The 55,693-nt window shown below is 72.5% G+C and carries 55 protein-coding genes (2 of these 55 cut by a window edge); 32 read left to right on the top strand and 23 right to left on the bottom strand.

Annotated features, from left to right (window positions below):
• On the bottom strand, positions 1-97 hold the start of the coding sequence (locus ABZ854_RS04865) for an ABC transporter ATP-binding protein (protein WP_361204256.1). Its footprint begins 821 nt before the window's first position; the window shows 97 of its 918 coding nt (coding positions 1-97); it begins with the start codon at positions 95-97; its stop codon lies beyond the left edge, outside the window.
• A gap of 74 nt (positions 98-171) precedes the next feature.
• Here ABZ854_RS04865 and ABZ854_RS04860 point away from each other — a divergent pair, with 74 nt between their 5' ends.
• Positions 172-678 carry a MarR family transcriptional regulator gene (locus ABZ854_RS04860; protein WP_361204253.1) on the top strand — a complete coding sequence of 169 codons (507 nt, stop codon included), beginning with the start codon at positions 172-174 and terminating at the stop codon, positions 676-678.
• 12 nt (positions 679-690) lie between these two features.
• Here the strand turns inward: ABZ854_RS04860 and ABZ854_RS04855 are convergent, their stop codons facing one another.
• Positions 691-1,542 carry a diacylglycerol kinase gene (locus tag ABZ854_RS04855; protein WP_361204250.1) on the bottom strand — a complete coding sequence of 284 codons (852 nt, stop codon included), beginning with the start codon at positions 1,540-1,542 and terminating at the stop codon, positions 691-693.
• Between the two features lie 196 nt (positions 1,543-1,738).
• Between ABZ854_RS04855 and ABZ854_RS04850 the strand changes: the two genes are divergently transcribed.
• From ABZ854_RS04850 to ABZ854_RS04830, 5 genes are all read left to right on the top strand, one after another.
• Positions 1,739-3,022 carry an adenylosuccinate synthase gene (locus ABZ854_RS04850; RefSeq protein ID WP_361204247.1) on the top strand — a complete coding sequence of 428 codons (1,284 nt, stop codon included), beginning with the start codon at positions 1,739-1,741 and terminating at the stop codon, positions 3,020-3,022.
• 91 nt (positions 3,023-3,113) lie between these two features.
• Entirely contained in the window at positions 3,114-3,968 is an 855-nt protein-coding gene (locus ABZ854_RS04845) for a helix-turn-helix transcriptional regulator (RefSeq protein WP_361204244.1), read from the top strand.
• Entirely contained in the window at positions 3,958-4,170 is a 213-nt protein-coding gene (locus tag ABZ854_RS04840; RefSeq protein ID WP_361204241.1) for a DUF397 domain-containing protein, read from the top strand. Before ABZ854_RS04845 ends, ABZ854_RS04840 begins: the two co-directional genes overlap by 11 nt.
• A 159-nt stretch (positions 4,171-4,329) precedes the next feature.
• Entirely contained in the window at positions 4,330-4,686 is a 357-nt protein-coding gene (locus ABZ854_RS04835; protein ID WP_361204238.1) for a hypothetical protein, read from the top strand.
• On the top strand, positions 4,683-4,925 hold the full coding sequence (locus tag ABZ854_RS04830) for a hypothetical protein (protein WP_361204235.1): 243 nt from the start codon (positions 4,683-4,685) through the stop codon (positions 4,923-4,925). The genes ABZ854_RS04835 and ABZ854_RS04830 overlap by 4 nt, the downstream gene beginning before the upstream one ends.
• 13 nt (positions 4,926-4,938) lie before the next feature.
• Here ABZ854_RS04830 and ABZ854_RS04825 read toward each other — a convergent pair whose 3' ends face one another.
• Complete coding sequence (locus tag ABZ854_RS04825) at positions 4,939-5,394, bottom strand: VOC family protein (protein WP_361204232.1); 456 nt, start codon at positions 5,392-5,394, stop codon at positions 4,939-4,941.
• 202 nt (positions 5,395-5,596) lie between these two features.
• On the opposite strand from ABZ854_RS04825, the gene ABZ854_RS04820 reads away from it, so the two are divergent.
• Positions 5,597-7,438, top strand: coding sequence for a 5'-nucleotidase C-terminal domain-containing protein (locus ABZ854_RS04820; protein ID WP_361204229.1), 1,842 nt, complete (start codon positions 5,597-5,599; stop codon positions 7,436-7,438).
• Between the two features lie 31 nt (positions 7,439-7,469).
• On the opposite strand, the gene ABZ854_RS04815 is transcribed toward ABZ854_RS04820, so the two are convergent.
• A complete protein-coding gene (locus tag ABZ854_RS04815; protein WP_361204226.1) occupies positions 7,470-7,916 on the bottom strand; it encodes a MarR family winged helix-turn-helix transcriptional regulator in 447 nt (148 codons plus the stop codon).
• Between the two features lie 103 nt (positions 7,917-8,019).
• Between ABZ854_RS04815 and ABZ854_RS04810 the strand changes: the two genes are divergently transcribed.
• Positions 8,020-8,703, top strand: coding sequence for a hemerythrin domain-containing protein (locus tag ABZ854_RS04810; RefSeq protein ID WP_361204223.1), 684 nt, complete (start codon positions 8,020-8,022; stop codon positions 8,701-8,703).
• An 18-nt stretch (positions 8,704-8,721) separates the two neighbouring features.
• Here the strand turns inward: ABZ854_RS04810 and ABZ854_RS04805 are convergent, their stop codons facing one another.
• On the bottom strand, positions 8,722-8,970 hold the full coding sequence (locus ABZ854_RS04805) for a hypothetical protein (RefSeq protein ID WP_361204220.1): 249 nt from the start codon (positions 8,968-8,970) through the stop codon (positions 8,722-8,724).
• Positions 8,957-9,196: a DUF6400 family protein gene (locus tag ABZ854_RS04800; protein WP_361204217.1), complete on the bottom strand. Its 240-nt coding sequence runs from the start codon at positions 9,194-9,196 to the stop codon at positions 8,957-8,959. The genes ABZ854_RS04805 and ABZ854_RS04800 overlap by 14 nt, the downstream gene beginning before the upstream one ends.
• A gap of 140 nt (positions 9,197-9,336) precedes the next feature.
• On the opposite strand from ABZ854_RS04800, the gene ABZ854_RS04795 reads away from it, so the two are divergent.
• Positions 9,337-9,627, top strand: a complete 291-nt coding sequence (locus tag ABZ854_RS04795; RefSeq protein WP_361204214.1) for a hypothetical protein — start codon at positions 9,337-9,339, stop codon at positions 9,625-9,627.
• A gap of 14 nt (positions 9,628-9,641) precedes the next feature.
• Here ABZ854_RS04795 and ABZ854_RS04790 read toward each other — a convergent pair whose 3' ends face one another.
• From ABZ854_RS04790 to ABZ854_RS04775, 4 genes are all read right to left on the bottom strand, one after another.
• Positions 9,642-10,292 carry a hypothetical protein gene (locus ABZ854_RS04790; protein WP_361204211.1) on the bottom strand — a complete coding sequence of 217 codons (651 nt, stop codon included), beginning with the start codon at positions 10,290-10,292 and terminating at the stop codon, positions 9,642-9,644.
• 91 nt (positions 10,293-10,383) lie between these two features.
• The gene (locus ABZ854_RS04785; protein WP_361204208.1) at positions 10,384-12,801 is read right to left on the bottom strand and encodes a dolichyl-phosphate beta-glucosyltransferase; all 2,418 of its coding nucleotides are present in this window, start codon (positions 12,799-12,801) and stop codon (positions 10,384-10,386) included.
• A gap of 14 nt (positions 12,802-12,815) precedes the next feature.
• Entirely contained in the window at positions 12,816-13,508 is a 693-nt protein-coding gene (locus tag ABZ854_RS04780; RefSeq protein ID WP_361204205.1) for a GntR family transcriptional regulator, read from the bottom strand.
• 146 nt (positions 13,509-13,654) lie between these two features.
• Positions 13,655-15,016 (bottom strand): aspartate aminotransferase family protein, encoded by a 1,362-nt coding sequence (locus ABZ854_RS04775; RefSeq protein ID WP_361204202.1) that lies wholly within the window; start codon positions 15,014-15,016, stop codon positions 13,655-13,657.
• A gap of 256 nt (positions 15,017-15,272) precedes the next feature.
• Here ABZ854_RS04775 and ABZ854_RS04770 point away from each other — a divergent pair, with 256 nt between their 5' ends.
• Entirely contained in the window at positions 15,273-17,114 is a 1,842-nt protein-coding gene (locus ABZ854_RS04770) for a serine/threonine-protein kinase (RefSeq protein ID WP_361204200.1), read from the top strand.
• Positions 17,115-17,458: 344 nt separating this feature from the next.
• Here ABZ854_RS04770 and ABZ854_RS04765 read toward each other — a convergent pair whose 3' ends face one another.
• Positions 17,459-18,208, bottom strand: a complete 750-nt coding sequence (locus tag ABZ854_RS04765) for an SLATT domain-containing protein (protein ID WP_361204197.1) — start codon at positions 18,206-18,208, stop codon at positions 17,459-17,461.
• 245 nt (positions 18,209-18,453) lie between these two features.
• Here ABZ854_RS04765 and ABZ854_RS04760 point away from each other — a divergent pair, with 245 nt between their 5' ends.
• The 3 genes from ABZ854_RS04760 to ABZ854_RS04750 are packed head-to-tail and all read left to right on the top strand — an operon-like array spanning position 18,454 to position 20,111.
• A complete protein-coding gene (locus ABZ854_RS04760) occupies positions 18,454-18,798 on the top strand; it encodes a YbaB/EbfC family nucleoid-associated protein (RefSeq protein ID WP_361204364.1) in 345 nt (114 codons plus the stop codon).
• A 49-nt stretch (positions 18,799-18,847) separates the two neighbouring features.
• Complete coding sequence (recR, locus tag ABZ854_RS04755; protein WP_361204194.1) at positions 18,848-19,447, top strand: recombination mediator RecR; 600 nt, start codon at positions 18,848-18,850, stop codon at positions 19,445-19,447.
• Positions 19,440-20,111: a DUF5063 domain-containing protein gene (locus ABZ854_RS04750; RefSeq protein WP_361204191.1), complete on the top strand. Its 672-nt coding sequence runs from the start codon at positions 19,440-19,442 to the stop codon at positions 20,109-20,111. The genes recR and ABZ854_RS04750 overlap by 8 nt, the downstream gene beginning before the upstream one ends.
• Before the next feature lie 12 nt (positions 20,112-20,123).
• On the opposite strand, the gene ABZ854_RS04745 is transcribed toward ABZ854_RS04750, so the two are convergent.
• The gene (locus ABZ854_RS04745) at positions 20,124-20,432 is read right to left on the bottom strand and encodes a hypothetical protein (RefSeq protein ID WP_361204188.1); all 309 of its coding nucleotides are present in this window, start codon (positions 20,430-20,432) and stop codon (positions 20,124-20,126) included.
• A 239-nt stretch (positions 20,433-20,671) separates the two neighbouring features.
• Between ABZ854_RS04745 and ABZ854_RS04740 the strand changes: the two genes are divergently transcribed.
• The 4 genes from ABZ854_RS04740 to ABZ854_RS04725 all read left to right on the top strand — a co-directional run bounded on the left by ABZ854_RS04740 (position 20,672) and on the right by ABZ854_RS04725 (position 25,242).
• Complete coding sequence (locus ABZ854_RS04740; RefSeq protein ID WP_361204185.1) at positions 20,672-21,949, top strand: aspartate kinase; 1,278 nt, start codon at positions 20,672-20,674, stop codon at positions 21,947-21,949.
• Positions 21,946-23,001, top strand: coding sequence for an aspartate-semialdehyde dehydrogenase (locus ABZ854_RS04735; RefSeq protein WP_361204182.1), 1,056 nt, complete (start codon positions 21,946-21,948; stop codon positions 22,999-23,001). The genes ABZ854_RS04740 and ABZ854_RS04735 overlap by 4 nt, the downstream gene beginning before the upstream one ends.
• 473 nt (positions 23,002-23,474) lie before the next feature.
• A complete protein-coding gene (locus ABZ854_RS04730) occupies positions 23,475-24,053 on the top strand; it encodes a SigE family RNA polymerase sigma factor (protein WP_129311887.1) in 579 nt (192 codons plus the stop codon).
• A gap of 130 nt (positions 24,054-24,183) precedes the next feature.
• Complete coding sequence (locus ABZ854_RS04725) at positions 24,184-25,242, top strand: hypothetical protein (RefSeq protein WP_361204179.1); 1,059 nt, start codon at positions 24,184-24,186, stop codon at positions 25,240-25,242.
• A gap of 16 nt (positions 25,243-25,258) precedes the next feature.
• Here the strand turns inward: ABZ854_RS04725 and ABZ854_RS04720 are convergent, their stop codons facing one another.
• Positions 25,259-26,077: an SURF1 family protein gene (locus ABZ854_RS04720; protein ID WP_361204177.1), complete on the bottom strand. Its 819-nt coding sequence runs from the start codon at positions 26,075-26,077 to the stop codon at positions 25,259-25,261.
• 42 nt (positions 26,078-26,119) lie between these two features.
• On the bottom strand, positions 26,120-27,031 hold the full coding sequence (locus tag ABZ854_RS04715; protein ID WP_361204174.1) for a class I SAM-dependent methyltransferase: 912 nt from the start codon (positions 27,029-27,031) through the stop codon (positions 26,120-26,122).
• Positions 27,032-27,192: 161 nt separating this feature from the next.
• On the opposite strand from ABZ854_RS04715, the gene ABZ854_RS04710 reads away from it, so the two are divergent.
• Positions 27,193-28,968, top strand: a complete 1,776-nt coding sequence (locus tag ABZ854_RS04710) for a prolyl oligopeptidase family serine peptidase (protein ID WP_361204359.1) — start codon at positions 27,193-27,195, stop codon at positions 28,966-28,968.
• A gap of 423 nt (positions 28,969-29,391) precedes the next feature.
• On the opposite strand, the gene ABZ854_RS04705 is transcribed toward ABZ854_RS04710, so the two are convergent.
• On the bottom strand, positions 29,392-31,287 hold the full coding sequence (locus ABZ854_RS04705; RefSeq protein WP_361204356.1) for an NAD-binding protein: 1,896 nt from the start codon (positions 31,285-31,287) through the stop codon (positions 29,392-29,394).
• Between the two features lie 254 nt (positions 31,288-31,541).
• Here ABZ854_RS04705 and ABZ854_RS04700 point away from each other — a divergent pair, with 254 nt between their 5' ends.
• The 3 genes from ABZ854_RS04700 to tsaA all read left to right on the top strand — a co-directional run bounded on the left by ABZ854_RS04700 (position 31,542) and on the right by tsaA (position 33,710).
• On the top strand, positions 31,542-32,483 hold the full coding sequence (locus tag ABZ854_RS04700) for a permease (protein ID WP_361204353.1): 942 nt from the start codon (positions 31,542-31,544) through the stop codon (positions 32,481-32,483).
• Positions 32,480-33,211: a TIGR03943 family protein gene (locus ABZ854_RS04695; protein ID WP_361204171.1), complete on the top strand. Its 732-nt coding sequence runs from the start codon at positions 32,480-32,482 to the stop codon at positions 33,209-33,211. The genes ABZ854_RS04700 and ABZ854_RS04695 overlap by 4 nt, the downstream gene beginning before the upstream one ends.
• A 94-nt stretch (positions 33,212-33,305) precedes the next feature.
• Entirely contained in the window at positions 33,306-33,710 is a 405-nt protein-coding gene (tsaA, locus tag ABZ854_RS04690) for a tRNA (N6-threonylcarbamoyladenosine(37)-N6)-methyltransferase TrmO (protein ID WP_361204168.1), read from the top strand.
• 12 nt (positions 33,711-33,722) lie between these two features.
• Here the strand turns inward: tsaA and ABZ854_RS04685 are convergent, their stop codons facing one another.
• The 3 genes from ABZ854_RS04685 to ABZ854_RS04675 all read right to left on the bottom strand — a co-directional run bounded on the left by ABZ854_RS04685 (position 33,723) and on the right by ABZ854_RS04675 (position 35,876).
• Positions 33,723-34,583: a hypothetical protein gene (locus ABZ854_RS04685; protein ID WP_361204165.1), complete on the bottom strand. Its 861-nt coding sequence runs from the start codon at positions 34,581-34,583 to the stop codon at positions 33,723-33,725.
• Positions 34,584-34,867: 284 nt separating this feature from the next.
• Entirely contained in the window at positions 34,868-34,999 is a 132-nt protein-coding gene (locus ABZ854_RS04680; protein WP_361204163.1) for a DUF397 domain-containing protein, read from the bottom strand.
• Positions 34,962-35,876, bottom strand: a complete 915-nt coding sequence (locus ABZ854_RS04675; protein WP_361204160.1) for a helix-turn-helix transcriptional regulator — start codon at positions 35,874-35,876, stop codon at positions 34,962-34,964. The genes ABZ854_RS04680 and ABZ854_RS04675 overlap by 38 nt, the downstream gene beginning before the upstream one ends.
• Positions 35,877-36,114: 238 nt before the next feature.
• On the opposite strand from ABZ854_RS04675, the gene ABZ854_RS04670 reads away from it, so the two are divergent.
• Positions 36,115-36,528, top strand: coding sequence for an ATP-binding protein (locus ABZ854_RS04670; RefSeq protein WP_361204157.1), 414 nt, complete (start codon positions 36,115-36,117; stop codon positions 36,526-36,528).
• A gap of 31 nt (positions 36,529-36,559) precedes the next feature.
• On the opposite strand, the gene ABZ854_RS04665 is transcribed toward ABZ854_RS04670, so the two are convergent.
• The 4 genes from ABZ854_RS04665 to ABZ854_RS04650 form a co-directional block, all read right to left on the bottom strand.
• Positions 36,560-36,994 carry a VOC family protein gene (locus ABZ854_RS04665; protein ID WP_361204154.1) on the bottom strand — a complete coding sequence of 145 codons (435 nt, stop codon included), beginning with the start codon at positions 36,992-36,994 and terminating at the stop codon, positions 36,560-36,562.
• 298 nt (positions 36,995-37,292) lie between these two features.
• Positions 37,293-37,514 carry a hypothetical protein gene (locus ABZ854_RS04660; protein ID WP_129307751.1) on the bottom strand — a complete coding sequence of 74 codons (222 nt, stop codon included), beginning with the start codon at positions 37,512-37,514 and terminating at the stop codon, positions 37,293-37,295.
• Positions 37,515-37,656: 142 nt separating this feature from the next.
• Positions 37,657-38,109 carry a hypothetical protein gene (locus ABZ854_RS04655; RefSeq protein WP_361204151.1) on the bottom strand — a complete coding sequence of 151 codons (453 nt, stop codon included), beginning with the start codon at positions 38,107-38,109 and terminating at the stop codon, positions 37,657-37,659.
• Positions 38,110-38,196: 87 nt separating this feature from the next.
• Positions 38,197-38,385 (bottom strand): hypothetical protein, encoded by a 189-nt coding sequence (locus tag ABZ854_RS04650; protein ID WP_361204148.1) that lies wholly within the window; start codon positions 38,383-38,385, stop codon positions 38,197-38,199.
• Positions 38,386-38,777: 392 nt separating this feature from the next.
• On the opposite strand from ABZ854_RS04650, the gene ABZ854_RS04645 reads away from it, so the two are divergent.
• The 9 genes from ABZ854_RS04645 to ABZ854_RS04605 all read left to right on the top strand — a co-directional run bounded on the left by ABZ854_RS04645 (position 38,778) and on the right by ABZ854_RS04605 (position 54,557).
• A complete protein-coding gene (locus ABZ854_RS04645; RefSeq protein ID WP_361204145.1) occupies positions 38,778-39,851 on the top strand; it encodes an AfsR/SARP family transcriptional regulator in 1,074 nt (357 codons plus the stop codon).
• A 33-nt stretch (positions 39,852-39,884) separates the two neighbouring features.
• Positions 39,885-42,116 (top strand): TOMM precursor leader peptide-binding protein, encoded by a 2,232-nt coding sequence (locus tag ABZ854_RS04640; RefSeq protein ID WP_361204142.1) that lies wholly within the window; start codon positions 39,885-39,887, stop codon positions 42,114-42,116.
• The gene (locus ABZ854_RS04635) at positions 42,106-44,022 is read left to right on the top strand and encodes a TOMM precursor leader peptide-binding protein (RefSeq protein WP_361204139.1); all 1,917 of its coding nucleotides are present in this window, start codon (positions 42,106-42,108) and stop codon (positions 44,020-44,022) included. The genes ABZ854_RS04640 and ABZ854_RS04635 overlap by 11 nt, the downstream gene beginning before the upstream one ends.
• A 92-nt stretch (positions 44,023-44,114) precedes the next feature.
• Entirely contained in the window at positions 44,115-45,701 is a 1,587-nt protein-coding gene (locus ABZ854_RS04630; protein WP_361204136.1) for a SagB family peptide dehydrogenase, read from the top strand.
• A 64-nt stretch (positions 45,702-45,765) separates the two neighbouring features.
• A complete protein-coding gene (locus ABZ854_RS04625; protein WP_361204133.1) occupies positions 45,766-48,498 on the top strand; it encodes a lantibiotic dehydratase in 2,733 nt (910 codons plus the stop codon).
• A complete protein-coding gene (locus ABZ854_RS04620) occupies positions 48,495-49,622 on the top strand; it encodes a lantibiotic dehydratase C-terminal domain-containing protein (RefSeq protein WP_361204130.1) in 1,128 nt (375 codons plus the stop codon). The genes ABZ854_RS04625 and ABZ854_RS04620 overlap by 4 nt, the downstream gene beginning before the upstream one ends.
• A 1,301-nt stretch (positions 49,623-50,923) precedes the next feature.
• The gene (locus ABZ854_RS04615; RefSeq protein ID WP_361204350.1) at positions 50,924-51,880 is read left to right on the top strand and encodes an ABC transporter ATP-binding protein; all 957 of its coding nucleotides are present in this window, start codon (positions 50,924-50,926) and stop codon (positions 51,878-51,880) included.
• Positions 51,877-52,629, top strand: coding sequence for an ABC transporter permease (locus ABZ854_RS04610; protein ID WP_361204128.1), 753 nt, complete (start codon positions 51,877-51,879; stop codon positions 52,627-52,629). The genes ABZ854_RS04615 and ABZ854_RS04610 overlap by 4 nt, the downstream gene beginning before the upstream one ends.
• The gene (locus ABZ854_RS04605; protein ID WP_361204125.1) at positions 52,626-54,557 is read left to right on the top strand and encodes a TOMM precursor leader peptide-binding protein; all 1,932 of its coding nucleotides are present in this window, start codon (positions 52,626-52,628) and stop codon (positions 54,555-54,557) included. The genes ABZ854_RS04610 and ABZ854_RS04605 overlap by 4 nt, the downstream gene beginning before the upstream one ends.
• A gap of 150 nt (positions 54,558-54,707) precedes the next feature.
• Here ABZ854_RS04605 and ABZ854_RS04600 read toward each other — a convergent pair whose 3' ends face one another.
• Positions 54,708-54,881, bottom strand: coding sequence for a thiazolylpeptide-type bacteriocin (locus ABZ854_RS04600; RefSeq protein WP_031179489.1), 174 nt, complete (start codon positions 54,879-54,881; stop codon positions 54,708-54,710).
• 185 nt (positions 54,882-55,066) lie between these two features.
• Here ABZ854_RS04600 and ABZ854_RS04595 point away from each other — a divergent pair, with 185 nt between their 5' ends.
• A protein-coding gene (locus ABZ854_RS04595) for an amidohydrolase (RefSeq protein ID WP_361204122.1) crosses the window boundary here: on the top strand, positions 55,067-55,693 show its 5' end (the start). The gene runs 771 nt beyond the window's last position; only the first 627 of its 1,398 coding nucleotides appear in the window; it begins with the start codon at positions 55,067-55,069; its stop codon lies off the right edge, out of view.

The following is a 55,693-nucleotide window of genomic DNA, read 5'->3' as shown; positions in this document are numbered from 1 at the left end:
GCACTTCGCCGGTCTCGACGGTCAGGTCGAGACCGGCCAGGGCGTGGGTACGGCCGAAGGACTTGTGGAGTCCGGCGACCGTGATGGCCTTCGTCATGCTTCGGAACGTACGCTGTCTTCAGAAATTTGTGAAGTTAAGGAAGCGTATAAACCCTCGGATAGGGTGGGGCCATGACGGAAGCGGTGGGACAGGGCGTAGGGGGCAGCCGGGACCCGGAGGCGGTCTCGCAGTTCGTGGAGGGCTTCGCCGCGCAGCTCGTCGAGGCCGGCATGCAGCGGATGCCGGCCCGCGTCTTCGCGGCCCTGCTCGCCTCCGACTCGGGCTCGCTGACCTCGGCCGAGCTGGGCGAACTGCTCACGGTCAGCCCGGCCGCCGTCTCCGGGGCGGTGCGCTACCTCGCCCAGCAGCACATGGTCGCCCGCGAGCGTGAACCCGGTTCACGGCGCGAGCGCTACCGGGTGCACAGCAACCAGTGGTACGAGGCCCTCACCAACCGCGAGGCCGTCCTCAAGCGCTGGGAGACGGCCCTGCGCGACGGCGTCACGAGCCTCGGCGCGGACACCCCGGCGGGCCGCCGCATGGCCGAGACCCTGGCCTTCTTCGAGTTCATCGACACCGAGATCGCGGCCGTGATGGAACGCTGGCGCGTACACCGGGAACGGACCTTCGGGAAATGACGGGCAGGGTGGTCAGCCGGTGATCGCCGGCAGCGTCAGTCCCCACGCGCCCTCCACCACCCGCCAGGTCCGCCGCCGTACCGGCCCGGAGACGAGCGCGTCCGCGCGGTAGCGGAAGTCCGCGCCCGTCACCGTCACCGTCGTCCCCGAGACCAGCAGGGGGGTCGCCGCCGCGCCCACGGACAGCGGCCGGACCTCCACCCGCGCCACCCCGCACGCGCCCGGCGTCACCGACACCGCCTCCACCGGCTCGTCCAGGTCGACCACCGTCTCGCCGTCGACCTGCACCCGCAGCCGGGACGGCCCCGGCGCCGGGACCACCGGGCCGGGCCGGGCCGCCAGGGTGCGGACCAGCGAGCGGTACGTCGTCCGCAGCCACGGCCGGCCGGAAGGCTGGACCTCCACCTGGCGCGGGACCGGGTGCCGCACCGGGGCGGGCGGGATGCCGAGCCCGCCCAGCACCACCCCGTCGCTCTCGTCGACCAGCAGGTCCAGGCGGCGCTCCCGCCCCTCCAGCACGGCCCGCGCCGCCGCCACCGCGCCCGCGGGCACCCCCAGGGACTCGGCCAGCGCCGCGCCGCCCACCGGCACCACCGCGAGCCCGCAGCCGGTCAGCTCCCGCCGGCGGTGCAGCAGGGTCACCGCACGGACCAGCGCCCGGTCGTCGCCGACCACGACCGGGCGCCGGGACCCCCGCCGGCCGAGCGCCCGGGCGAATTCCTCCGGACCCTCCGGCAGGCAGACCTTCGTCGTCGCACCCGCGCTGAGCACGTCTTTCGCGATTCGAACGGACTCCCCGTCCCGCTCCCGGGACGCCGGATCGATGATCACCAGCAGCTGATCGGACGTCGCGAAAGTCGCCACCTCGGTCCTGCCTCGCTTCCTCGGGTAGCATCTTTGTGCAAGAGCCCCTTGCGCTATTGCGCCAGGGGCTTCGTCTATTCCGGGGCACCCGGTCCGACGGTTTGCGGCCAACGGCGGTCGCGAAGGCACGCGGCGGTGAACCATACGCCCACGCCCCTGACCTTGGACATGCCCCGCCCGGAAGGGGTGTACGCGCGTGCCCGCACTTGTGCTGCTCGGTGCTCAGTGGGGTGACGAAGGCAAGGGGAAGGCGACCGACCTGCTCGGTGGCTCGGTGGACTATGTAGTGCGATACCAGGGCGGCAACAACGCCGGCCACACGGTCGTCGTCGGCGATCAGAAGTACGCACTCCACCTCCTCCCTTCCGGAATCCTCTCCCCCGGCTGTACGCCGGTCATCGGTAACGGTGTCGTCGTCGACCCGTCGGTCCTGCTCTCCGAGCTGAGCGGTCTGAACGAGCGAGGCGTTGACACGTCCAAGCTCCTGATCAGCGGCAACGCGCACGTCATCACGCCGTACAACGTGACGGTCGACAAGGTGACGGAACGCTTCCTCGGCAAGCGCAAGATCGGCACGACCGGCCGCGGCATCGGACCCACCTACGCGGACAAGATCAACCGCGTCGGCATCCGGGTCCAGGACCTGTACGACGAGTCGATCCTGACCCAGAAGGTCGAGGCGGCCCTCGACGTCAAGAACCAGATCCTGACCAAGCTGTACAACCGGCGCGCGATCGCCGTGGACCAGGTCGTCGAGGAGCTGCTGGGCTACGCGGACAAGCTGCGCCCCTACGTCGCCGACACCGTCCTGCTCCTGAACCAGGCGCTGGAGGACAACAAGGTCGTGCTGTTCGAGGGCGGCCAGGGCACGCTCCTGGACATCGATCACGGCACGTACCCCTTCGTCACCTCCTCCAACCCCACCGCGGGCGGCGCCTGCACCGGGGCGGGCGTCGGCCCGACGAAGATCAGCCGCGTGATCGGCATCCTGAAGGCGTACACGACCCGCGTCGGCGCCGGCCCGTTCCCGACGGAGCTCTTCGACGAGGACGGCGAGGCGCTGCGCCGCATCGGCGGCGAGCGGGGCGTCACGACCGGCCGCGACCGCCGCTGCGGCTGGTTCGACGCGGTCATCGCCCGCTACGCGACCCGCGTCAACGGCCTGACCGACTTCTTCCTCACCAAGCTGGACGTCCTGACCGGCTGGGAGCAGATCCCGGTCTGCGTGGCGTACGAGATCGACGGCAAGCGCGTCGAGGAACTCCCGTACTCCCAGACCGACTTCCACCACGCCAAGCCGGTCTACGAGACCCTGCCGGGCTGGTCGGAGGACATCACGAAGGCCAAGTCCTTCGCCGACCTCCCGAAGAACGCGCAGGCGTACGTGAAGGCCCTGGAGGACATGTCCGGCGCGCCGATCTCCGCGATCGGCGTGGGTCCGGGCCGGGACGAGACGATCGAGATCAACTCGTTCCTGTAGGCGGTGCCTTTCCGAGGGCTCGGGGATCTGATGGGATGGCCGGTGCGGTGACCGCACCGGCCATTCCCGTACCACCGAAGGCGATGTACCCATGCCTGTCCGAAAGCCGCCGACCGCCCGGCAGCGGCGGCTCGGCGCGGAACTGCGCCGTATGCGCGAGCACGTCGGGCTCTCCCTCACCGAGGCCGCCGCGTTGCACCGGGTGGACAAGACCGCGATCAGCAACACCGAGTCCGCGCGATTCGGCGTGAGCCCCGACCGCGTGCGCGTCTGGTCCGCCAACTACTCCTGTCCCGACCGGGCCTACGTCGACGCGCTCGCGGACATGGCCGGGGAACGGACGGCGCCCCGCTGGTGGGACGACTTCCGGGACTCCACCGCCTCCTATCTGCTCGACCTGGCCGAGCTGGAACACCACGCCGTGAGCCTGCGGCACGTGCAGATCACGCACCTGCCCGGCCTGCTGCAACACGAGGACTACGCACGCGCGGTGTTCGGGGAGGCCGAACCGCCGCTGTCCGCGGAGGCGCTGGACCGCCAGACCGCCTTCCGGGTACGGCGCCAGGTGCTGCTGGACCGGGCGGACCCGCCCGACTGCTCCTTCCTCCTCCACGAGGCCGCGCTGCGGATGCTGTTCGGCGACCGGACCGTCGTGCGGCGGCAGTTGGAACGTCTGCTGGAGCAGTCGGAGCGGGATGCGGTCACGCTCCGGGTGATCCCCTTCTCCGCGGGCGGCTTCCCGAGCGCGGGCAGTTCGACGCTGTACGCCGGCGGCCCGGTGCGGCAGCTCGACACGGTCCAGATCGATGTGCCGAACGGCATCACGTTCCTGGACTCGGAGACGCATCTGACCAACTACCGCGCTGTACTCGACCGCATGGAGCAGCGATCCCTTGAGTCGCGCCCCTCGCGGGACTTCATCCACAAGGTGCTGCATGAACTCTGAGGGGGTGAACCCAGTGGACATCCAGTGGCGCAAGTCGTCGTTCTCGGAACAGTCGGGCAACTGCCTGGAGTTGGCGGTGGTGGACGGCCAGGTGCTGGTCCGGGAGAGCGACGATCCCGGCGTCGTCGTCACCACCACACGCGCCAAGCTCGCGGCGTTCCTCGCCGGGGCCAGGGCCGGGGAGTTCGACGACTTGCTCTGACCTTCACCGAATTGCGCATCAATGTTGATGCGCCATCAGTGTTGGCGCTAGCCTGAACGGGCAGACGGTAGTCACGCGATCACCGTCCGAATGTGAAGCGCCCCGGTGGTGTCTCCAGCACCCCCGGGGCGGAGCCAACGCTGCCCAAGGAGCGTCAGCATGCCCGAGCTTATCCGGCTTGCCCTCACCCTGATCCTGCCCCTCCTCCTCCCGCCCACCGGCCGGCGCCGCAGGCGCGGAGCCCTGCCGGCACCTCCGCGCACCCTCTCGGGCCTCCGCCTGCTCATCCGCCGCACGGCGCTGCCCCTCCTCCCGCCCACCCGAACGCACGGGCACCACGACGTCCCGCTCGCCGACAACGGCCCCTTGGTCCGCCCCTACCTGCTCGCGCACGAGGAAGAGGAGACGCGACGGGAACGCCGGGCCGCCCTGGTCCTCGCGCTCGAGGGAATCGACGTGGGCCCCTGGATCATCCACGGCCACCGCGTCGGCACCCCCGTGGCGGTGGCCGCGTGAACGAGGCACCGCGCATCCACGTGAGTCGCGTACCCAGCAAGCCGGTTCGCCGCCAGGACGACGGAACCATCACCATCGACCTCTGGCTGCGCCGCGAGGGACTCTTCGACTCGGACGCATCCCTGCGCCTGACCCCCGCCGAGGCCGAAGTCCTGCACGCCCAGCTCTGCTACGCCCTCGACGACGAAACAGCCACCCTCATCGTCCCGGAGACCAAACGCCCCGAGTGCCGCACATAGGGCCACCGATCCCTCAGACCACGTCGAACTCGTTGCCCTCGGGGTCCTGTAGGGCGGTGGCGTAGAAGCCGGTGGCCGGGTCGTCCTTGATCTGGAGGATGGTGGCGCCGGAGGCGACGAGGCGGGCCACCTTGGACCTGACGCGCTCCGCGCGGACCTCGACGGGGACGTCGCGGCCGCCGCCGACCTTGAGGTCGAAGTGCCAGCGGTTCTTGGCCGTCTTCGGCTCCGGGACGTGCTGGAACCAGACCCTCGGTCCACGGCCGGTGGGGTCGACGATCGACTCCGGGAGGTCCCCGGCGCCGGGCGGCAGTTCTTCCTCGGGGACCCCGATGGACTGCCAGTAGTCACGCCAGGTGGCGTGTTCGCCCGGTGGGGGCTCGGGTACGTAGCCCAGGGCCTCGGTCCAGAAGGTCACCATTCGGCGCGGATCGGAGCAGTCGATCGTCAGCTGCACTGTCATCTCCATGCCTGGAGCATCCCAGGGGGGTCTGACAGACGGCCCCGGGAGCGGCGGTGGGGCGTCCAGATGACCCAGCCTTGACCCGGACATGACCTACTCCTGGTTCAAGGACAGGGCCCCCGGCGGCACGCTCTACGCGTGTAGCCTCCGCCGTACCGTTCGCGCGTCAGCCGGCCCGCAGCCGTTCCCGCAGCCCCAGGAGCCCCGAATGCCCGTCAGCAACCCGATGAACCGCCGGGAGTTCGTGAAGAAGTCCGCCGCCACGGGCGCCGCCGTCGCCGCGGCGAGCGCGGTCGGCACCGGTACGGCCGAGGCGGCCGTCGAGCCCGCTCACCACGGCCACGGACACCACCACCGCACCTGGTCGTTCTCCATCCTGGGCACCACCGACCTGCACAGCCACGTCTTCGACTGGGACTACTACACCGACGCCCCCTACAAGGACGCCAAGGGCAACTCGGTCGGCGTCGCCCGGGTCGCGACCCTCGTGAAGCAGCAGCGGGAGGCCAAGGGCGAGGACCGGGTGCTGCTCGTCGACGCCGGCGACATCATCCAGGGCACGTCACTCGCGTACTACTACGCGCGCGTCGACCCGATCACCGGCACGGCCGGGGCGGGCGGCCACAAGGGACCCATGCACCCGATGGCCGTCGCCATGAACCACATGCGCTACGACGCCGCCGCCCTCGGCAACCACGAGTTCAACTACGGCATCGAGCTGCTGCGCAAGTTCGAGAGCCAGTGCCGCTTCCCGCTGCTGGGCGCCAACGCCCTGGACGCCAAGACGCTGCGGCCCGCGTTCGCGCCGTACACCGTGAAGCGGATCCGGGTTCCCGGCGCGCCGGACATCAAGGTGGGCATCCTCGGGCTCACCAACCCCGGTATCGCGCTGTGGGACAAGGACAACGTGGGCGGGAAGATGGTCTTCCCGGGGCTGGTGGAGCAGGCGAAGAAGTACGTGCCCCGGCTGCGGGCGCTCGGCTGTGACGTCGTCTTCCTGACCGACCACTCGGGGCTGGACGGGTCGTCGTCCTACGGCGACGAGCTGCCGTACATCGAGAACGCGTCCAACCTGGTCGCCGAGAAGGTGCCGGGCATCGACGCGATCCTGGTCGGCCACACGCACGTCGAGGTCTCCTCCTACACGGTGAAGAACGAGGAGACCGGCAAGGAGGTCGTCCTCTCCGAGCCGTACTGCTACGGCATGCGCCTCACCGTCTTCGACTTCGACCTGGAGTTCGAGCGCGGGCAGTGGAAGGTGACGAAGGTGGCCGCGCAGACCCTCGACCCCAAGGGAGTGGACGAGGACCCGGAGGTCGTACGACTCCTCGACGCCGACCACGAGTTGGTCGTGAAGTACGTCAACACCCCGGTCGGCACCTGCACGGAGGACCTCTCCGCGGCCGAGTCCTGCTGGAAGGACGTCCCCGTCATGGACTTCATCCAGGAGGTCCAGATGAAGGAGGTCGCCAAGGGCCTCTCGGCGGCGGACGCGGCGCTCCCGCTGATCTCGGTCGCCGCCCCCTTCAGCCGCACCGCCGACATCCCCGCCGGTGACGTCACCATCCGCGACATCGCCGGGCTCTACGTCTACGACAACACGCTGTACGGCAAGAAGCTGACGGGCGCCCAGCTGAAGGACTACCTGGAGTACGCGGCGAAGTACTACCACCAGGTGCCGTCCGGCACGAAGGTCGACACCGCGACCCTCACCAACGCCAACAGCTTCTGGGACTACATGTACGACGTGGCGTCCGGCGTCGACTACGAGATCGACATCGCCCAGCCCGAGGGCTCCCGCATCAAGAACCTCAGTTACCAGGGCGCCCCCGTCGCCGCCGACCAGGTCTTCGTGGTCGCCGTCAACAACTACCGCGCCAACGGCGGGTCCGGCTACCCGCACATCGCCTCGGCCGAGATCGCCTACAGCTCCGCCAACGAGATCCGCCAGCTGATGATCGACTACGTCACCGAGAAGAAGAGCCTGAACCCGGCGGACTTCGCGGCCGTCAACTGGAAGCTGACCCAGGACGGCACGCCGGTCTTCTGAGTCAGGGGACGAGGAGGGCGGGGAGGCCACGCTAGCGCGTGGCCTCCCCGCCCTCCTCGCGGTCGAGTTCGCCCAGCAGCCGCCGCAGCGACGCCCTGGTGGTGCGGATCTCCTCGTCGGGGAGGGCGGCGAAGAGGGTCCGGTGCAGGCGCTCGGCCCGGTCGTCGACGCGTGCGAGCGCCTCCTCGCCGGTCGGCGTCAGCGTCAGCAGCGGGGAGCCCCGGTGGTCCGGGTTGGCCGTGAAGGCGGCGAGCCCGAGCGTCACCAGGTCGTTGGCGACGCGCTGGATGTTCTGGCGGCTGACCCCGAGCCGGCGGGCGGCCTGCGGCACCGTGAGGGGGCTCCCCGACGCCACGCTCAGCACCTGCCATCGCGCCTGGGTGAGACCTTCCGCGTTCGCCGTCCGCTCTCCCAGGCGGCGCAGGGCCCCCGCGGCCTCGAACACGTCGGCGATCAGCAGTGCTGCCTCGTCGGGCATGACACACCTTCCTGTTTGACAACATGTTGCTAGGAGAGCAATATGTTGTCATCTTAGCGGACCGAACCACGGTCCGAGTGACACAGCAGGCAAGGACAGGCTCATGCCCAAGACCAACCTCTACCGAGATGTTCACATGGGTCAGCGCGCCCGGATGTTCGCCCTGGCGGTCGAGCTGGGCGCCGCCGACATGGCGGAGCCCGGCGCCGCCGCCGAGCAGTCGGCACGCTGCCTCGCCATGACACGGGAACTGCGGGAGCACGCCGACCACGAGGACACCTTCATCCACCAGCTCCTGCGCGAGCGCGCGCCCGAGGCGGCCGACGCACTGGACGCCGAGCACGTGCGCCTCGACGCGGCCTTCGTCGCGCTGGACGACCGGGCCCGCGCCCTGCCCGGCACCTCACCCGAGGCGCTGCCGGAGGCCCAGCACGCCCTCTACCTGGCGCTGAACGAAGTGATCAGCGCGTATCTCGCACACCTCCACGCCGAGGAGACAGTCGCGATGCCGGCGCTGTGGCAGTACGCGAGCGAAAGTGAACTGGCCGCCGTCTACAGCGCGTTCAAGGCGTCCCGCACGCCCGAGCAGGCGCTCGGCGACCTGCGCGGGATGCTGCCCGCGCTACCGCCCGCGACCCGGACGGCGATCATGCGCGGCGCCCTCGGCGCCGCACCGGCGGGGCGGGCCGACGGCCTGCTGGCCGACATCGCCGGCACCCTCGGCCCCGACCAGCGCCGCCGGCTGTACGACGACCTCGGCGTGCCGGAGGTGGCCGCGAGCCGGTGAGGCCGGACGGCTGGACCGCTACGCGAACGGGGAAGGCGGTCGGTCCGTCGAGCGGGTGGCGCCGAAGTGGGACTCGTGGGTCCAGACGTGCGTGCACGACGGGCACTGGAGGTGCAGCAGGCTGCCGGTGTTCGACAGGAGGTAGCGCCAGTGCGCGGTGCAGGGGGCGTCCCGTCGGCAGGTGGCGCAGTGGGCGCGGTCGTCGCAGTTCGGGCAGGGGAGCCAGGCCCGGCGGCCGATGTCGGCCTGCGGGTCAAGCGGCAGCATCGCCGGGGCCGGGAGGAAGGACGCCGGCCGCGACCAGCTCGTCGTAGATCCGCTGCTGCTCCTCGTCGAGGCCGGAGTACAGCAGCGCCCGCGCCTCCTCCTCGCGCCGCATCGCCGCCACGGGATCCCAGCCGGGCTCGATCGCGGCCATGACGTGGGTGCGCCGGAGCATCTCGTGTCCGCTCAGGTCGACGGAGAAGTCGAAGGTGGGGTCGCTGGGGGCCATACGACCGAACGTAGGTACGCGTTCCGGCCGAGGCAAGGACAGGTGGGAGAAATCACAGCCACCGTGATCTTCCCGACCTTTGCATCGTCTCAATAGACATTTCGGGCATATTCTGGCGGCGACCGAGAAGGTGATGTGCCATGCGCGTACTGCTCAAGGCGACGTTGGACACCGAGAAGGGCAACGAGGCGATCCGGAGCGGCAAGCTGCCGGAGTTGATGAAGGAGACGCTGGACCAGCTCAAGCCGGAGGCGGCCTACTTCGGGACCCTCGGCGGCAAGCGGACCGCGCTCCTCGTGCTGGACATGCAGGACAGCTCCCAGTTGCCGCCGATCGGCGAACCGTTCTTCATGCAGCTGAACGCCGAGGTCGAGGTCTGCCCGATCATGAACCGCGAGGACCTCCAGACGGGCCTGTCCCAGCTCCGCTGAGCGGCGGGCCCACCTCAGCTGAAGACGATCATCGACCCCTGCGCCAGGCTCCGGGTCGCCGCCGCGTGCAGGCCCAGCCAGACGTGCCGCTCGCGGGCGAACGGGCTGGGATCGTACGGCGCCGGGACCGCCGGCTCCTCCAACTCCGTGGGGGCCGAGGGCGGTTCCGGTGCCGTCGGCGGGTTGGCCGGATCGATCCCGATCGTCGGCGCGACGTACTCCAGCTCGCGCAGCAGGGCGTGCGCGGAGCCCAGCGGGCCGCCGCCGGCGAGGAGTTCGTCGTTGGAGAGCGGGCTGGGGAAGTCCACCGGGACGTAGGCGCCCGCGTGGTCGTAGTGCCAGACCAGGTGGGACTGCTGGGCCGTCGACTCGAACATCTCCAGCAACTGCTCGTAGTCACCGCCGAGTTCGTCGACCGGCGTGACCGGGAGTTCGCACACCTTCAGCAGGTAGGCGCGGCGCAGGAAGTGCAGCGCGTCGTAGTCGAAGCCGGCCACTGGGGCGACCTCGCCGGACAGGCCCGGCATGTACTGGTACACCGGCACCGGCGGGAGCCCGGCCTCGGCGAGTGCCTTGTTGTAGTGCGCGAGTTCCTCGGCGAACGGGTTGTCCGGGGTGTGGCACAACACGTCGACGAGCGGTACCAGCCACAGGTCACAGGCCAAAGAGGGCTCCTCGGATCGGGACTCGGCCACCGTCCCCGGTCTCGGGACGGCGCCGGTAGTGGTCAGGAAGAGTAGTCGGTGCGCGGCGGACTCAGGTCCCTTTGTGCAGGTCCCATACCCATACCCCGCCGGTCCACGTGCCCTCTCGCCCGGTCAGCTTCTTCAGGACCGTGCGCAGGGCGCCGTCGTTGGGCTGCGGGGCCAGCACCAGGCAGCCCGCCCTCCAGTAGGCGAAGTCCTGCTCGGCCTGGGTCTGCCAGTCCTTGCCGAGGGCCGGGACCACGCCCGTGTAGCGGACGTCGCGCAGCATGTTGGAGGTGATGCGCGGGGCGGCGCCGTAGATGCCGATGTGGTCCGGTCCCCAGGGGCCGTTGTAGTAGCCGCCCGGGATTTTGAAGCCGAGGTGGGCGGCCGTCTGCCAGTGCAGGCCCTCGGAGGCGCCCGGGTCGGGCAGCGGCACGGGGACGAGGGACTCGCCGGGGCGGACGTACGACTTCCACATCCCGGCGGTGATGAACTCTGGGACCGGCGCCCGGTCGGTGGACTTCAGCGGGGCCGGGATCAGGGGGAGCAGGGCGAGGGTGACGCCGAGCAGGCCCAGGTACTGGGTGGCGCGGTCGCGGGAGACGGCCACGCGGTCCAGGGCGAGGGCGAGGAGCATGCCGAGTGCGGGGGCGCAGATCATCGCGACCCGGCCCTCGATCACCGACTCGAAGAGCGGCTTGTGGGCGACCAGCGCCCACGGGCCGGGAATGACCGTGTCGGTGAGCGGGATGCGGATCTTCTGGCCGAAGGAGAGCACGGCGGCGGCCACGGCGGTGAAGGCGAGCGCCTTGACGAGCGCGCGGTCCCAGAGCCGTACGGTGATCGCGAACGCGGCGGCGATCAGCGGCCAGCCGTAGAACGCGTTCTGCTCGGTGGGGTTGAGGGAGAGCGCGTTCGCCGTGTCGGCGTCGCCCGCGATCAGGGAGCGTTCGGCGAAGGCGAGCATCGACAGCGGGCTGTTGCCGGCGTTGTCGCCGTGCGCGATGCCGGCGTAGCTCTGCGGTCCGGCGAACTGCCAGTACAGCGGGTAGGCGACGAGCGGGAGGCAGACCGCGCCGGCGATCAGCAGGCCCTGGAGGAGGGGCCGCCAGGCGGCTCGGGCCGCGTCCGGGCGTACGGCACCGTAGGCGGCGGCGAACAGCAGCATGCCGAGGGCCGCGAGGAGCAGCGGTTCCTCGCCGAGGAGGATCTGGTAGGCCGTCATCAGCCCGAGCACGGTCCCGTCCCGGACCACGCGGGCGCCCGTGGTCAGGCGCAGGGTGCGCTCGATGATCAGCGGGATCATGAAGAGGACGACGAAGTTGGGGTGCGCGTTGGCGTGGCTGACCATCGGCGGCGCGAACGCGGCCAGCGACGCTCCGACGAAGGCCGCGGCCCGGTGCCGTACGACCCGTTTCGCTATCAGCCGGTACCAGGCGAACGCGGTCGCGGCCAGGCCCAGCGTCATGCAGAGGCTGAGGGCGACGGCCGGGCCGAACAGCAGCGTGACGGGCGTGAACGGCACGGACAGGCCGAGCATCACCGTGTTGGCCATCAGGTTGACCCCGTCGGGGAAGCCCTGGAGGTCGGTGAAGAACGGGTTGTGCAGGTGAGCCACGTTGTGGGCGGTGACCGCGAAGAACCACTCCCACTGGTTCTGGTCCTGCATGGAGTCGGTCAGGTAGCGGTGCGCCGGGTCGAAGAAGCGGCCCGAGTACAGGGTCACCGACATCAGCAGGAACAGGACGGCGGCGAGGAGGTGCGCCCGGCTCAGGGTGCGGGCGCGGATGCGGGCGAGGTCGGTGAGGACGCGCGGGTAGTCGAGCGGGCCGACCTTGGAGCCGGGCTGGTGGCCCCAGCGGACCGGGACCTCGGCGACCGGCAGCCCCGCCCGGTGGAAGTGGTGCAGCACCTCCACGTCGATGCCCCAGCCGTCCAGCCGGGCGGCGCCGAACGCCTCCCGGGCCCGGTCGCCCTCGAACAGCTTGAACCCGCACTGCGTGTCCCGTATCCCGGGCACGGCCACCGCCCGGATCAGCACGTTCCCGGCCCGGCCCATCAGCTCACGGACCCGGTGCTGCCGGTTCGCTATGTCGGCGCCCGGCACCGACCGGGAGCCTATCGCGGCCGCGTTGCCCTCGCTGAGCGCCTTGTCGAGCCGCTCCAGTTCCTCGATCGGCGCGGCCAGGTCGGCGTCGGTGACCAGCACGCGCCGCCCGCGGGACTCGGCGACGCCCAGGCGCAGCGCGTGCCCCTTGCCCCGGTTGCGGTCACCGGTGACGAGCCGGACGCCGGGCCGGTGCAGCTCGGGCACCTCGCGGGTGCCGTCGGTCGAGCCGTCGTCGGCGACGATCACCTCCCAGGAGCCCCAGCGGCCCGCGGTCTCGGTGAGGTAGCCGGTGATGGCGTCGAGGGTGGGGCCGAGGCGGGTCTCCTCGTTGTAGGCGGGGACGACGACGGACAGGTCGACGGTGCCGGTGTCCATGCCGGTACGGTCGCTCATCCGGCGGCCAGCCGCTCGATGAGGTCGAGGGCGTGGGCGTTGGCGGCGGCGACGATCGCGCGGGCGGCCTCAGCCTCCCGGCGGCCGAGCGCGTCGACGAGGTCGGTGTGCCCGGCCCACAGCCGGCCGCGTATGTCGGGCAGCCGGCGCAGGTGCTGCACCGCGCACACCCAGGACTGCACGCGCAGCCGGTGCAGGAAGTCGGCGAGGTAGGGGTTGCCGAACAGGTTGCTCAGCTCGCGCCAGAACCTCAGGTCGTAGCCGATCAGCACGGTCAGGTCGCCGGAGGCGGCGGCCCGCTGCGCCTCCTCGCCGCGCCGGCGCACGGCGGCCAGGGCGGCGGCGGTACGGGGGTCCTCGGGGACGCGGAAGGCCGGGTGGCCGTCGCCGAGGGCGCTGAACATGCCGTTGGTGACGAGGGCCCGGGCGTCGATCATGTGCCGGTAGTCGGCGAGGGAGTACTCCGGGACCCGGAAGCCGCGGTGCTGGTCGGCCTCCAGGATGCCCTGTGCGGACAGGTCGACGAGCGCCTCGCGGACCGGGGTCGCGGACACGCCGTACTGGTCGGCGATCTCCTTGACGGTGAAGGCGCGGCCCGGCTGCAACCGTCCGGCCAGCACCTCGTCGCGCAGGGCGTCCGCGATCTGCTGGCGCAGGGTGCTGCGTGTCACGGCGACGTTGCCGGGCATCGTCCGGGCCTCTCCTCACGCGTTCGGGTGACATGCTCGCACGTACTCGCCTACACGTACGAGCACGCCACCTTACGCGTTCGGCTCCCCCGGCCGGCAGCCGTGACCTGGTCCCCCGGCGCTACCGGAAGCGGGCTTCCGGAGCCCTATGCACCGGTGGTGTGACCGTCGGCGACCGTCAGGGCCGCGTCGAGGGCCGCGAAGCCCTCCTTCAGTTCGAGCTCGGTCACGTTGCACGGGGGCACCACGTGGGTGCGGTTCATGTTCACGAAGGGCCACAGACCGTGCTGCTTGGCCGTGGCGGCGAAGGCGGCCATGGGCGCGTTCGCCGCGCCGGTCGCGTTGTACGGCACGAGCGGCTCGCGGGTCTCGCGGTCCTTGACCAGCTCCAGCGCCCAGAACATGCCGGTGCCGCGCACCTCGCCGACGCTGGGGTGCCGCTCGGCCAGCTCGCGCAGGGCGGGCCCGACCACGCTCTCGCCGAGCCGCCGGGCGTTCTCCACGACGCCCTCCTCCGCCATCACGTTGATCGTGGCGACGGCGGCGGCGCAGGCCAGCGGGTGCCCGGAGTAGGTCAGGCCGCCCGGGTAGGGGCGCTTGCCGAAGGTGTCGGCGATCTTCTCCGAGATGGCGACACCGCCGAGCGGGACGTACCCGGAGTTCACTCCCTTGGCGAAGGTCATCAGGTCCGGGACGACGTCGTACAGGCCGGCCGCGAACCACTCGCCGGTCCGCCCGAACCCGGCCATGACCTCGTCGAGGACGAACACGATGCCGTGCCGGTCGCACAGCTCCCGCACCCCGGCGAGGTAGCCGGGCGGCGGCATCATGATCCCGGCCGTGCCGGGGACGGTCTCCAGGATGATCGCGGCGATCGTCCCCGGACCCTCGAAGGTGATGGTCGTCTCCAGGTGCTCCAGCGCCCGCGCGCACTCCTGCTCCTCGGTCTCGGCGTAGAAGCGGGAGCGGTACAGGTAGGGCGCCCAGAAGTGCACGGCGCCGGCCGTGCCGCTGTCGGAGGCCCAGCGGCGCGGGTCGCCGGTGATGTTCACGGCCTGCTGCGTGCCGCCGTGGTAGGAGCGGTACGCCGAGAGCACCTTCGGGCGGCCCGTGTGCAGCCGGGCCATGCGCACCGCGTGCTCGACGGCGTCGGCGCCACCGTTGGTGAAGAAGATCTTGTCCAGGTCGCCGGGGGTCCGCTCGGCGATCAGCCGGGCCGCCTCCGAACGCGCCTCGATGGCGAACGCGGGCGCGAACGTCGTCATCCGCGCGGCCTGCTCCTGGATCGCGGCGACCACCTTGGGGTGCTGGTAGCCGATGTTCGTGTAGACGAGCCCGCTGGCGAAGTCCAGGTACCGCTTGCCGTCGTAGTCCCAGAAGTACGACCCCTCGGCGCCGGCGACGGCGAGCGGGTCGATGAGCTCCTGGGCGGACCAGGAGTGGAACACGTGCGCACGGTCCGTGGCCTTCACTACGGCGCCGGCTTCGGGGTGGGGCTGAGGGGTCATGTCGGCGAGCGTAAATGTCCGCCATGCGGAAGCGGTATCGGCGTCTTGTTCTGTGGGCGGAGGCTTTTTACGACAGGTTGTCGGGTGGGCGCCTCCCGCGGTACGCCCGCTCCGGGTGCCGAAGGGGCGGGGGCGGGGCGGGTCCGCCTGTCGCGGAGCCCTGTTACGGAACCGTAGACGGCGGGCCGTACGACTCCCCGGGGGCCCGCACTATTCTCGGTCCGTTGCACACATGTGGGGGGAAGGCGGGGCGGCCATGGAGAAGCTCGGGCCGGGCGATCCGCAGGGGATCGGGGCGTACCGGCTGCTGGCGCGGCTGGGCGCGGGCGGCATGGGGAACGTGTACCTCGCCCGCTCGGACCGGGGCCGTACCGTCGCCGTGAAACTGGTCCGCGAGGAGCTGGCCGCGCAGGAGGAGTTCCGGGCGCGGTTCCGGCAGGAGGTGCGGGCCGCGCGGCAGGTCGGCGGTCACTGGACCGCGCCCGTGCTGGACGCGGACACCGAGGCCGCCGTGCCGTGGGTCGCCACCGGGTACGTCGCCGGGCCCAGCCTGCAGCAGGTCGTCGGCCACGACCACGGGGCGCTGCCCGAGCGGTCGGTACGGATCCTGGGCGCCGGACTGGCGAACGCGCTGAAGGACATCCACGCGGCCGGGCTGATCCACCGCGACCTGAAGCCGTCCAACGTGCTGGTCACCATCGACGGCCCGCGCGTCATCGACTTCGGCATCGCGCGGGCCCTGGAGACCGTCACGGACGCCGGCCTGACCCGGACCGGCGCGCTCGTCGGCTCGCCCGGGTTCATGGCGCCCGAGCAGGTGCGGGGCGACCGCGTCACCCCGGCCTGCGACGTCTTCTGCCTCGGCTCCGTCCTCGCCTACGCCGCCACCGGCACGCTGCCCTTCGGCACCGCGGACAGCGGCGTGCACGCGCTGATGTTCCGCATCGCCGAGCACGAGCCCGACCTGGAGGCGGTGCCCGAGGGGATCGCCGACCTGGTCCGCGCGTGCCTGCGCAAGGACCCGGCCGCCCGGCCGACCCTGGACCAGATCCTGCGGCGCACGGGCGCCGAGGACACGGTGACCGGCGGCCGCTCCCGCGACCCGTGGCTCCCGAGCGCGCTGGTAGCCCAGCTGGGGCGACACGCGGTGGGCCTGCTGGAGGTGGAGGACCCAGCGGGGGAGGGGGCCGCGGGGGCGGGGGCTGTCGGATCTGCGGGGCCTTCGGGGACGGATGCGGGGTCGGCCGTGCCGCCGGTGCCGAGTGGGCCGCCTTCCGGGGCGCCGGTCGCGGGCGGGGCGCCCTCGACCCCGCCGATGCAAGGGGCCCCGGCCGAGCTGAACCATCTGCCGACCATGGTGTCCGGACAGACTCCGCCGCCTCCGGGGTACGCCCCGGCCGGCGGCATGTACGGCTACCCGCCGCAGGCGCCCGCGCCCTACGCCTCCTACGGCGGCGGGCTCGGGGCCACCGCGCCGTATCCGCCCGGACCGGTGACGGCAGGGTTCGGGCAGGAGCCCGAGCGGCGGAGCAGACGGTCCACGGCGCTGCTCGCGGTGATCGCGGTGGTCGTGGCGCTGGGCGCGGGCGGGGCGGTCTACGCGCTGATGAACCGGGGCGGGCACGACACGGCGGGCGGCACGGGCGGGGGCAAGGGGGGACCGGGTCCGACGGCCACGGCGAGTACGTCGCCGACGACGTCTTCCTCGGCATCGGCATCGGCGTCGGACTCGGCCTCGGCTTCGGCGGTTCCGGACGCGTATCTCGGGACGTGGCAGGCGTCGATCGAGAACGCCAACGGGTCGAATCCGCGTGCGCTGACCATTCAGCAGGGGGAGGTGGGTGACACGGTGCTGACGCTGGTGGCCGACGGGCCCACCGCGGGCGGGGGGACGTACCACTGCGTCTTCTCCGCCCCGCTGGCCCAACAGCCCGGTGGGTCGGGGCCGTTGGAGATCGGCCCCTCCACGGTCACCTCCGGCGAGCCCCTCTCCTCGTGCTCCCCCGGGGAGGCCACGGAGGTCACCTTGCAGCCGGACGGGACGCTGCGGCGAGCGAAGGTGGGGGGCGGCGAGAGCCTGACGTACACGAAGCGGTGAGGCTGCCGCCGGCTCGTCTGTGAGTGCGGCTCCGTCGGTGGCCGGCCGCGCAGTTCCCCGCGCCGCTTCAGGGCGCTGCCCCGCCGGGCCGTCGTTCGCCTGCGGGTGCGTCGTGGCTGGTCGCGCAGTTCCCCGCGCCGCTTCAGGGCGCTGCCCCGCCGGGCCGTCGTTCGCCTGCGGGCGCGTCGTGGCTGGTCGCGCAGTTCCCCGCGCCCCTGACGGGGCACGTCCGTCCCCACCCAGCTGCGGGCATGCGTGCCGCCAGGGGCGGCACGGGTGGGCGCAGCGGCACCCGGCGAACGCCGGTGAGTGGACCCACCCGCCCCGGCCGGCGGGGCCTGGTTCTACCTCGGTTCCGGGGGGCGTTGGCGGGGCATGTTGGGGCGGGTGCCGTTGGCGGGGGGGAGGGGGTAGCGGCCGGGGGCGGACCCGGGGTCCGGGCGGGCGCCCGGGGACATCGACGCCTGGATGCCGAGCGGCGCCGACCCGGTCCGGAACTCCACCATCCAGTCGGCCGTCTCCGTCCGCACCAACTCGCTCACATCCTCCGAGAACCGCCGCAGCACCCCCAGACACCGCTCCGCCGCCTCACCAGCCGTCCCCTCCGCGGGCCCCAGCACCTCCCGCACACTCTCCGACGCCCAGTCGAACTGCAGCACCTGCAACCGCCGCTGCACCGCCTGCGCCGTGGCCAGGTCCCTTATCCACCCGGACGTCACCCCGAAGAACCGGTCCACCCCCACACAGGCCACCGCGAGCAGCAGCGCCAGGTACCCCCAGGGGGCCACCCCACCCACCACCCCGGTCAGATCCAGCAGCGGCAGCGCCGCCCCGCACACCGCCCCCGCCGCCGCCCCGCCCCGCAGCACCCGCGCGCCCCGCCGCTTCCACACCCGGTCCGCGAGGTACCACGCGGAGGTCTGCAACGCCCCGCGCTCCACCCACCGGTACATCTCGTCGAGCCGTCGCGCCGGCTCGCCCCAGTCGCCGAGCGGCAGGCACCGCCCGGTCAGATCGCCCGGCCGCAGCCCGGCCGCCCCCTCACCCGGCCCGTCCTGCGGCGGACCCTCGGGCTGCATCTCCGGCTGACCCACCCGGCACTCCCTCCGAACGACCGGTCACATCGCGTGACAATCCCTGCACCATCCCTGCCGACACGCGGCACCCTTCCTACTGCCCAATGGGTGGCTGAGAGGCTGCTTTCCCGGCTTTTCCGCCCGGAAGTGGGCCTTGATCAGGTATAGGACTGCCCCCTCTCTCACTCGAAAGAGTGGCGGAGCGATGGCCGCGTGGACCACGTAGGCTCGTGCACAAGGAGAAGGACGAAGAGGAGCTGATCGTGATCCCCGGTGGTGGCCAGCCCAACATGCAGCAGTTGCTCCAGCAGGCCCAGAAGATGCAGCAGGATCTGGCCCGCGCCCAGGAGGAACTGGCGAACACGGAGGTCGACGGGCAGGCGGGCGGTGGTCTGGTGAAGGCCACCGTGACCGGCTCCGGCGAACTGCGCGCGTTGAAGATCGACCCGAAGGCGGTGGACCCGGAGGACACCGAGACCCTCGCCGACCTGATCGTGGCCGCCGTGCACGCGGCGAACGAGAACGCGCAGACGCTCCAGCAGCAGAAGCTCGGCCCGCTCGCGCAGGGACTCGGCGGCGGCAGCGGCATTCCCGGTCTGCCGTTCTGACGCCGGGCCAACTACGGTACGTACCGACAGCTGAAGGAAGGGCGGTCCGGTGTACGAAGGCGTGGTCCAGGACCTCATCGACGAGTTGGGGCGGTTGCCCGGCGTCGGTCCCAAGAGCGCGCAGCGGATCGCCTTCCACGTCCTCCAGGCCGAGCCGACGGACGTCAAGCGGCTCGCGCACGCGCTCCTGGAAGTGAAGGCGAAGGTCCGCTTCTGCGCGACCTGCGGCAACGTGGCGCAGGAGGAGCTGTGCAACATCTGCCGTGACCCGCGTCGCGACCCCGCGGTCATCTGCGTCGTGGAGGAACCGAAGGACGTCGTCGCGATCGAGCGCACCCGGGAGTTCCGTGGCAAGTACCACGTCCTCGGCGGCGCGATCAGCCCGATCGAGGGTGTGGGACCCGACGACCTGCGTATACGGGAACTTCTCACGCGGTTGGCCGACGGGACGGTCACGGAGCTGATCCTGGCCACCGACCCGAACCTGGAGGGCGAGGCCACGGCGACGTACCTCGCCCGCATGATCAAACCCATGGGCCTGAAGGTCACCCGCCTGGCCAGCGGCCTCCCGGTGGGTGGCGACCTGGAATACGCGGACGAGGTCACCCTCGGACGTGCCTTCGAGGGGAGACGACTCCTAGATGTCTGACGCCACGCTGCACGCCACAGCGCAGAACCCGGACGACTTCGCGGTCCAGATCGCGGACCAGATCGAGAGTTTCCTGGTGGCGGTCACCGAGGTGGCGAAGGGCGACGAGCCCGACTCCGCCGTGCCCTTCCTGCTGCTGGAGGTCTCCCAGCTGCTGCTGGCCGGCGGCCGGCTGGGCGCCCACGAGGACATCGTCCCCGACGAGCGCTACGAGCCCGACCTGGGCCCGGAGGGCGACGCCGACACCCTGCGCGAGAACCTCGCCCGGCTGCTGGAGCCGATCGACGTCTACTCCGAGGTGTTCGACCCGTACGAGCCCCGTACGGCCCCGGTCCCGGCCCGTATCTCGGACGACCTCGCGGACGTCATCACCGACCTGCGTCACGGCATGGCCCACTACCGCGCGGGCCGCACCACCGAGGCCCTGTGGTGGTGGCAGTTCTCGTACTTCTCCAACTGGGGCGGTACGGCGTCCGCCACCCTGCGCGCCCTGCAGTCGCTGGTGGCCCACGTCCGCCTCAACCAGCCCCTGGAGGAGCTGGACGGCCTCGACACCGACCAGGCCATGGGCGACGAGACCCTGGAGTTCGAGGCCGGCCGAGTCATGGCGGAGGAGATCGGCGGCCCCCTCGGCATGCGCCCGGCGAAGTCCCAGTCGAAGTAGGGCGCGCGGGCCTCAGTCGCCGACCTTGAGCCATACGGCGATGCCGATGACGAACACGACGGCCATCAGCACCTTGCCGTAGAAGAAGGCGAGCGTGCTGCCGCTGATCGCGAGCCACATGCGCCGGCTGTGCCGCAGGCCGGGGATCCAGGACGCGGCCACCATGCCCAGCGGCATGCACACGCCCCAGCTGAGGGGTGCGGGAAGAGGTGTCGTCAGCTGCGCCGCCCCGGCGAGCAGGAGGGCGACCGGCGTCCACACGGCCGGTACCACCCACCACGGGCGGGTGACGGCGGGCGGCGGAGACGGTGTCGTATGCATGCCCCCACTCCACCCCGCCGCCCTGGGCGCCCGGCACCGTACGCGTACTCATCCCGCCCGCCCCGCTGCTCATGCACCGCCTCCGCGCTGTGACCCGGCGCACTTTGTGAGTGCTCCGGGCCGCGCTGGGCATGTGCCGGAAGCGGGCGTGCCGATGTCTCACCATGCGGGAGCAGGACGGTGAAATTCGGGCGCTCGATAGACTGAGCCGACACAAACGAACCGAGCGAGGAGCGCACGTGGGCCTTGTCGTGCAGAAGTACGGAGGCTCCTCCGTAGCCGATGCCGAGGGCATCAAGCGCGTCGCCAAGCGGATCGTGGAAGCCAAGAAGAACGGCAACCAGGTGGTTGTCGTGGTCTCCGCGATGGGCGACACGACGGACGAGCTGATCGATCTCGCCGAGCAGGTATCCCCGATGCCTGCCGGACGTGAGTTCGACATGCTGCTGACCGCCGGAGAGCGGATCTCCATGGCCCTCCTGGCGATGGCGATCAAAAACCTGGGTCACGAGGCCCAGTCGTTCACCGGCAGCCAGGCAGGCGTGATCACCGACTCGGTCCACAACAAAGCCCGGATCATCGACGTCACGCCGGGCCGGATCCGGACCGCGCTGGACGAGGGCAACATCGCGATCGTCGCCGGTTTCCAGGGCGTCAGCGCCGACAAGAAGGACATCACCACGCTGGGCCGTGGCGGTTCCGACACCACGGCCGTGGCGCTGGCCGCCGCGCTCGACGCCGAGGTCTGCGAGATCTACACCGACGTGGACGGCGTGTTCACCGCCGACCCGCGCGTGGTGAAGAAGGCGAAGAAGATCGACTGGATCTCCTTCGAGGACATGCTGGAGCTGGCCGCGTCCGGTTCCAAGGTGCTGCTCCACCGCTGTGTGGAGTACGCCCGCCGCTACAACATCCCGATCCACGTCCGGTCGTCCTTCAGCGGACTGCAGGGCACGTGGGTCAGCAGTGAGCCGATCGAGCAAGGGGACAAGAAGGTGGAGCAGGCCATCATCTCCGGTGTCGCGCACGACACCTCCGAGGCCAAGATCACGGTCGTCGGTGTCCCCGACAAGCCGGGCGAGGCCGCGTCCATCTTCCGGACCATCGCCGACGCGCAGATCAACATCGACATGGTCGTGCAGAACGTGTCCGCCGCCTCCACCGGGCTGACCGACATCTCCTTCACGCTGCCGAAGACCGAGGGCCGCAAGGCGATCGACGCGCTGGAGAAGAACCGCCCCGGCATCGGCTTCGACTCGCTGCGCTACGACGACCAGATCGGCAAGATCTCCCTGGTCGGCGCCGGTATGAAGACCAACCCGGGTGTCACGGCCGACTTCTTCACGGCGCTGTCCGACGCGGGCGTGAACATCGAGCTGATCTCGACCTCCGAGATCCGCATCTCGGTGGTCACCCGCAAGGACGACGTGCCGGAGGCCGTGCGCGCCGTGCACTCCGCCTTCGGGCTCGACTCCGACACGGACGAGGCCGTCGTCTACGGAGGCACCGGCCGATGAAGCCACGCCCGACGCTCGCGGTCGTGGGAGCGACCGGAGCCGTCGGCGCGGTCATGCTCCGGATCCTGTCCCAGCGGGCGGACATCTGGGGCGAGATCCGTCTGATCGCCTCCCCGCGCTCGGCCGGCCGCAAGCTGGCCGTGCGCGGCGAGGAGGTCGAGGTCGTGGCTCTGAGCGAAGAGGCGTTCGACGGGGTCGACGTCGCGATGTTCGACGTGCCCGACGAGGTCGCCGCCCAGTGGGCGCCGGTCGCCGTCGCGCGCGGCGCGGTCGTCGTCGACAACTCCGGGGCGTTCCGGATGGACCCGGACGTGCCCCTGGTGGTGCCCGAGGTCAACGCGCACACCGCCCGGGTCCGCCCGCGCGGAATCATCGCCAACCCCAACTGCACGACCCTGACCATGATCGTCGCCCTGGGCGCGCTGCACGCCGAGTTCGGGCTGCGCGAGCTGGTGGTGTCGTCGTACCAGGCGGTCAGCGGGGCCGGGCGGGCCGGCGTGGACGCGTTGCGGGCCCAGCTGTCCCTGGTGGCCGGCACGGAGCTGGGGACCAGCCCCGGTGACGTACGGCGGGCCGTGGGGGACAACACCGGGCCGTTCCCGGAGCCGGTCGCGCTGAACGTCGTGCCGTGGGCCGGGTCGCTCAGGGAGGACGGCTGGTCCTCGGAGGAGATGAAGGTCCGGGACGAGTCCCGCAAGATCCTCGGGCTGCCGAAGCTGCCGGTCGCCGTGACCTGCGTCCGGGTGCCGGTGGTCACCACGCACTCCCTGACCGTGCACGCCCGCTTCCAGGGCGAGGTCAGCGTCGACGGCGCCCGCGAGATCCTCGCCACCGCGCCCGGCGTGGTGCTGTGCGACGATCCGGCCGCCGGCGAGTTCCCCACCCCGGCCGACGTGGTCGGCACCGATCCGACCTGGGTCGGGCGGGTCCGGCGGGCCCTGGACGACCCGACCGCGCTCGAACTGTTCGTCTGCGGCGACAACCTCCGCAAGGGCGCCGCGCTCAACACCGCGCAGATCGCCGAACTGGTGGCCGCCGAGGCGACGGCCTGACGCGGTCACAGTCATCGGCGTGCCGCGGTGCGCTGCCGGGTCGTCGGCGTGACGAGACGAACAGTCATTCCCACGTAAGGGCTTTGTAGGATCACCGTAAGAAAATGTGTCGGTGCTGTGGTCCATACCACTTGAACCACAGCACCCGGCGACAGACGATTTTCTCCCCGCCTTCCGCAACCACGCGCAGGGCGGGGAGCGTCTTTGCGGTCACCCTTGCGGGGTGTGGCACGTGAAGACCGATGCGTGGGGACGCGATGGGCGGGCGTGGGGACGCCCGGTCATCCGGGACATAGGGGATGAGCGGGACGCATGACGGGATCTGAGGCGTCGTCGGCTGTCGCACATGTGATGCCCGGCACGTACAACCCTGGCGGGGGCAGACGTGTCCAACAGGCGTGGCAGAGGTACTCGAACTCAACTCGGCCCTGCGGCCGCCCCGCGCGGCGCTCGGGGCGCGTCTCGCCGGCGGCATGCCGGTGATCGCGCCCATGCCCGCGACGCGGCCGACCCGCATACCCAGCCAGCGTGACGGCGCGGAGGAGGCGGTGGCCGCCGGCACGACCGTCGACCACCTCACCGAGACCTACCGGGCGCACTACCGCTCGCTCCTCGGCCTCGCCGCGCTCCTCCTCGACGACACCGCCTCCTGCGAGGACGTCGTCCAGGAAGCCTTCATCCGCGTCCACTCGGCCCGCAAACGCGTCCGGGACCCCGAGAAGACCCTGGCCTATCTCCGGCAGACCGTCGTCAACCTCTCCCGCTCCGCCCTGCGTCGGCGCATCCTCGGCCTGAAGCTGCTCGCCAAGCCGATGCCCGACATGGCGAGCGCGGAGGAGGGTGCCTACGACCAGCTGGAGCGCCGCGACCTCATCAAGGCGATGAAGGGCCTCCAGCGCCGCCAGCGCGAGGTGCTGGTGCTGCGCTACTTCGCGGACATGACCGAGGCCCAGGTCGCCGAGACCCTGGGGATATCCCTGGGTTCGGTGAAGGCGTACGGCTCGCGCGGGATCGCCGCCCTGCGGGTGGCCATGGAGGCGGCGTCGGCATGAGCGCGCACCCCGGTCGCCTGAGCACAAAGCCGGGCACAAGTACGACCACGAGCACGACCACGAGCTCAAGCACGACCACGAACACAAGCCTGACTACGAGCACACGCCACCGCACGCTGGGAACGGAACTGTGAACCACGGCCCCGACGCACAGGGCCCCGAGGAGCCCGGCCGCGAGCTGTCCCCGGACGAGCTGGCCCTGCGCCGGATGCTGCACTCGGCGGTCGACGACGTCGAACCGCAGGACGGCACGCTGGAGCACCTGCGCCGCGCGGTCCCGGCCCGCCGTGCCCGCAAGCGGCAGGCCTTCGTCGGCATGGCGGCCGCCGTGCTGTTCGTCGGCACCGCGATCCCCGCCCTGATCCACGTCTCCAACGCGGGCGGCACCGACCCCAACACGGCCATGGCCGGCCAGTCCTCCCAGGCCCAGGGCGGCACCGACCAGGGCAAGTACCCCGACGGCGGCACCGGCGACCAGCGCGACCCGGGCGGCCCGTCCGCCGGACCCGGCAAGCACACCGGCAAGACCCCCCGACCGGACACGACCGGCGACGACAACACCGCCGCGGGCAGCGGCACCGACCCCTCCGCGACGATCGCCCCGACCGTCCCTGCGTGCACGGCGGCCCAGCTGGGCTCCGCCACGGCGAGCGCCGACGCCCCCGACTCCACCGGTGTCGTCTACGGCACCTTCCGCGTCACCAACGTCTCCACCACCGCCTGCACCGTCGACGGCCCCGGCACGGTCGCCGTGACCGCGCAGGGCGCCGCCGACCAGACCAAGCTCAGCACCGTCCGGCACGTGGCCGGGGACCCGGCGGCCGCCCTGCCCGACCCCGGTCTCGAGGTCGCCGCCCTGGTGCTGCAGCCCGGCTCCGCGTACGAGGAGAAGTTCGCCTTCGTGCCCTCGGAGACCTGCCCCGCCCCCGGCGACGGCACGGCCGGCGGCAGCACGGGCGGCCCCTCGCCCCAGCCGTCTTCGAGCCAGGGCCCCAGCACGACCGGCGCCACGGACACGGGCGGTACGACCGGCACCTCGACCCAGCTCTACGGCGAGGACGGCACGCCCGCCGACGGCAGCATCACCGTCTCCCACACGCCCAAGGCCGGCTCACCGGCGACGTCCGCACCGGTGCCGGACGCCTGCGCCGGGACCGTGTACTACACCGGGGTGCTGGCGGGGACGTAGGGCCGGGCGCGGGACCTCAGAGGGCCGCCTGCTCCGCCTCTGTCTCCGTCTCCGTCTTCTGCTGTGTGTCTTCCGTCTCCGGGACCAGGCCGAGCGCCGCGTCCCTGGCGAACTCCACCTCGCGGCGCAGCAGCCGGAACCACATGAAGACCACGAAGCCCGCGAAGACGAACCACTCGCCGGTGTACCCGAGGTTCTGGAACGCCTTCAGGTCGAGCCCGGTGTTGCTCGGCACGGTCGCGGGCACGGCCTTCATGCCGGAGTCCGCGTGCTCCAGGGTGATCCAGGCGTCGTACACCTTGTACGGCACCAGGTTGACCAGGGACGCCGAGCTGATCGCGGCCGTCTGCCCGGCGGGCAGTCCGCTCTGTGAGCTGACCCCGTTGTCACCCGGCGTCTCGGAGGCCTGGAGGGCGCCGGTGACGGTGACCTCGCCGGTGGGCGGGGCGGGGGCCTTCGCCGCGTCGGGCGTGCCCGGCAGCCAGCCCCGTACGACGGGCAGGGCCCGGCCGGAGCCGGTGCGCAGCAGCGTCATCACGTAGTAGCCGGTCTTGTCGTCGAGCTGCCGGCCGGGCACCAGGAACTGCTTGTCGTAGTGGCCGGTCGCGGTGGCCAGGCGGCCCGAGGTGCTCTTGTCGACGGGCAGCAGACCGTCCAGCGGGTGGGCCGCCTCGTGCCGGTCGGAGGAGACCTGCTCGGTCGCGGCGCGCTGGTCCTGGACCCGCCCCTCGAACCGGCTCAGCTGCCACGACCCCATGAAGATGCAGAACGGGATGGCGAGCAGCACGAAGACGTTGATGCCCCACCAGCGGGAAGTCAGCAGAAACCGGTACACGCGTCAACGGTACGGCGCCCGCGCCGGTTCCCCGCCCGCGGGTCACCCCTTGCTCGCCCTGAGGGAATAGATCAGGGGAATACGGGGGTGGCCATCAGGGAAGCGGTGGTAGCCGTCCCGCACCTCGAAGTTCTCGAAGCGCGGGAACAGCGAAACGTCGTGCTCGTGCAGGAAGTCGATGCGCAGTCCGGTCGCGGCGAGCGCGGAGACCACGTCGCCGAGCGGGTGCTGCCACTCCACCGTGCGGTTGTTCACGGTGACGGCGGCCTCGTCGGCGTAGGTGCCCGGCTCGTCCCACACCTGGCCGTCCCGGGTGAAGTAGTCGCGCACGATCCGGGTGCCGGTGGCGTCGTCCAGGGCGTCGGTGATCGGGTGGAACTCGGCGAGGTACAGGAAGCCGCCGGGGGCGACGAGGGAGGCGGCCGTCTCCGCCCAGCGGCGGATGTCGGGCAGCCAGCACAGGGCGCCGAGTCCGGTGTAGACGATGTCGTACGACGCCTCGGGCACGGCCCCGGCCGCGTCGTACACGTCGCTGGTGACGAAGGCCGCCCGGTCGGGGCCGTACCCGAGGTCGGCGGCGAGGGCGCGGGCCGCCTCTATTGCCGGGGCGGAGAAGTCCAGGCCGACGACGCGGGCGGCGCCGCGGTGCGCCCAGGAGAGGGTGTCGGTGCCGATGTGGCACTGCAGGTGCAGCAGCGACTTGCCGGTGACGTCCCCGACCTCGGCCGTCTCGAAGTCGCGGAGCACGTCCGGGTGCGCGCGGAAGCCGTCCAGGTCGTAGAAGGGACCGGCGACGTGGAGGGGGACGCGCTCGTCCCAGTTGGCCCGGTTGTCCTCGCGCCAGCCGTCGGGGACGGAAGGCAGGGGAGTGACCGGTGGGGCTGAGGGTGCGGAGGGTGCTGAGGCGGCTGGCGGGGTTGCCGGTGCGGTCGGATGTGCGGCCTCTGTGGACATGATCGCAAAGTTATCCACAGGGTGCGGACAGCGGCCAGCGAATTGTCGGTGCGGCCAGGCAGTATGGGCGCATGACGGGTGCCATGAGTGAGAGCAGGACGCCGGGCGGTTCGCAGGTGCAGAAGTCGCCGAAGTCGCCGGAGGCACGGGACGTGCCGGAGATGCCGGACTGGGAGAAGCGCTTCCGCGCGCCGAGGGTGTCGTTGCCGGAGTGGGCGGAGGACGCGCCGGACCGCTCCCTGTTCGTCTCGAACGCGACGGGGACGTACGAGCTGTACGCGTGGGACCGGGCGACGGGCGCGCAGCGCCAGGCGACGGACCGGCCGAACGGGACGACGGACGGTGTGCTCTCCCCCGACGGCGCCTGGATCTGGTGGTTCGACGACAAGGACGGTGACGAGTTCGGCATCTGGCGCCGCCAGCCCTTCGGCGGCGGCGCGGACGACCCGGCCGTGCCCGGCCTCGCGCCTTCCTACCCGGCGGGCCTCGCCCTGTCCCGCGACGGCCGCACGGCGGTGGTCGGCCGCTCGACGGACGAGGACGGTACGACGATCCACCTCGCGCAGGACGGCGCGGAGACCGTGGAGATCTACCGCCACCGCGAGTCGGCGAACGTCGGCGACCTCTCGCACGACGGCTCCCTGCTGGTCATCGAGCACACCGAGCACGGTGACGCGATGCACGCGGCGCTGCGTGTGATGCGCCCGGACGGGACGCGGGTCGCCGAGCTGGACGACACCGAGGGCGGCACGGTCGAGCTGGGCCTGGAGGTGCTGGGCTTCGCCCCGGTGGAGGGCGACACCCGGCTGCTCATCGGGCACCAGCGGCGGGGCCGCTGGGAGCCGCTGGTGTGGGACGTGGGGACGGGGGAGCAGACCGACCTCGCCCTGGACCTGCCCGGCGACGTGAGCGCGGAGTGGTGCCCGGACGGCGCCTCGCTGCTGGTCGCGCACAGCTACGAGGCCCGCAGCGAGCTGTACCGCTACGACCTGGCGGGCGCGGAACTGGTCCGTGTGCCGACCCCGCCCGGCTCGGTCTCGGGGGCGACGGCCCGGCCGGACGGCAGCGTGGAGTACCTGTGGTCGTCGGCCGCGGAGCCGCCGGCGGTCCGCTCGACCGCGGGCGGCGTGGTCCTGGATCCGCCTGGCATGGCGTGCCCGCCCTCAGTGGCCGTGGAGGACGTGTGGGTGGACGGCCCCGGTGGCCGCATCCACGCCCTCGTCCAGCGCCCGGCCGGCGCGAGCGGCCCCCTCCCCACCGTCTTCGACCTGCACGGCGGCCCGACCTGGCACGACAGCGACGCGTTCGCGGCGGGCCCGGCGGCCTGGGTGGACCATGGGTACGCGGTGGTCCGCGTGAACTACCGCGGCTCCACGGGGTACGGCCGGGCCTGGACCGACGCGCTCAAGCACCGGGTCGGCCTGATCGAGCTGGAGGACGTGGCCGCGGTCCGCGAGTGGGCGGTCGCCTCGGGCCTCGCCGACCCCGCCCGCCTGGTCCTCACCGGCGGCTCCTGGGGCGGCTACCTCACCCTGCTCGGCATCGGCGTGCAGCCCGAGGCGTGGGCGGTGGGCGTGGCGGTCGTCCCGGTCGCGGACTACGTCACGGCGTACCACGACGAGATGGAGTCCCTGAAGGCGATGGACCGCACGCTGCTGGGCGGCACTCCCGAGGAGGTCCCCGACCGCTTCGAGACGTCCTCCCCGCTGACCTACGTCGACCAGGTCAAGGCCCCCGTCTACATCTCCGCCGGCGTCAACGACCCTCGCTGCCCCATCCGGCAGATCGACAACTACGTCAAACGCCTCGAAGCCCGCGGCGCCACCCACGAGGTCTACCGCTACGACGCCGGCCACGGCTCCCTGGTCGTCGACGAACGAATCAAACAGGTAACCCTGGAACTGGCCTTCACGGAGAGAGCATTGTCGACCCTGTAGACACGGGCCCCCGGCCCCCCCCCGGGCTCCCGGCTTCTCGGGCCCCCGGGCTCCCGGCTTCTCGGGCCCCCGGCTTCTCGGGCTCCCGTGCTCCCGGCTTCTCGGGCCCCCGGCTTCTCGGGCTCCCGGCCCCTGGCCCCTCGGGCCCCGGCCTCCCGGGCCAACGGGCCTCTCGGCCTCCCGGGCCACCCGGCCAACGGCCCACCCGCCCCCGCGTCCGAAGGACGGCGCGCCGCAACCCACACGGGCTGCGGCGCCCATCCCTCCTGCGTGGCGCCCCGCCCGGCTACCCCCCTGAGCGGCTCAGCCCCCGAAGCTCCCGCAGCGGCTCGTCCGCCCTCGCCCGATGCGGCAACCATTCAGCCAAGTGAGTCGGGTGGGTGGGTGGGCAAGGGGGGGCCGGGGGGGCGGAGCCCCCTGGGGTCAGCCCAGACTGGCCAGTCCTCGTCGAGTCGCGGCAACGACGACCCTGTCACCGGCCCGAAGAACATAGTCCCGGCCGACCTCGGCCCGCCCCTCCAACGCCAGCACCCTCCACGCCCCGGCCCGGAACGCCTCCCCCAACGCCTGCCCCTCCAACTCCACATGCCCACCCACGTCCACCGCGGCGAACACCAACACCCTCCGCTCGACCGGAATCGCCCCCAGCACCTGCCTCCCCAGCATCGCCCCCGCGAACGCCGGCGCGGCCAAGTGCGACACACTCCGGCTCCGCGTCTGGGCCAGCGGATGCGCGGCCCGCAGAGTCCGGTACACCGCCGTGGCGAAGTCGTCGTCGTACAGCCGTAGCACCACCCGAAGATCCGGCCGCACCGACCGCGCGTACAGCACGGCCTCCAGATTCGTCGTGTCCGAACTCGTCACCGACATCAGCGCATGCGCCCGGTGGATCTTCGCCGCCTCCAGCACCCCCTCCTGCGTCACATCCCCCAGCACCACCGGCACCCGCAGCCGCCGGGCCGTGGCCAGCCCCCGCGCCTCCGGGTCGGACTCCACGCACACCACGGGAATGTGCAGTTCCCGCAGCCGGGTCAGCACCCGCGTACCGATCTTCCCCAGCCCGAGCAGCACCACGTGCCCGCCCAGCCCACGCGGCGGTTTCCGCAGCGCGGACGCCGTACGGAAGGTGCCCAGCCCCTCCAGGACGGCCGCCAGCAGCACCGGCAGCAACAGCAACCCGACCAGCCCGGACAGGAGTTGCAGGATCTGCCGCCCCAGGGACGCCCCGATCGCCGGGTCGTCGATGGCGAACAGATCGAGCAGCGTCAGATAGAACGCCCTCAGCGGATGAATGCCGGTCACCACCCACAACGCGACGGCGAGCGCGACGACACACCCCACCAGCCCGGCCAGCGACCACCGCAGCCGGGGCGAGAACAGCGAACCCAGCGGCGGCACCGCCGCCCCCACCCCGCGCCCGGCGGCCGCCCCCGAGGCGGACCCGTCCGAGGAGGTCACCTGCTCCAGCACCACGGAGCCCCGCGCCCCGGCCCGCCGTACCTCCTCGTCGTCCGGCAGCAGCCGCGGCCCGTGCTCCCCGCTGCCCTCGGACCCGTCCGCCCCGGCGGGATCGGTACTGGTCGCCGACAGCAACGCCAGCGTGCACAGCCCCGGTTCGGCGGGTCGCCCGACCCCCGCCGGCAGCCGCTCCACGGCCCGCAGCAACAGCCCCTCGGTCTGTACGACCTTGCTGGTACCGGCGACGGCGGTCGCGGCCAGCGCGGGGGCGGCCGTATCGGCGTCGGACAGCACGGTCGTAGAAGCGGCATCCGGCCGAAGCCGCCCCCCGCCCCCGCCCCCACGTCCGTCCCCGGCGCCTTCCCCCTCACCGGCCGCCAACGCGGCCGTATGGTCGAGAAGTTGCTCGATGTGCTGCCCCAACCGCCGGTTGTAGAGCCGTAACACGAGCCGGATGCACGGATTGAGCCTGCGCGCGGTCAGGGCGGCCCGGATGTTGGTCTCGTCGTCCTCGTACACCAGCGCGAGCGCGGCGGCCCGCTCCACACCGGCCTCGGTGAACACGGCCTCGGTCAGCTCAGCGGCCTCCAACACGCGCTCGGCATCCGCTCGGTGAGCCGCGCCACCGCCGCCACCATTGCCCACCCCCGCGGAACCGTTCCCGTTCCCCGCCCCGCGGCCGACGGCGGCGCTGACCACCCGGTCGAACAGGGCGACGGAGGCGGCACGCGCCCGGCCGACGACCGGCGTCCCCACCGTGCGCTCATGCGGCGGTACGACGAGGACGACCTGCTCGCCGTACACTCCGCGCAACTCGGCGGCCAGCCGGTGCGCGAGCCCGTCGTCGCCGCACACCACCATGTGCGACGACGGGTCACCGGGCGCAGCTTGAAAGGGAACGCTTGCCACGAGGGAAAAGACTGCCCCAAGAACCCGCCTGGTTCCAGAAACGCCTGAACACCGCCGCAGTGACCCGCGTACCGAGAGCGAGGGAGCACACAGCCGGAGGGACACCCGTGGCCACAACCGAACACACCACAACCACACCCCCAACCGCACCCCTCAAGGCGCCCCCTGCCACCCCCACCCCCACCGCCACCCCACACCCCCGCCGCCTGACCTCCCCCCTGATCCTCACCCTCACCCTCCTCCTCGCGGTCCTCGCCCAGTCCCCCCTGCGCGGAGCCCTCGGCAGTCCCGTGATGCAGACCTGGATGACGGTGTTCGTGGCCGTGACCGTCCAGGCGCTGCCCTTCCTGGTGCTGGGAGTGCTGCTCTCGGCGGGGATCGCGGTGTTCGTCCCGCCCTCCTTCTTCGCCCGGGCCCTGCCCACCCGTCCCGCGCTGGCCGTACCGGTGGCCGGACTGGCGGGCGCGGTGCTGCCGGGCTGTGAGTGCGCGTCGGTGCCCGTGGCCGGCGCGCTGGTCCGCAGGGGCGTCACCCCGGCAGCCGCCCTGGCGTTCCTCCTGTCCGCGCCCGCGATCAACCCGATCGTGCTGACCGCGACGGCGGTCGCCTTCCCCCGGAACCCGGAGATGGTCCTGGCCCGCTTCCTCGGCAGCCTGCTGGTGGCGTGCGCGATGGGCTGGCTGTGGCAGCGCCTGGGCCGCACCGACTGGCTACGGCCGTCGGCGCACGCCCCGCACGAGGGCGCGACGAAGGGGGAGACGTTCTGGAACTCGGTGCGCCACGACACCGTGCACGCGGGCGGCTTCCTGGTGCTCGGCGCGATGGCCGCGGCCACGCTGAAGGCGGCGACCCCGGCGACCTGGCTGCGTACGGCGGCGGACACCCCGGTGCTGTCGATCCTGGCGCTGGCCGTCCTCGCCGTACTGCTCTCGATCTGCTCGGAGGCGGACGCGTTCGTCGCGGCCTCCCTCACCCAGTTCTCCCTGACGGCCAAGCTGGTGTTCCTGGTGGTGGGCCCGATGATCGACCTCAAGCTGTTCGCGATGCAGGCCGGCACCTTCGGCCGCGGTTTCGCGCTGCGTTTCGCCCCGGCGACGTTCGCCCTGGCCGTGGCGGGCGGCATCGTCACCGGAACGGTGCTGCTGTGAACCGCCCGGCACAGGCGGCGACCCTGTTCCTGCTCGGCGCGGCCCTCCTCCACGCGGGCCTGACCGACCTCTACCTCCGCTACGTCAAGGCGGGCCTACGCCCCCTGCTGCTGGCGTCGGGAGCGGTCCTGATCGTGGCCGCACTGGCGACGGCCTGGTACGACCGACGCCACGACCGACCCACCCCCGCGCACCCCGACCACGCCGACCACGCCCACCCGGAGCCCCGCATCTCCTGGCTCCTGGTCCTCCCCGTGCTCGCCCTGATCCTCATCGCGCCGCCCGCCCTCGGCTCGTACAGCGCGCTGCGCACCGGCACGGCCCTGCAGAAGCCGTTCGGCTACACCGCCCTGCCACCCGGCGACGCCCCCCTCCCGCTCAGCCTCGTCGACTACGCGGGCCGGGCCGCCTACGACCACGGCCGCTCCCTGCACCACCGCCCCGTCCGTGTCACCGGCTTCCTCGCCCTGGACCGCAAGGGCGCCCCCTACCTGGTCCGCATGGCCCTCAACTGCTGCGCGGCGGACGCCCGTCCCGTGAAGATCGCCCTGACCGGGAAGCTCCCGCCGGTCCTCCGCCCCGACGCCTGGCTGGAGGTGACCGGCACCTACACCCCGCTCCAGACGCGCGACCCGGTGAACAACGGCCCCGTCCCGTACCTGAAGGTCACCTCGGCCCGCCCGGTCCCCGTGCCGCACGACCCGTACGACGAGACCTGGAACACCTGATCCCCGGCGCGGCGTGTTGGCCCTACCGCTGGTCCGCCCCCTGCATCAAGCTGTCCCCGCCCCTCTCCCGGCCTCGCGAAGGGATCAACATCCCATGCCCGCACCCACCCTGCGCCCCATCGGCCGCGTGGAATCGACGCTGACCGACCTGGCCGACGCCCCCCGGCAGCCCGACGAGGGCGCCCCGGACGCCTGGCTCGTCCTCGACGAGCGGTACGCCCCCGCCCTGGACGGCCTCACCCCCGGCACGGACGTCCTGCTCCTGACCTGGCTGGACCGCGCCGACCGCGACACGCTCACCGTCCACCCGCGTGGCGACCTCACCCGCCCCCTCACCGGCGTCTTCGCCACCCGCTCCCCGGACCGCCCCAACCCGATCGGCCTGCACACCGTCCACATCACCGCCATCACCGGCACCCGAGTCCACATCAGCGGCCTGGAAACCGTCGACGGGACCCCGATCCTGGACATCAAACCCCTACTGACACCGGAACGTTGAGGACCCCGTCAGTCAGGCAGCACTGGTCGCTGCGGATGCCCGGCAGTCGCGGCAGCGGTCGGGTCCGCCCGCGCGGATGGCGCGTTCGCAGCCGCCCTCGCAGGTCCGCAGGGGCCGTACCGGTGGCCGGGACTCGGCCGGGGGCAGCGGTGGGGGTGCGGGGAGCGGGATCTCGCGGAGGCGGAAGGCGAGGATGCCGGCCGGGCGGGCCAGCAGGCGGTCCGGCAGCCCGGCGGTCAGCAACGAGGTGATCTGCGACCGCCCGACCCCGGCCGCCAGCCACACGCCGACGGCCGGAGCCAGCCGTACGGCCTCCTGCTCCGACAGCACCAGCCGCGGATCGACGCGGCGCAGCGAGCGCAGCACGTCGACTGCCGCGGGATCGGCGTCGGCGAGCGAAGCCTGTTCCTCCGGGGGCGCGGCCTTTTCCCGTACGGCGGCTTCGGGAACGGCCTTCTCGGCCCTCGGCGAGCTTCGGGGCCGGGGTGGCTTCGGTGGGGTACCGGGGTCGGGGGCGGCGCCGCCGCCGGGAACGTCGTAGAAGAACGTCCGGGTGCGGATCTGCCCGCTCGGCAGTCGCTCGCGGCGGCGTTCCAGGTAACCGGCGCGCTCCAGCTCCCGCAGTGCCCTCGAGATCAGGATCTCGCCCTCGGTGAAGTGCGCGCACAGGGCGGAGACGGTCACGGGGGCGCCGTCGGGGAGCGAGGCGATGTACGCGGCGACGCCGATCGTGACCGCGCTGCCGCGCAGCTGGGCGAGGGCGTTGGAGATCACGGTGAAGTCGGCCGTCAGCCGGGTGCGTACGTGGATCACGCCGGAAGTGGGAGCTCCGGCGTCGGCGCGCAGGCGCGCGTTAGACTGCGAGTCAGCCATCGGGAAGGTTGTTTCTTCCTGATCGGTCAGGCCCTCGATCGGGATGCCAGTCCCGGCCGGGGGCCGTCGTCTGTGTGCGGTTGTCGCGGCGAACGTAGCCGTCCGTCTCCCGCCCCCGCAAGCCGGTCACTCGGACGGGTGACGTGGGCTTTTGGACCGGGGAGGGTGGGTGGGCGGGTAGTTCTCTCTCCCGGTTCTCATAGGAGGTCCGTGGCCCGCCGGACCCCCGCGGACAAGGGTCCGGTGAGCCCGGCAGGCGGACGCCGACCGACGCCCGGTCCGCCTCAGTGACGGTGGCGTACGGCCTTCAACTCGCCTATGAAGACGGCCCAGGAAGCGGCGTCGAAGCACAGCGCCGGACCGTCCGGGACCTTGCTGTCACGGACGGGGACGACGGCCGGAAGTCCTTCGGCCACCTCCACGCAGTCGCCTCCCGCCTGATTGCTGTAGCTGCTCCTGCGCCAGGCGACGCCGGTCAGATCGGGACGGGAGATTCGCGCCACGGTAGTTGCCCTCCATCGTGGACCGGATCACGTCGAGTGACATGAGCGGGGGCAGGGCTGCCGCCCGCAGCCGATCGTAAATCACCGTGTAGCGACTGACATCGGCCGGTTCTTCGATGAGTTGGCCGTAGTCCGCGCCTTCCGTGTAGGCCACGTCAGTCCCGTCCGGCATGGTCAGGAGCGTCAGTGATCCGCCCATGGACTCGTGCCCGCCCTGGTCGAACGGCAGGACCTGCACCGTGATGTGGCGCTCCGTGGCAGCGTCGAGGAGCCGGACCAACTGCTTGCGCATCACGGCGCTGCCACCGATCGGGCGCCTGAGTACCGCTTCGTCCAGGATCACCCACAGCTCCGGCCGGTCCGGTGAACTGAGCCTTTCCTGACGGCCCATGCGGGCTGAGAGCCGCTCCTCCAACTGCTCCTCACCATCCAGCAGCGCGTCCAGGCTCAGCACCGCCCTCGCATAGTCCTCGGTCTGCAAGAGACCAGGCACCACGTGGGCGGCGTACTGCCGAATGACGACGGCCCGCTCGGCGTACTCCATGAACCGGCGGGACCAGTCGGGGAAGGCCTCTCGGTAGACGTAGGGCCACAGCTCGATCAGCAACTCGTCCGCACCGAGGGCCACATCCAGGGAACGGGTCAGCTCCAGGGTCGGTTTGGCCCCGGAAGCGCGCTCGATCTGGGTGATGCGGCTGCTCACCACGTGGGCCAGGGCGCCGAGTTCGGACTGGGTCAGTCCGGCGGCGATACGGAGCCTGCGTACGCGCGCTCCGAAGAGGGCGGCCATGGACGCACTCGGGTCGATTGCGTTGGCCAAAGCGTCACTTCCGTTCCCTACGGGGTGAAAAGTAAGGCTGCGTCACCTGTCGAGCGTAGGGCGAGCGGACGAGGCTTGAGTACGGAACGTGACGACTCGTACACGACGGACGTACGCCTGCTCGGGCTCGACGGACAAGGACGGAAGCGCAGTGCTGACAGGAACGACGACTTCGGCATCCGGGGCACCCGAAGCCTCCGAACCCCGCGTGTTCACGGGGCAGTTCGCGTCGACACCGAAGGGCGCGCGGCTGGCCCGGCGGGCGGCCGTACGGCGCATGGAGGAGTGGGGCCGGCCGCCGGAGTCGGGCGAGTCGTGCGCGGTGGCCCTGGTCGTAGCGGAACTCGCGGCGAACGCCGTACAGCACGGGCGGTTGCCGGGACACGAGTTCGGGCTGCGGCTGTCAGTGGACGCCGACGCGGGGGTGGTCCGTATCGAGGTCGCGGACGCGGCATCGGGGAAGCGGCCGCCGGTGACGCCGCCGGTGTCGTATCCCGAGGGGGAGTCCGGGAGGGGACTGCTGCTCGTGGATGTTCTGGCGGTGCGGTGGGGTTCGGCGCCCCGGCGGCCGATGGGCAAGACGGTCTGGGCGGAGGTGGTGCTGGGGGAGCAGGCCCGCTGAGGGCGCGGGCGGGAAGGCCGGCGCCGGTCACTCAGTCGAGGCAGAACTCGTTGCCCTCGACGTCCTGCATTCCGAGGCACGACTCGTTGTACTCGTCAGCGAGCAGCAGCTTCCCGCGTACGGCGCCGAGTGCGACCAGCCGGGCGCATTCGGCCTCCAGCGCGGCGACGCGCTCCTCGCCCTGGAGCCCGGTGCCGACCCGTACGTCGAGGTGGACCCGGTTCTTGACGACCTTGCCCTCGGGAACCCGCTGGAAGTACAGCCGCGGGCCCACGCCGGACGGATCGGCGCAGACGAACCCGGCGCCCTGACGCTCTGGAGGGAGCGACTGGTCGTACTCGCTCCAGCTGGCGAACCCCTCCGGGGGCGGGGGCACGACGTACCCCAGGACCTCGCACCAGAAGCGGGCGACGCGCTCGGGTTCCGCGCAGTCGAAGGTGACCTGGACCTTCTTGATCGACGTCATCGCGCCATCGTAGGGCGGGGCCCCGAGGCAGGAACAGCCAATAAAAGTGGGCCACGGTGACGGCTAGGCCGCCTCGACCCCCGCGGACCCGGCGTCCGAGCCGGCAGGCTCCCGCTCATGGTCGTCTTCCCGGATGTCGGGGGCCCGGAAGGGATTGGTCGCCGGGGGCGGCGACGCGGCGGTGGAGCAGCGGGGCTGCTCCTCCAGGGCGGAGAACAGCGATGTCGGTTCGATGAGGGGACTCTCTTTCGCTTCAGCCCCGGAAGGGACTGGTGTGCCGTAACCGGGCACGGCGGTTCTACAACTTGGCCATCTTGGCGTACGGACTCAAGATCCGCATCTGCGCCGACCCGAAGTCCACGAGCGCGGCGACTCCGTCCTCGACGCCGATGACCCGGCCGAGGCCGTACATGTCGTGCGAGACCTGGTCCCCCACAGCGAAGTGCTTGGGCGCCGGCGGGACCGGCGCACGGAAGGGGCTGGTAGGCAGATGACGCTTCGGCGCAGCAGGCTTTGTCATGGCTCAGTATGCGCCTCCAAACATCCGCCCCGCTGTGGCCATCAGCACAGATCCACCCGCCCCCACCCCCTTGACCCACCCCTGACCTGCCCTTTCAAGAACCCATAAAACCGGAATCCCCCCGTCAACAAACGCGAGACGATCAGCCGAACCGGACGACGAGCCGCACGTTCTTTGGACCGTGCAGCCCGCCCAGAATGCGCACCACCTCCCACACGGGCCCCCAGTGCGTCGTGTCACCGGCGACCGCGCGACGGCTCCGCCGGCCAGAGCCGTCGGTCTCGTCCCAGTCGGCGTCGATCAGTTCGGCCCAGGTGATCCAGGTGGTCCCATGGGTGTCCTCGGGCCCGCCATACGCGGTGAAGGCCGCCCGCACCTCGTCCGACACGTCCTCCGGCAGACCGCGATGGTCGGCCAACGGCGCGAACCCGAACGAGTTGCGCACCCCGAAGAGACAGGCGACCGCGTCGTAGGCGTTCCCGCTGTTGAGGACGACGACTGGGGGCCATCTCTCGCTCGCCGTTTCGCCCGCACTGCCGAGACGTCGGACGGTCTCACCGGCCGGTCCTGGGGCGTCGAGGGCACCGGCCGGCACCCGGACCTCGGGCTCTCGCTGCCGCCGTGGCAGAACCTGCGCCGGCTGCCGGACCCGCCCGGCGCGATCGCCAGGTTCGGGCGAGAGTCAGCCGCGCTGGTCCCCGGAGGCCGGGGGTTCGAGCCGCCGGTTCTCCGCCAGCAGTTCGTCGTACCTGTGGGACAGCTCCTCGTACCGCTCGTCGGCGTCGGCGTCGCGCTTGCGGCGGTTCAGGACGTACAGCACGACCGGTCCGGTAATCATCGAGACGACCGGGATCAGCGCCCACCACGACATGGTTGTTCCCTGAGAATGTGAGGCGGTCCGGGAGGACCGGGTATGGCTGATGGTGTTTGCCGTTGATGGCCCGCGAGGAATGGACGCCCGGTCCTCCCGGACGCTCATTGAGATTCCTCTCCCGCGCGCCGGTCACGGGGAGCGCGCCGTGCCACGTCACCGGGAGGGTATGCCCCGGAAGGGCCCCGCCAACACCGCTCGGCGCAACGGCCTTCACGTCCCCCGCTCGTCATCAGGTGTTTCGCACCAACCTCTGGACGGGCCGACCGGTTCGCTTCTAAGTTCCCGTCTCGGCAGTCCACTTGTTCACGTCCTACACCTCTGGCGTGGTCAAGTGCCCTGCTGTGCCAGGCAGTTGCTTCATCACTTACCGTGCGAGGCGAAAGGCTTTGGTGAAGACCGGACTCCCCACACCCGTCGGCGCCCTTCCTGACCAGCAGGCCACCGCGGCGCATCCGGGCCGCCCCCGCTTCCAGGTCCTCGGCCTGCTGGCCATCACCGACGGTCACGAAACCGTCGTCCTCCAGCCCTCCAAACCGACCTCACTGCTGGCCGCCCTGCTGCTGCACCCCGGTGCCGTGGTCTCGGGCGAGCTGCTCCAGCGCGTGGTGTGGGGGGACCGTCCACCGTCCGGCGGAAGATCGGCGCTGCACACCTGTGTTCTCCGACTGCGCCGTCTGTTCTCCAAGTACGGGGTCGCCGACCACGCCATCGAGGCGGTGCCCGGCGGTTACCGGCTCCATGCGGACGCCGAGACCCTGGACCTGCTCCACTTCCGCGACCTGCTCGGCCGTGCCTCGGCCGGCGACGAGCCGGAGTCCGCGCTGCGGCTGGCGCGGGCGGCGCTGGGACTGTGGAAGGGGCCGCTGCTCGGCAATGTCCACTCCGACGAGCTGCACCGCGACCACGTGCCACGCCTGGCCGAGGAGCGGTTGCTCGCCGTGGAGCGGGTCTTCGACGGCGAACTCCGCCTGGGCAGACACCGGGAGATGATCGCCGAGGCCCGCGAGGCGGTACACGCCCAGCCCGGCCACGAGGGGCTGTCGGCACTGCTCATCGAGGCGCTGTACCGCTCGGGCCGCCGGGCCGAGGCGCTCGCGGAGTACCGCCGTATCCACGCCCATCTCACCTCCGAACTGGGGGTGGAGCCGGGAGCGGTGCTGCGCGGTCTCCAGCTCGCGGTGCTGCGCGGCGAGCCGTACGGCGGGCGCCCGGCGCTGCCCGCGGCCGGTGTGCCGCCCTCTCGGGCGGCCGGGGCGTCGTCCGCGCTGGAGCGGGCCTCTCCGCCGGCGCCGGGCGCGCTGGTGCTGCGTGCACTGGTCGACGCCGGGCTGCTGGAGGAGGACCCGTCGGGCCGATACCGGGTCCACGACCTGCTGCGGCTCTTCGTCCAGGCGGTCGGCACCAGCCTCCCGGCCACCGCACCGCACGACCCGGCCAAGAAGCCCCCACCCCCCGTCGACTGACCGCTCCAACGTTCTTCACGGAGGTTGTCCAGCATGGCGCCTGCTCCCCAGTCCCACGAGGAGATCGCCCGTTCGCGGCCCCGCATCCGCCGCGACGTCCTGTTCACCCGCACGCCGGACGGCGTGCTGTTCCACAACGCGCACGGCGGCTTCAACGTCGTCACCCAGTCCGCGTACCGCTTCGCCGCGCTGATCGTGCCCCATCTCGACGGAGAGCGCCGGGTCGAGGAACTCTGTGCCGGCCTGGGGGACAAGCAGCGCGACATGGTGGTCCGACTCGTGCGCGCACTCTACGCGCGTGGTTTCGCCCGGGATGCCGGGCCAAGACCCACCGGCAGCACGTTGTCACCGCAGGTGACGGCACGTTTCGCCCATCAGCTCGACTATCTGGATCACTACGCCGACGACGCCCACGGCAGGTTCACCCGCTACCGGGACACTCGTGTCGCGGTGCTCGGGGACGACGAGATGGCGAGGTGGGCCGCGCTGGGTCTGCTGCGCAACGGCTGTGCCACGGTGGCCGTCACGGTCGAGGACGCGGCGGAGGGCGCCCTCGACGACGAGCCCCGCGGCACGGCCGGCCTGGACGCGGAGGTCGCGGGGCTCACCGAGGCGGGCTGCGCGCCCGCGCTGACGCGGCTGCCCGGGGGCACACTGGGCTGGGCCGACCTGGACGGCTGGGACACCGTGCTGGTGACCGGGGCGGGCGCGCCCGCTCAACTGCTGCGGCTGCTCACCGAGGGCGTGCCCGTCGGGCGGCGGCTGCTCGGGGCGTGGACCTTCGGGGAGCGGGCGGTGGTCGGGCCGGTGATGACGGCCGGGACGCCGGGCTGCTGGTCCTGCGCCGCGCTGCGGCTGGGCGCGGGTTCGGACGCGGCCGACAGCGCCGACCTGTGGTCCGGCCTCGGTCCGGCCGCGCCGCTGGGGACGCCCGCGCGGGTGCCCACCGGGCCGCTCGCGGGGATGCTCGGCAACCTGCTGTCGTTCGAGGTGTTCCGGCTCGTGACGGAGGCGCTGCCGGCCGAGACCCGGAACCGGGTCATCGTGCAGGACCTGAACTCCCTGGACGTGCTCGCCGAGCCGCTGCTGCCGCATCCCCGCTGCCGGTTCTGCGCCTCCGGGGAGCCCAAGGCTCCGGACGGGGCCGCGTTGCGGGGTCCGCACGCGGACGACGAGCCGGTGGCACTGCCCGCCGACGGCCCGGCGGACGAGGCGGCGGCCAAGGGAGCGCTGGCCGCGCTGGAGCTGCGGGACGTGCTGGTCCGCGAGGCCGCCGGGGTGTTCGGCGGCTATGCCGACGACGACTGGGAGCAGACCCCGCTCAAGGTGAGCACCGTACGCGTGGGCGTCTCTCCCGGCCGCCTGCGCGAGGTCTCCGCGATCGACGTGCACCATGTGGCCGGGGCTCGGCTCGCCGCGCTGTTCCGGGGCGCGGAGGTGTACGCCGAGCATGTGGTGCCGCCTCGGGTGGGCGGCGAGGGGAGCCGGATCGCGCCGGCCGAACTCGTCCTGTCCAGTGGGCTGAACGCGCCCGCGGACCGGATCGCCGCCTGGTCGGAGGCGACCTCGCTGCTGGACGGGCGGACCGTGCTGGTGCCCACCGGCGCGGTGCGCACCCTGGGCGGCTGGAACGACCAGGGCCTGTTCGAGCGCACCTCGGCCGGTACGGGCGCCGCGGGCACCCCCCGGGCGGCCCTCGTCCGCGCCCTGCGCTCCGCCCTCGCCCACGACGCCCTGCGCCGGGCGATCCGCAGGACAGCGCCGGTACGGCTGGTGAACCCGAACTCCCTTACCGATGACGCCGAGTTGCTGTTCCTGCTGCGCTCGGCCGAGAACCTGGGCGTCGCGGTGGAGGTGCTGGACCTGACCGGAGCGGGGTCCACCGCGCTGTCCGTGGCCCTGGCCCGCTGCACCGACCCGGGGAGCGGGGCGGGGCGCTGGGCGCCGGGCAGCGGTCTGCGTCCGCGCGAGGCGGTGCTGGAGGCGCTGCGCGATCTGCTCGGCGCGGAGCAGATGCGGCGGGCCGGCGCCGAGCCGGACCTCGGCGACCCGCTGTGGGCCGACCTGGAGGCGGCGGCGCTGGTCCCCGAGGGCGAGCCGGTACCCCTGCGGGCCGAGGGGACCGACTGGGCGGGGGTGCTGGAAGCGCTGGCTGCGGCCGGGCGGGACGCGTTGGCGGTGCCGGTGGCCGCGCCGGACCTGGCGGCGGGCGAGATCCATGCCGTGCGCGTGCTGCTCACCCGTGGCGGGCCCGGTGCCCACTGAGACGGAGGCGGCGCCGGTCGCCGTCGACGCGCCCTGGGACCAGGTGTGCGAGCGGCTGACCACCGCGCTCGCCTCCCGGGTCCCCGGCCGGGACGCCGTGGTGACGGCACTGGGCGTCTGCGACGAATTCAGCGACGCCAAGGCGGAGTTCGCTCCCGATGTGATCCCCGTGGGCCTGTACGGGCATCACGCCGTGGTCGGCCCGGTGGCTCCCGCCGGCGGACATGGGTGTCCGCGCTGCCTGGCCCGCCGCTGGCAGGCGGTACGCGCCGGGTTCCTGCGGGACGCACTGGAGCAGGGCGGGCCCACCCGCGCGACCGGGGCCCCGCCGTGGGGTGCCGACTTCGTGGTGGACGCGCTGGCCGCGCTCGTCTCCGCGGCCGACGCGCACCCGCCTGCCGTACGCCATCCGTGGGTGTGGCTGCTGGACCTGGAGACGTTGCGGGTCACCCGCTTCCCGCTGGTGCCGGACGGGGAGTGCCCGGTCTGCGCGGACCGGCCGGACGACACGGCCGAGGGTGCCCGGATCGCCCTGGAACCCGCCCCGGAGCACGCGCCGGGCAGCTTCCGTACCCGGCCGCTGTCCGCGTACGACCTGGCGTCGGAGGGCTTCGCCAACCCGGTGACCGGGATGCTCGGCCCGTCCGTGGTGCCCGATCTGACGTCGGCCTCCACCTCGTCGGCCGTCGGCGCCTTCACCACCCGCTCCGGCGCCTATCTGCGCGAGTGCTACTGGGGCGGGCACACCGGGGCGTACGGCACGAGCGTGCGGGTCGGGCTCCTGGAGGGGCTGGAGCGGTACGCGGGGATGCGGGCCCGCGCCCGGCGGCCGGTCGTCACGGCCACGCTGGAGGAGCTCGGCGACACGGCGGTCGACCCCCGGATCACCGGGCTGTACCCGGACACCTTCGACGCGGAGGCGGCCGGCGCGCCCCGGTTCGCACCGGACCGGCCCGTCCAGTGGGTGTGGGGCTGGTCGCTGCGGGACGACCGGCCGGTCCTCGTCCCCGAGGTGGTCGCGTACTACCACGCGCCGGGCGGCATCCGGCGCCGGTTCGTGCAGGAAAGCTCCAACGGCTGCGCCTCGGGCGGGAGTCCGGCCGAGGCCGTGCATCACGGACTGATGGAGACCATCGAGCGTGACGCCTTCCTGCTGGCCTGGTTCGGCCGGGCCAGGCTGCCCGAGATCGACCCCGCGAGCAGTGCCCGGCCCGCGACGCGCGCGATGGTGGACCGGCTCGCGATGTACGGGTACCGGGCGCGGTTCTTCGACACCCGGATCAGCTTCCCGGTGCCGGTGGTGACCGCGGTGGCCGAGCGGGTGGACGGTGGGCCGGGGCTGCTGTGCTTCGGCGCGGGCGCCTCGCTCGACCCGGAGGACGCGCTCGCGGGCGGGCTGTGCGAGATCGCCACCGACTCGGTCAACCTGCGTCGCCGTACCGCCCGCGAGGAGCGGCGGCTGCGCCGGATGGCGGCCGACTTCGACGAGGTGCGGGTGCTGCACGACCATCCGTTGCTGTACGGGCTGCCCGAGATGGGCCCGTACACCGACTTCCTGCTGCGCGACCGGGACGACGCTGACCGGGTTCCGCTCGCCTCGCTCGCCCCGGACCGCCCCCGGCCCCGCCCGGCGGACCTGTGCGCGGACGTGGAGGCGGTCGTGGCGGACGTGACCGCACGCGGTTTCGACGTGATCGTGGTCGACCAGACCGCCCCGGAGCAGCGGAGGTTGGGGCTGAGCACGGCCAAGGTGCTGGTGCCCGGTCTCCTCCCGATCGACTTCGGCTTCAGCCGGCAGCGCGGCCCGTGGCTCCCCCGTACCCGCACGGCGCTGCGGGAGGCCGGGCTGCGTACGGCGGACCTGTCGCCGGACGACTGCAATCCGGCCCCGCACCCCTTCCCCTGACCGCCCCCGCGGTTGTCCGCACCAACGACATCCCGGACGCCCGGCCCGAACCGCCGGGCGTCCGCCACAGACGAGCTGACTAGGGAGTGGCCATGGGATACGCCCATGAGTACGCGACCGCGGTGATGCGGCGGGGCAGAACCCCCATGGAGCCGGCCGACTTCGTGCCGGACTGGGCCGACCGGCCCCGCAAGGGCAAGTACTTCCCCGGCGCGCCCTCCTTCCCGCTGCCCGACGGCGGCTGCGCGGACGACGCCACGCTGGGCCGGGGCCTGTTCGGCGAGCCGGGTACGGGCGCGTTCACGCTGCCCCTGCTGGGCGCGATGCTCCGGGACTCCTACGGGCTGACCGGACGCCGGCTGGCCGTGCAGGCCAACACGGACCTGGCTTCGCTGCCGTTCCACACCCACGCCAACTGGTCGCGCGGCACCGCGTCGGGCGGCGGCCTGTACCCGGTCGGCGTGCACTGGGTGAGCGGCGCGAGCGGCCCCCTCACACCGGGCGTCTACTACTACGACACCCGGCACCACCGGCTGAACCGGCTGCTGTCCGGTGACGTGACCGGAGAAGTCCGGGCTGCACTGGGTGACTTGACGGACGCCGACACCGATCAGTTCATGGTGCTGGGCGTGACCTTCTGGCAGAACGCCTTCAAGTACAACAGCTTCTCCTACCACGCCGTGACGATGGATATCGGCGCCCTGCTGGAGACCTGGCGGATGTGGGCGCGGGCGCACGGACTGCGGCTGGGCACCGCCCTGTGGTTCGACGAACCGCGCATCGGACGCCTGCTGGGGCTGGACCCCGCCGAGGACGGGGTGTTCGCCGTGGTGCCGCTGCGTTGGGACGCGCCGGCGCCGGAAGCGGCCGCCCCCGAGACGCCGGGAGCGGCGGTGCGGCGGGTGCCGGAAGAGCGTTCGCGCCGGACGCTGACCTTCCCCACGCTGGGCCGGGTGCACGAGGCCACGCTGGAGGGCGCCGCCGACCGGCCCGCGCCCGGCCGGCTGGACCCGGCGCTCGCGGCTCCGGCGGGGGACGGCGAGCGGGTGCCGCTGCCGGCCCCGGAGCCGCTGGAGACCACCGTGCGGCGGGCGCTGCGGGAGCGGCGCAGCAGCTTCGGCCGGTTCAGCGCGGGGGAACCGTTGGACCCGGCCACGCTGTCGGTGACGCTGGCCGCCGCCGTCACGGCCGCCAACCTGGACAGCGACGTGGAGCCCCCGGGCGGCGCGCCGCTGACCCGCTTCCACGTCTTCGTCAACCACGTCCGCGACATACCGCCGGGACTGTACGAGTACGACCGGGACACCGGCGGCCTGGTGCTGCTGAAGTCCGGCGCGTTCGGGGCGTTCCTCCAGGAGAACTACTTCCTCGCCAACTACAACCTGGAGCAGGCGGCCGCCGTGCTGGTGCCGGTGGCCCGGACGTACGCGGTGCTGGACGCCGTGGGCGACCGGGGGCTGCGGCTGGTCAACGCCGCCGTGGGCGCCGTCGCCCAGGCCGTCTACACCGCCGCCTCCGCCGCCGGGACCGGCTGCGGGGTCGCGCTGGGCTTCGACTGCGTCTCGTACGCGCAGGAGTTCGGGGTGGCCGGCCAGGGAGAGGTGCCGCTGCTGATCATGATGATCGGCGAGGAGCGGCCCCGGCCCGCCGACTACCGCTACGACATCGTCGCCCCATGACCCGCCCGACCGACCGCCTCCTGCCCGGTCCGCGGGAGTCCCGACACGAAAGGGGCAGCACGGTATGAGCCCGGCCACGACAGCCGCCGACACCACTGTGACCCTGCACCGCCGTTTCATGCTGCGCGTGGCCGGTCTCCCGGCCGAGACCGTTCAGCTGCTGCGCGCCCCGGAGGCCGCCGTCTGGGCCGCCCGCACGGCCGCCGAGGAGGACAGGCTGCGCGCGCTGGGCACCCGGCTGAGCGACCCGCTCTCCGCCGCTGTCGGCGCCACTGAGGACGCGGCCCTGCGCCGCCGCCTGCTCGCCCTGCGCCGCCAGGTCTTCAACAACCGCGTCCCCGCCGATCTCCCCGCTGCCCGCGACTTCGCCTCGGGGCTGGGCGGTGACACCGGCGCGGACCTCACCGCCTGGCTGGACGCGCGTCTGCGCTGGGAGGAGATGCGGGCCGAGGGCGAGCGGGTGCTCGGTGCCGCGCTGGCCCGCACCCGTGCCGCGCTGCGTGGGCTGGCACTGGACGACCGGCTGCGCCGGGGTCTGCTGCTGGCCTCGCCCACGCTGGAGGAGCGGCTCGACTCGTTCGCCGCCGACCGGTCCCCGGCGCCGGGCAAGCGGGCCCGGAAGATGGAGCGTTCGCTGCTGTCGTACGTGTACCGGACGGCCTGCAAGACCAGCCCGTTCAGCACGCTGACCGCCGTGGCGCTCGGCGGTTTCGCGGAGGGGGGCGACCTGACGGAGGTGGGCGGCGAATGGACGAGCCACCCCCGGCTCAACGTGGTCGTCCTCACCCGGCTCGCGGAGCTGATCGTGGCCGACCCGGCCCGCCGGGCCGACCTGCCGGTGGCACCCGCCTCGGGCTGGACGCGGGACGACGACCGGGTGCGCTATGTCCGGCGGGCGGTCACGGCCGGAGACGACAGCGCGCCGGTCAGTTTCGACGCCGCCCAGGACCGGCTGTTCTTCCTGCGCCGGCAGGGTGCCCTCGACCGGATGCTGACGCTGCTGCGCGACACCGACGGCACCCTGACCCACGGCGACCTGGCCCGCCGGCTGGCCGCCACCACGGGTGCCGGCGAGGAGGAGGCGGGGCACTATCTGACGACGCTGCGCGAACTGGGCATGCTCCAGCTGCCGTCGCTCGACACCGGCGTGCACAGCCCCGACCCGCTGCGCGCCTTCCGCCAGGCGTTGCGGAGCCTGGGGGTGGAGTGGGCGGACACCGTCGCCGCCCGGCTGGACGGCCCGGCCGAGGCGGTCGCGCGGTACGCGGACGCCGATGTGCCCACCCGACGCGCCCTGCTGGCCGGACTCCGTACGGACCTCGCCGCTCTCCAGACCGACTTGGGCGCCGAACGGCCCGTGCTCCCGCAGACGTTGCTCTACGAGGACGTGTCGGCCGGTACCACGGGCGCGCCGCTCGCCGAGTGGGCCGAGCCGGTCCTCGCGCCGTTGCGGTCGATCGGCCGGGTGCTGCCCGCCTTCGACGTGGCGCTGCCCCAACGGCTCACCCTGAAAGGCTTCTTCGTGGCCCGGTACGGACGCGGCGGCCGCTGCAAGGACCTGCTGCGGCTGGTCCACGACTTCCACGAGGACGTCTTCCGCCAGTACCTCCAGTTCACCGCGGCCAAGGACGGCTACCTCCCGGACGGCGGCCACGCCCCGGAGGAGAACTGGCTCGGCGTCCCGGAGATCACCTCCGTCGACCGGGCCCGCGCCACGCTCACGGCCCGGATGCGGGAGCACTGGGCGGAACTACCGGCGGGTGCGGAGGAGTTCGTACTCGACGACGCGACCGTTGACGAGATGGCCGAAGCACTCCGCGCCGCCGCGCCCGCGTTCCGCCCGCAGAGCCACTTCCTCCAGCTCGCCCGCCGCGAGGACGGGCCGCTGGCCGTGCTGAACAACTCCTACGGCGGCCTCTGCTTCCCCTTCACCCGCTTCACGCACTGCTTCGACGGCCCGGACGGCCCGGGACTCACCGACTCGCTGCGCAACGCCATGCGTTCGGTGCTGCCGCCCCGCGCGGTCCTCGCCGAGGTGACGGCCGGTGCCGCGACCACCAACCTCAATCTGCACGGCCGGCTGACCGACTACGAGATCGTCTGCCCCGGCGAGAACAGCACCGCCCCCGCACAGGCCCGCCTCCACCTGGACGACCTGTACGCCGTGCACGACGAGACCGAGGACCGGTTGCTGCTGCGTTCCCGGCGCCTGGACCGGGAGGTCGTCCCGGTGTACCTCGGCTATCTGGTGCCGATGGTGCTGCCCGAGACCCCGCGCACCCTGCTGCTGTTCTCGCCCACCTCCCGCTCGGTGCCGGACGTGTGGCGCGGGGTGCCGGCCGGGGAGGCGACGGACGGCGTCACCCGGCGCCCCCGTGTCCGCCACCACGCGCTGGTGCTCCAGCGGCGGTCCTGGACCGTCGCCGACGGCCACCTCCCGCTGCGGGCGCCCGGCACCACCGACGCCGGCCGGTATCTCGCCTGGCACCGCTGGCGGGTCCGGCACGGGCTGCCCGCCCGTGCCTTCGCCACCGTGCACGAGGAGACGGGGGACGGGCAGGGCGCGGCCTGGTTCGGCGGGTCCAAGCCACAGTACGTCGACTTCGAGAGCCCGCTCTCGCTCATCGCCCTGGAAGGCCTCCTCGCCGGGAAACGGGCCCGGACCGTCTTCGAGGAGATGCTCCCCGCCGAGGACGAACTGCACGTCACCTCACCGCGCGGACGGCACGTGGCCGAACTCGCCGTCGAACTGCTGCCCGTACCGGCCGCCCGAACCGAAGAGGACGCCACCCCATGACGACCGCTCCCACCGAAGCCTCAGCCCTACCCGGTCAGGCGCCCGGCGAGTGGCTGGCCGTGCACGTCTTCTACGCGGCCAGCCCCCGCCCGCTGCTCCTCCAGTGCGTCCGTCCGCTGGTCGACGCCCTCACCGAGGAGGGTGTACTCGCCGGGTACTTCTTCATCAACTACTGGCTGGAGGGCCCGCATCTGCGCCTCCGCCTGAAACCGGCCCGCGCCGCCGACGCCTCCGTGGTCCGGGAGCGGGCGCATGCCGCCCTGGAGACGTTCCTGCGCGAGCGGCCCGCGCTGTACGAGGTGAAGGACGGCTTCTTCGCCGACCTCTACGAGACCCTGTTCGCCCTGGAGTTCGGCGAGGAGGAGCGCGCCGAGTACCTGGGCCCGGACGGCCGGATGGTGCTGCGCCCCAACAACTCCTTCGAGGACCGCCCGTACGAGCCCGAGTACGGCAAGTACGGCGGCCCGGCCGGGATCGAGCTGGCGGAGTGGCACTTCCAGCACTCCAGTGACCTGGTCATCGAGGCCGCCCGCTCGATGAACCTCCACCTGCGCACCGTACTGCTCGGGCTGTCGGCCCAGTTGATGACGGTGATGGCCGGCACGTTCCTCCGGGACGACGAGGCCCTGCTGTCCTTCCTGGACCGCTACCACACCTTCTGGAACCGGGCGTTCGCCGGCACCAACTACACCGCCGACGACGGCTACGACCGCGCGTACACCGCGATGGGCGCGAGCCTGCCGGGCCGGTTCCGGGACATCCGGGCGGCGGTCGCGGCGGGCGGGACCGGACGGCTCCCGGTATTCCTGCGCGGCTGGGCCGTGCACTGCGCCGAGCTGCGCGACCGGGCGACCGCACTGACCCGAGACGGCGCGCTGGTGTTCCGCTCCTGGGACGGCACCCGCGACCTGCGCCCCACCGACCCGGCCCAGGCGCTGCCGATGCTGCTCTCGCCGTACCTGCACATGACCAACAACCGGCTCAGCACGACCGTGCGCGACGAGGCGTTCCTGTCGTACGTGCTCGCCCGCGCCCTCAGGGACGCCGGCGCGCGGCGCGCCGAGGCAGACGCGGGTGACGCCGGTGACACGCCGGCGGGCTGGCGCCCCGGGGGTGAGGGGTGACCACCGGGACTTTCCTGGCCAGTCGCCCCAGGGTGCGCCCCGACCTGGTGGCCGGGCCCCGGCTGGTGCGCGGTGCGGCCCGAATCCATCTGCTGAAGGACCCCCGTACCGGGCGGCGGCTGGAGCTGGGGCCGAAGGAGCACTTCCTGATCAGCCGGCTGGACGGTTCGCGCACGCTGGAGGAAATCGGCGGGGAGTACGCGGACGCGTTCGGTGCCCGGCTCGGGGAGGCGCAGTGGGGGCAGTTGCTCCGGCTGCTGCACGGCCGGGGCCTGCTGGAGGGTTCCCCCGCCCCGGCGGCGCCACCGCCGATCGGGCCGGAGCGGCCGCCGAACGAGATTCTGGCCGGGCGGACCCGGATGGTGGCGGACGCGCCCGCGCTGATGGACCGGCTGCACCGGCTCACCGCGCCCGCACGCCGGCCGGCCGTGCTCGCGGTGCTGACCACGCTGGCCGCCGGTGTGTTCGTCGCCGTCATGGTGCAGGCCGGGACGCTGTGGCGGCAGACGGAGGAGACGGCGCACCGGCCGGTGCTGCTGTTCGCCATCGGCTGTGTGCTGTGGTGCGGGCTGGCCCTGCACGAGCTGGCGCACGGGCTGTTCGCGCGGGCCTGGGGCGGCCGGGTCACGGAGATCGGACTGCGCTGGATCTGCTTCGCCACCTACCTGTACTGCGAGGTGGAGGACGTCCAGTTCCTCGGCGGCCGAGCTCGAAAGGTCGCCACGGCGTGCGCGGGCGTCTTCGCCAACTTGCTGTTCCTGGTCCCGTTCTACGCGCTGTGGGTGCTGCTCCCCTCCGGCGCCGAAGCCCGGCCCGCGCTGGGCACGCTGCTGCTGCTCGGCACCGTCCTCGGCGTGGCCAACCTGCTGCCACTGCCACCACTGGACGGCTACAAGGCGCTCGGGCACGCGCTCGGTGTCACCGCCCTGTCCGAGGGCGCCCGTACCTTCACCGGCCTCGCGGTGCGGAGGCTGCTGCGGCGCGGTCCCGGCCTCGGCGCGTACCCGGCGCACCTGCGGCTGCTGTACGGCGGGTTCGCGCTGCTGACGGCGGTGCAGAGCGCGGCGCTGCTGGTGCTGTGCGGGGCCGTGCTGCGAGCGATGCTGCCGGACGGCCTGGCGGTGCTCGCGTGGTCGCTGCCGCCCGCGCTGCTCGCCGCCGTCCTGCTGCTGTGGCTGCTGGGCGGTATCGGCCGGCGCCTGCGGGACCGGCGTACCACCGGGGCGGCTCCGGCCGCCTCCTCCGCCTCCGAGCCGGGGCAACACGTCCCGCCCGACGTACAGCAGTTGAGGAAAGGCGAGATGAGCACACCCGACAGCAGCACAGAGGCCGCCCCGCGCGGCACCGCTACCGAGACCGTCGTCGCCCTGGACGGCGTCAGCAAGCGCTACGGGGAGGTGACGGCGCTGGACGGCGTCTGCCTGGAGGTGCACCACGGTGAGTTCTTCGGCATCCTCGGGCCGAACGGCGCGGGCAAGACCACCCTGGTGGAGATCGTGGAGGGCATGCGGGAGGCCGACTCCGGCACTGTCACGGTCTTCGGGCAGAGTCCCAGGCCGCGCGACATCGCGCTGCTGGCCCGGATCGGTGTCCAGACCCAGGCGTCGGCGTTCTTCGCCCGGCTGACGGCCGCCGAGCATCTGCGTACGGTGGCCGCGCTGTACGGCATGGCGCCGGAAGCCGCGAAGACGGCTCTGGAGCGGGTCGGGCTGACCGAGAAGGCGAACGCCCGGATCGATCATCTCTCCGGCGGGCAGCGGCAGCGGCTCGCGGTGGCCACCGCGCTGCTCAACGAGCCGGAGCTGATCTTCCTGGACGAGCCGACGGCCGCCCTCGACCCGGAGGCGCGGCGCGAACTGTGGGAGCTGCTGCGCTCGTTGCGTTCGGAGGGGCGGACGATCATCTGCACCACCCACTACCTGGACGAGGCCGAGGCGCTGTGCGACCGGGTGGCGATCATCACCGGGGGCCGGGTCGTCGCGCTGGACTCGCCCCGCAGCCTGATCCGTGCCCTGGCCGCGCCGACCTGCCTCCTGGTGCCTGCCGACAAGGTCTCCCCCGAGACCGCCCTCGCGCTCGCGGGTGTGGACCGGGCCACCGTGCGGGGCGCCGACCTGGTCATCGAGACGATGGTGCCCAACCGGGTGCTGCCCGCCGTCGGCGACCTGGTGGACATCGACTCGGTCTCCGTGCGCACGCCCACCCTCGAGGACGCCTACCTCTCACTGACCGGCACCGGATCGGAGCACCACCGTTGAGCGCCTACGCCGCACTGACCAGGGCCACCTATGTCGCGAGCGTGCGCGACAAGACGACCCTCTTCTTCACCTTCGCCTTCCCGCTCGCCTTTCTGGTGCTGTTCGGCCTGATCTTCCAGGGCGACAAGGTCAACGGCGGCCTGGCCTCCATCAACTACATCGCGCCGGGCGTGCTGTCCTGGGGCGTGGGCAACGCGGCTGTGTTCTCCGTGGGATTCGCGCTGATGCAGTGGCGCCGGGACGACCTGCTCCGGCTGATCTGGCGCACCCCGACCCCGCTGCGCTCCCTGCTGGCCTCGCGCTGGACGGTGGCGATGGGCGTGGCGCTGACGCAGACCGTGCTCTTCACCGCCGTGGCGCTGCTGCCGTTCTTCGGGCTCGCGCTGACGGGCCCGTGGTGGGCGGCGCTGCCGCTGCTGGTACTGGGGGTGACCGCGTTCCTCGCCATGGGGCTGGTGGTCGGCAGCCTGGCGGACACCCCGGAGGCGGTCGCGGCCATCGCCAACCTGGTGATGGTGCCGATGGCGTTCCTGTCCGGCTCGTTCTTCCCGGACGACCTGATGCCGGGCTGGCTGCGCACCGCCGCCAAGGTGCTGCCGCTGCACTACCTCAACGACGGTCTCACCGACGCCATGGGCGGCCGGGGCGACCTGGGCGACATCGCGCTGGACTGCGCGGGCCTCGCCGTGTTCGCCCTGGTCTTCGGGCTCGTCGCCACCCGGATCTTCCGCTGGAGCAACCGGACATGACGACGACGATGACCGCACTGGAGGCCGCGCGGGCCGACCTCCACTCCCGGCTGGCGGCGCGCGCCACCGCCGCCGGGATGCCCACGCCCGCCGTCTCACGGATCGGCGACACCAACGTGCTCGGCGACAGCGGGCTCCCCGCCGGCCCGGCCACCGTGCACCTGACCGCACAGGCCGTGCTGCTCGGCCCCTGGGGTGGCACCCCGGGGGCCGGTCCGGCCTGCGCGACCTGTCTGGCGATGCGCCGCCAGCGGCTGCGCACCCGTACCGAGCGGGAGGCGCTGGAGACCGGAAGGGAGACCACGGCGGCCGGGGCCTGGCCGGTGCTGCCGGACCACACCGTGGACGCGGTGTGGTCGCTGCACCGGCTGATCGCCTCCGGCGCCGCCCGCCACACGGCCGAGGGCCCGGACGCCGAGCTGCCCCAGGTCACGGAGCTGGACCTGGAGACGCTGCGGGTACGGACGTTCCCCCTGCTGCCGGAGCCGATGTGCCCGAGCTGCCGTCCCTTCACCGAGGAGGCGGCCTCGCGCGCGGCCGCGGAGGCCACCCTGCCCGCCCCGGCCCCGCTGCCCAAGCCGCGCCCGGACTCGTACCGGCTGCGCCGGGCGTCGGACCATCCGCTGCCGGTGAAGGCGCTGGCCAACCCGGTGTGCGGGGTGCTGGGCGGCGGCACCTGGATCGACGTCACCTCCCCCACCACCGCGCCGGTCGCGGGCAGCGTCTTCATGCGGGGGTACGCCGGTCTCACTGACGTCACCTGGAGCGGCCAGGCCAACTCCTTCGGAGCCAGCCGCGACCTGGCCTTCCTGGAGGGCCTGGAGCGGTACGCGGGTACCCACCGCCGGCACCGTGCACCGGTGGTGACGGCCTCGCTGGAGGAGCTGGGCGACCGCGCCCTCGATCCGCGCGCCTGCGGGCTGTACGGGCCGCGCACCTACGCCGAGGACCCCATGGTCGAGCCCTTCGACCCAGGCCGGCCGATCCCGTGGGTCACCGGCTGGTCGCTACGGGACGGCCACCCGGTGCTGGTCCCGGCCCGCCTCGTCTACTACAGCGCGGGCACGGCCGCCGACAACTTCGTTTTCGAGTGCTCCAACGGCTGTGCGACGGGGAGCAGTTGGGAGGAGGCGGTCTTCTTCGGCCTGCTCGAACTGATCGAGCGGGACGCCTTCCTGCTCGGCTGGTACGGCGACCTTCCGCTTCCCGAGATCGACCTGGACTCGGTGCGCTCGCCGGGCGTGCGGGCGATGGTGGCACGGGCCGCGCTCCAGGGGTACGACGTGCACGTCTTCGACAACCGGGTGGACCTCCCGGTGCCCGTCGTCACTGGGCTCGCGGTCCGCCGCGACGACGCGCCGGGCTCCCTGGCCTTCGCGGCGGGCGCCTCCTTCGACCCGGAGACGGCCGTGGAGTCCGCGGTCTCCGAGATCCTCACCTACATCCCGCACCTGCCCGGCCAGGTGGCCGAACGGCCCGCCGAACTCGCCGCCATGGCTGTGGACTTCGACCTGGTGAAGCGCCTCCCGGACCACGCGGCGCTGTTCGGGCTGCCCGCGATGCGCGCACACGCCACCGGATATCTCGAGCCGCCCCGCACGGCTCCGCTCGACGAACTGTTCGCCGGCTGGGAGGAGCGGCGGCCGCGCAGCGGCGACCTCCGGGACGATCTGCTGCTGGTGCGGGACCTGCTGGGCGAGGCGGGCTGCGAGGTGATCGCCGTCGACCAGAGCACGCCCGAGCAGCGGCGGATGGGGCTGCGTACGGTGGCGACGCTGGCTCCGGGGCTGCTGCCGATCGACTTCGGGTGGCTGCGGCAGCGGGCCCTCACCCTGCCGAGGCTGCGTACCGCGCCGTACCGGGCGGGTATGGTCCCGAAGCCGCTCGGGGAGGAGGAGTTGCGGCGGGTGCCGCATCCGTTCCCCTGAGCGGAACAGGCGTTCTGCTCGTCGGGGCGCGGCCCGGGAAGGGGGCCGCGCACGCCGAGTCGGACGTCCTGGCCCTGTGCCGCTGCCCGCGCACACGGGCGGTCCCCGGCGCGCCGGGGCGAGCCGGGGACCGCCGGTGCGAACGCCTGGTCAGGCGGTGCAGGAGGTGGTGCTGGTGGTGCTGGAGCAGGTGCTGGTGGAGGAACAGCTCGTGGACGAACCGAGCATGACCTCGCTGGCGTCCGAGTAGTCGGTGATCTCGAAGGTCTCCGACTCCAGGTCCAGGATCTCCTGGGCGAGGGAGGCGAGGGTGTTGTCAGCCATGGTGGCTCCTTCCGGGTCAGGTGACCTATGGCCGGCCGGGACGGCCCCGTCCGGTGGTGCGCTGAACCAGCCGGAGGAGCGCGCCCCCCGACATCTCCTTTCTACGCGCGTCCGGCACCAACTCCCTGACCGATGGCTGTCACTTCGCTGACACCCCCGTACGACGACCCCCTGGAGCCCCCGCCGTGAGCAGCGACCAGTCCCCTCCGTCCGTGACCGTGGGCGGTGGTGTGCCGCCCGGTCTGGACGCCCTGCTGCCGTCCACCGCCGAGCTGTATCTCGACCTGCACCGGCACCCCGAGCTGTCCGGCGCGGAGGAGCGCACCGCCGCCCGGTTCGCGGACCGGCTCGCGGCCGAGGGCTTCCGCGTGCTGCGCGGCGTCGGCGGCCACGGGGTCGCCGCCGAACTGGGCAACGGCGACGGCCCCGCCGTGCTGCTCCGCGCCGAGCTGGACGCGCTGCCGGTGGCCGAGGAGACCGGCGTACCGTACGCCAGCACCGCGACCGCGCCGGGCCCGGACGGGCGGCCGGTGCCGGTGATGCACGCCTGCGGGCACGACGCCCACCTGGCGTGCGCGGCGGCCGCGGCCCGCTGGCTCGCGGAGCACCGGGACCGCTGGCGTGGCACGCTGCTGGTCGTCGGGCAGCCCGCCGAGGAGACGCTGAGCGGCGCCCGCGCCATGCTGGAGGACGGTCTGTACGACCGGATCACCGCGCCGGGCGTGGTCCTCGCCCAGCACACCGCCGCGTTCCCGGCCGGGATGGTGGCGCACGCCGACGGGCCGCTGATGGCGGGCAGCGTGACGCTGGAG

Source organism: Streptomyces sp. NPDC047028 (assembly GCF_040644095.1).
In the GTDB taxonomy this organism is placed as follows: domain Bacteria; phylum Actinomycetota; class Actinomycetes; order Streptomycetales; family Streptomycetaceae; genus Streptomyces.
The sequence above is the reverse complement of the archived record's forward strand: the minus strand, read 5'-3'. Positions and strand labels throughout refer to the sequence as shown.

Coding starts and splice junctions, on each gene's coding strand:
- ABZ854_RS04600 (WP_031179489.1), bottom strand. CDS start 54,881: ATGGCTGACAACACCCTCGCCTCCCTCGCCCAGGAGATCCTGGACCTG.
- ABZ854_RS04745 (WP_361204188.1), bottom strand. CDS start 20,432: ATGCATACGACACCGTCTCCGCCGCCCGCCGTCACCCGCCCGTGGTGG.
- ABZ854_RS04715 (WP_361204174.1), bottom strand. CDS start 27,031: ATGTCCACAGAGGCCGCACATCCGACCGCACCGGCAACCCCGCCAGCC.
- ABZ854_RS04730 (WP_129311887.1), top strand. CDS start 23,475: ATGCCGGTGATCGCGCCCATGCCCGCGACGCGGCCGACCCGCATACCC.
- ABZ854_RS04665 (WP_361204154.1), bottom strand. CDS start 36,994: ATGACGTCGATCAAGAAGGTCCAGGTCACCTTCGACTGCGCGGAACCC.
- ABZ854_RS04705 (WP_361204356.1), bottom strand. CDS start 31,287: ATGGTGGTGTGCGGCGACGACGGGCTCGCGCACCGGCTGGCCGCCGAG.
- ABZ854_RS04605 (WP_361204125.1), top strand. CDS start 52,626: ATGACGACGACGATGACCGCACTGGAGGCCGCGCGGGCCGACCTCCAC.
- ABZ854_RS04780 (WP_361204205.1), bottom strand. CDS start 13,508: ATGCCCGGCAACGTCGCCGTGACACGCAGCACCCTGCGCCAGCAGATC.
- ABZ854_RS04775 (WP_361204202.1), bottom strand. CDS start 15,016: ATGACCCCTCAGCCCCACCCCGAAGCCGGCGCCGTAGTGAAGGCCACG.
- ABZ854_RS04750 (WP_361204191.1), top strand. CDS start 19,440: ATGTCTGACGCCACGCTGCACGCCACAGCGCAGAACCCGGACGACTTC.
- ABZ854_RS04685 (WP_361204165.1), bottom strand. CDS start 34,583: ATGGCTGACTCGCAGTCTAACGCGCGCCTGCGCGCCGACGCCGGAGCT.
- ABZ854_RS04620 (WP_361204130.1), top strand. CDS start 48,495: ATGACGACCGCTCCCACCGAAGCCTCAGCCCTACCCGGTCAGGCGCCC.
- ABZ854_RS04650 (WP_361204148.1), bottom strand. CDS start 38,385: ATGTCGTGGTGGGCGCTGATCCCGGTCGTCTCGATGATTACCGGACCG.
- tsaA (WP_361204168.1), top strand. CDS start 33,306: ATGCCCGCACCCACCCTGCGCCCCATCGGCCGCGTGGAATCGACGCTG.
- ABZ854_RS04710 (WP_361204359.1), top strand. CDS start 27,193: ATGCCGGACTGGGAGAAGCGCTTCCGCGCGCCGAGGGTGTCGTTGCCG.
- ABZ854_RS04660 (WP_129307751.1), bottom strand. CDS start 37,514: ATGACAAAGCCTGCTGCGCCGAAGCGTCATCTGCCTACCAGCCCCTTC.
- ABZ854_RS04820 (WP_361204229.1), top strand. CDS start 5,597: ATGCCCGTCAGCAACCCGATGAACCGCCGGGAGTTCGTGAAGAAGTCC.
- ABZ854_RS04625 (WP_361204133.1), top strand. CDS start 45,766: ATGAGCCCGGCCACGACAGCCGCCGACACCACTGTGACCCTGCACCGC.
- ABZ854_RS04800 (WP_361204217.1), bottom strand. CDS start 9,196: ATGGCCCCCAGCGACCCCACCTTCGACTTCTCCGTCGACCTGAGCGGA.
- ABZ854_RS04810 (WP_361204223.1), top strand. CDS start 8,020: ATGCCCAAGACCAACCTCTACCGAGATGTTCACATGGGTCAGCGCGCC.
- ABZ854_RS04770 (WP_361204200.1), top strand. CDS start 15,273: ATGGAGAAGCTCGGGCCGGGCGATCCGCAGGGGATCGGGGCGTACCGG.
- ABZ854_RS04840 (WP_361204241.1), top strand. CDS start 3,958: ATGAACTCTGAGGGGGTGAACCCAGTGGACATCCAGTGGCGCAAGTCG.
- ABZ854_RS04640 (WP_361204142.1), top strand. CDS start 39,885: ATGGCGCCTGCTCCCCAGTCCCACGAGGAGATCGCCCGTTCGCGGCCC.
- ABZ854_RS04785 (WP_361204208.1), bottom strand. CDS start 12,801: ATGGACACCGGCACCGTCGACCTGTCCGTCGTCGTCCCCGCCTACAAC.
- ABZ854_RS04735 (WP_361204182.1), top strand. CDS start 21,946: ATGAAGCCACGCCCGACGCTCGCGGTCGTGGGAGCGACCGGAGCCGTC.
- ABZ854_RS04835 (WP_361204238.1), top strand. CDS start 4,330: ATGCCCGAGCTTATCCGGCTTGCCCTCACCCTGATCCTGCCCCTCCTC.
- ABZ854_RS04815 (WP_361204226.1), bottom strand. CDS start 7,916: ATGCCCGACGAGGCAGCACTGCTGATCGCCGACGTGTTCGAGGCCGCG.
- ABZ854_RS04615 (WP_361204350.1), top strand. CDS start 50,924: ATGAGCACACCCGACAGCAGCACAGAGGCCGCCCCGCGCGGCACCGCT.
- ABZ854_RS04825 (WP_361204232.1), bottom strand. CDS start 5,394: ATGGAGATGACAGTGCAGCTGACGATCGACTGCTCCGATCCGCGCCGA.
- ABZ854_RS04630 (WP_361204136.1), top strand. CDS start 44,115: ATGGGATACGCCCATGAGTACGCGACCGCGGTGATGCGGCGGGGCAGA.
- ABZ854_RS04795 (WP_361204214.1), top strand. CDS start 9,337: ATGCGCGTACTGCTCAAGGCGACGTTGGACACCGAGAAGGGCAACGAG.
- ABZ854_RS04675 (WP_361204160.1), bottom strand. CDS start 35,876: ATGGCCGCCCTCTTCGGAGCGCGCGTACGCAGGCTCCGTATCGCCGCC.
- ABZ854_RS04860 (WP_361204253.1), top strand. CDS start 172: ATGACGGAAGCGGTGGGACAGGGCGTAGGGGGCAGCCGGGACCCGGAG.
- ABZ854_RS04805 (WP_361204220.1), bottom strand. CDS start 8,970: ATGCTGCCGCTTGACCCGCAGGCCGACATCGGCCGCCGGGCCTGGCTC.
- ABZ854_RS04845 (WP_361204244.1), top strand. CDS start 3,114: ATGCCTGTCCGAAAGCCGCCGACCGCCCGGCAGCGGCGGCTCGGCGCG.